Below are 55,163 nucleotides of genomic sequence, written 5' to 3'. Positions count from 1 at the left end.
TCAGCGTGTATCGGCCGTCGTCGTCGCTGATGGCGCCGGGGCTGCCGTACTTGGGATGCGCGACGAACGGCATCGTCGTGACACTCGCGTAGTAGACCAGCGGCGTGCCGTCCGGCTGGGACAGTTGGCCGGTGACGGCACCCGGTGGGTCGAAGCGGACCGTCGGCGCGGTGACGGTCCGGCCGGCCCGCACCGTGACGACCGTCGCCTTCTCCCGTTGGCCGGTGCCGCCGTGCGCGCCGACCCACTGCAGGCCGTGGTGGGTTTCGTAGGGTCGGGCGAGCAGGCGGTAGCGGCCGGGTGGCACGGTGGTGACGACCACCGCACCGCCCTCGATCCCGTTGCAGCCGGCGTGCCGCCCGATCTGTTCCTCGCCGATGGCGACGACGGTGAGCGGGTCGCGGTCGACCGGGATGAGATTCAGGCAGCCGCGGGCGTCGGCGCCGGTGGCGGCGTCCCGCATCGTGGTCCGTAGCTCGCCGGTGGTGGCGGTTCCGGTGCGCGGGCCGGCGGCGGCGGGCAGGGGCTGGAGGGCGCCGCCGACGAGGGCGAGCGCGAGGAGGGGTGCGACGAGGCGGGTGACGGAGTGTCGGTGTGACGGAGGCATCGGCGGATCCTCTCGACCCGGCGGAAGGACGTCGCACCTACGGTAATGCCCGTGCCCTTCTGGTCACTCTCTGTGTCAGGAGGCTGTCAGGGGATCGGCCACTCGTGGACCGGGCGGTTGCTGTGCATCAGTTCCACGTAGTGCCGCAGCACCTCGCGCAGCGCGTCCGGCCGGTCGAGCTGGTCGGTCGACTCCAGCCGGTGCAGCGTGGCGACCTGCCAGCTCGCGCCGTTACGGCCGGTGAGGCAGCGCTGCTCGATGACGCCGAGCAGGCGGTCCCGCTCGTCCGGGTCGACGCCCCAGTGGTCCAGGCCCTGCTGGGCCAGCGGGAGCAGGCGACGCAGCACCAGCTCGGTGACGGGCAGGTAGCCCAGGCCGGGCCAGAAGACGCGCGCGTCGATGCCGTGCCGGGCGCAGGTGTTGAAGTTCTCCTCGGCGGCGCTGAACGACATCTGCGACCACAGTGGCCGGTCCGCCTCGGCGAGTGCCCGGACGAGTCCGAAGTAGAAGGCGCCGTTGGCGACGGTGTCCAGCACGGTCGGCCCGGCCGGCAGCACCCGGTTCTCCACCCGCAGGTGCGGGCGACCCCGGTGCACGTCGTAGACGGGTCGGTTCCAGCGGTAGATCGTGCCGTTGTGCAACCGCAGCTCGGCCAGGTTCGGTACGCCACCGGCGGCCAGCGTCTCGGACGGGTCCTCGTCGTCGCAGACCGGGAGCAGGGCCGGGAAGTAGCGCACGTTCTCCTCGAACAGGTCGAAGACCGAGGTGATCCAGCGTTCCCCGAACCACACCCGGGGCCGTACGCCCTGCGACTTGATCTCCTCGGGGCGGGTGTCGGTGGCCTGCTGGAACAGCGGGATGCGGGTCTCCCGCCACAGTTCCCGGCCGAAGAACAGCGGCGAGTTCGCGCCGAGCGCCACCTGGATCCCGGCGATGGCCTGGGCGGCGTTCCAGTAGTCGGCGAACTGCGCCGGGGAGACCTGGAGGTGGAACTGGGTGCTGGTGCAGGCGGCCTCCGGGGTGATGGTGTCGGCGGTCACCGACAGCCGTTCCACGCCGTTGACCGAGATCTGTAGGTCCTCGCCCCGGGCGGCGAAGATCTGCTCGTTGAGCAACGCGTAGCGGGGATTGGGCGACAGCGTCGCGGCGGTCAGGTGCTCGGGGCGTACGGTCGGCAGGATGCCGATCATCACCAGGCGGGCGTCGACCGTCCGGGCCTGCTGGTCGGCGGCGTTCAGGCTGGCCCGTACGCTCTGCTCGAACTCGGCCAGGCCGGTGCCGGTCAGCCGCCGGGGCGCCACGTTGATCTCGACGTTGAACTGCCCGAGCTCCGTCTGGAAACTCGGGTCGGCCACCGCACGCAACACGTCGGTGTTGCGCATGGTGGGCATGGAGTCCTCGTCCACCAGGTTCAGCTCGATCTCCAGGCCGGTCATCGGCCGGTCGACGTCGAACCGGGACTCCCGCAGCATCTCGGCGAAGACGTCGAGACAGCGCCGCACCTTGTCCCGGTAGCGAGCCCGATCCTGGCGACTGAAGGTCTGCGCGCCGACTTCCTCGCCCATGGTCACCACCCTGTCACCCGTGGTACCCCCGACGTGGCACGTCCATGCCTCCGGGTGGAAGCCCCGACCACGTGCGTTTCACGGATCCGGCGGCACATACCATGGCTGACGTGCGCGAGAAGGTGACCCGGCTGTTCGTGGTGGCGGCGATCGCGGAGGCGATCTCCTGGGCCGGCCTGTTGGCCGGGATGGCGGCGAAGTACGGCCCGCCCGACAACGAGCTGGGGGTCAAGGTGTTCGGCCCGATCCACGGTGCGCTCTTCGTGGTGTACGGGCTGCTGGTGCTGGCCGTGGCCCGAGTCAACCGGTGGAGCCTGACGGCCACGGTGGTGGCGCTGGCCTGCGCGGTGCCGCCGTTCGCCACCATCGTCTTCGAGCGTTGGGCCCGCCGACGCGGCATGCTCGACACCACGTCCGCGCCGCAGCGGGAGCCCGCCCCGGTCGGCTGACCCTCAGGTGAGGGCGGTGCAGGCGGCCAGCCCGGCCAGGAGCAGCAGACCCAGCGTGGCCTGGAGCAGCAGCGGTGGGCCGAGGTGTGACCACATGGTGGCGGTACGCGGCCGTAGAAGTTGACCGGTGGTCAGGTTGACGATCCGTTCGATCTTCGGCGCCAGATCCGGGTCGCCCTGGTCGCGCAGGGTGAGCTGGACGTGGTCGGCCGGGTGCAGCGCGCTCTGCGGCAGGTGTCCGTGCAGCTCCACCTCGTACAGTTTGCCGTTCGAGTCGCGCAGACGGACCGGCGTGACGAGGTACTCCGGTCCCTTCTTCAGCTCCTTGAACGTGCGGCGGCCGGTGCCGGAACCGGCGCTGAGCGCGGCCCGCACCAGTTTGGCGAGCAGGCCGATCACCCCGGCGGCGGCCACCACCACCATCAGCACCGGCTGCCCCACGCGTACCTCCCGGGGGTAACCGTCCATCAGCCGCACGATCTGCGCGGTGAGGATCCGACCGGTCGGATGCAGGCTGCGCCGCGAGTACGACGTCGTGTCCATGTCCACCACCCAGAGTCCGCTTCTGCTCACAGATCGTATCGATCCTCGGGGTTGAACGACGTGAATGAAAATCGGTCACGCGGTGGCCGGCAGGTGACAAGCCGGGTGGCGCGGGTAAGCGGTGGGCCGAGCCGGAAAGGGGTCGAGCATGCAGCTGTCCTTCCTGCGCCCGCTCTATCAGCGCCCGGGTCCGTGGTGCTCGGTCTACCTGGACGCCTCGATGGACACCGAGGACGCCCACGCCGCCCTCGACCTGCGCTGGCGCGGGCTGCAACAGCAGCTCGCCGAGCAGGGGGCCGACGAACCGACCATCGCCGCCATCGACCGGGTGGTCCGCGGGCACGACCCGCTGCCCGGGGACTACGGGATCGCCGTCTTCGGCGCCCAGGGGCGGGTGGTGCTCTCCGAGTACCTGGCCGCGCCACCCCGGCGGGACCTGGCCGCGTACGCGCCGTTGCCGCACGTGATGCCGCTGCTCTCCCAACGGGGTGAGCAGGTCGCGTGGGTACGCGTGTTGGCCGACCGGACCGGTGCCGACGCGATGTCGGTCAGCGCCGGCGGGGTGCCCCGACGAGCTCACGTCACCGGCCGGGAGAGCTTCCCGTTGCGCCGGGTCAAGCCCGGCGGCTGGTCGCAGTCGCGTTACCAGCGCGCCGCCATGGAGGCGTGGCACCACAACGCGGGCGACGTCACCGCGGCCACCGTGGAGCTGGCCGAACGGGTCGGTGCCGAGGTGGTCGTGGTGGCCGGCGACATCCGGGCCACCGGCATGATCGCCGCCCAGATGCCGGCCCGCTGGCAGGACATGGTGGTCCGCACCGACGCCGGGTCCCGCGCCGAGGGGGCCGACCAGAGCCTGCTCGACGACCTGACCGTGCAGACCATCGCCGATCTAGCCGACCAGCGGGTGACCGCCGCGCTGGACCGCTTCGGCACCCAGGAGGACGTCGGCGCCGGACTCGACGCCGTGGTCGCCGCGCTGCAACGCAACCAGGTCGACACGATGCTGCTGGTGGACGACCCGTCCGCCGACGGGCAGCTCTGGATCGGCCCGGCGGCCACCGACATCGCCACCGATCCGAGTCAGCTCGTCACCGTGGCCGAGCCGGCCCGGGTACGCGCCGACGCGGCGCTGGTGCGGGCGCTGGTCGGCACCGACGCCGAACTGACCGTGCTGGGCCCGGACGAGGCTCCGCAGCTCGTGGAGGGCGTGGGTGCGGTGCTGCGCTACGTCGACCCGGTCACGCCGGGACGGGGCGGTGTCTGACCCGGCCGTCGCGGACGCGGTCGTCGCACGGTTGCTGGCCTGGCGGGTCGCGCGGGTGTATGGCGCGCCGGGCCCGGCGACCGCGCCGCTGGTCGAGGCGTTGCACGCGGCCGGTGGCGACCCGGAGTTCGTTCCCGTGCGGCACGCCGACAGCGCCGCGCTGATGGCCGCCGGGCACGCCCGGTTCGCGGGTGGGGTCGGCGTCTGCCTCTCCGACGGCGGGCCGGACGCGTTGGGTCTGCTCGGCGGTCTCGACGCCGCCCGGCGGGCCGGCCTGCCGGTGCTGGCGGTGCTCGGCGAGCAGCAGCCGGACGGGCACCGTGACGACGGCCCCCGCTTCGCCGGGACGTGTCGGCACGTCCGGTACGTCGCCGACCCGACCCGGGCACCGGAGTTGGTGGACGAGGCGTTGGGCAGCGCCCTGCGCGGCGGTGGACCGGTCTGCCTGGTGCTGCCCGCCGACGCGTCCGCCCGCCGCGCCCCGGGAGGCCCCGGCCGGGCGGTCGACCCGTGGCAGGCTATCGACGACCTGGTCACCCGGCTGCCCCCGGGCGGCGCGGTGACCGTGGACGGCGGCGGCACCGTCGCCGGGTACGCCCGCCACCTGCGGGTACCCGCCGGTGTCGAGGTGCTGCGCACCGACGGTGCCCCCGGCACGGCCGTGCCGTACGCGCTGGCCGCCAAGCTGGCCGACCCGGCCCGTCCGGTGCTCGCCGTCGTCGCCGACGAGGGGATGCGCGCCTCCGGGCTGGCCGAACTGGTCGCCGTCGCCCGACACCGGGCGGCGTGGCCCGATCCGCGCCTGGTGCTGCTGGTGCTGAACACCCGCTCCGGGCACCCCCGGTACGCCGGGTCGCCCCACCCGCCCACCGACGACGTCCCGTACGCGGGCTGGGCCCGCCTGCTCGGTCTGCGTGGCATCCGCGTCGACCGGCCGGAACTGGTCGGCGCGGCCGGGGCCGAGGCGTTCGGCGCGGACCGGCCGTGCCTGCTGGAGCTGGTGGTCGGCCCGGCCGGCATGGACCCCGCCGGGGTGTTGCGTACCGTCGGGGTGGACAGTCGAAGATCACCTGATTGATCCCGCTCGGTGGAGGGATGCCCTGTTTAAGGCGCATCCGGGCGGGAAGCCGGGCCGCGTGAGCGAACGGGGCACGGTGGGGCCGGCGCGAGGATCGCGACCGGGACTCACGGCAGCGGGTGCGGGGCTGACCGGCGACCGGGTGGTCGCGGTCGGCAGCACGTCCCGGATCCTCGTCGCCGCCGTCGCCCGTGCGTTGCGCGGCACCGACTGTGCCGACCTCGGTCACGTCGGCCCGGTGTCCCGGTTCGCCGGCACTCCGGACCCGATCCGCCGCGCCGCCGCCGCCCGTACCGCCGGACGGGTGGCCCTCACCGCCGGGCAGACCGCCGAGGTCGACGCCGCCCGGGTCGCCGGCTGGTTCGTCGACCAGTACCCGCGCGGCCGGTACCCCGGTGTGCTGCTGGGCTCGCCGCACGGCGCCGCCGCCCACCTGGCGACCGCGCTCGGGATGCCGTGGCTGCCCGCCGGTTTCGAGATGACCGCGCACTGGCCGCGCGGCGCGGTGGACCGCCCCCGCGCCGCCCTGGACCACGGCGCCGCCCTCGCCGGACGGCTGCTGGCCGGAAACCCCGACCTGCACGTACGCCAGGTGCACTGCCCGGCCAGCAGGGGCTCGCTGGCCGGCGTGACGGTCGCGTTGACCGCCCGGTGGCGCACGCTGCCCACGGCGTACCGGCGATTCCTGAGCGACCGGTTGGTGCCGGGCGCGCCGGTGCTGGTGCTGAGCGACGCGCGGACCTGGCCGGTGCACGACGCCGCCGACGGGCACAGCTTCCAGGTGGGCTGCCCGGCCAGCGGGCTGGAGCCGGTCGACTTCCACCCGGACAGCCCCGCGCTGCGGCAGGTGTTGCGCTCCTCCGGGGGAGACGGCGTGAACTGGGATCCGCCGGAGATCTCCGCCCCGCCGGCCGCCGCCGAGCACGGTGTGGAGCCCGGTCTGGACCGTGCCGTCGGGGAGTGGACCGCCCGCGCCGGGCATCCGGTACGTCGGCTGCTGTTCCCGGCACCGGGGGTGCTCAGCGCCGCCGTCGCCGACCTGTACCGTCGCTGGCTGCGCGCCGCCGGCAAGACCGGTGACCGGTTGGTGGTGGAGTGCGGCCGACTGCTCGACCCGTGGCAGGTGGTGCGGGCGGGGATGGTGCCGTACTGGTGCGAGAACGCCACCCGGCGCAGCGTCGAACAGGTCGAGTGGTGGCTCGCCGGCAGCGAACCGTTCGCCTCGGTGGACGTGCTCCCCGAGCCGCCCGGCGTACGCTCACCGGCGCTGGCCGGACTGCCGCAGTGGCTGGCCGTCGCCGGGTTCGGCCGACGCCGCCGGGCCCTGGACCGCGCCACCGCGCGGGGCTACCCGGTCACCTCCGTGCCCACCCGCCGGGCCACCGAGGTGCTCCGCGCCCAGCCGTACGACCTGCCCGCCCCGCCGCCGCTCGCGGTGCCCGACGCGCTGGCCGCGCTGCGCGCCAGCGGCACCCCGCACGGCCTGCTCATCTGTTGAGGCGAGGCTGACGAAACATCCTCGCGAACCCGCGCCGCCGTGATTGAGTACCTACGGAGCGGGAACACCGCCGGCTGCGACAGGCTGATCACTTGCCGTGGCGCGGCGTCGCCCGCTGGCATCCCAATCACGAACCCACTTCTCGGCCCGTGCGTGTCCACGCGCGTGCCCGGTGTCCACGTATCCGGGCGGGGGTCCTTCCTGAGGGAGGCGCGGATGTTCGGACAGACCACCACGACCACACCACCACCGACGGACCGGGGGCTGGAGGATCTCGACGCGGCGGCGCTCGCGTACGCGGCGCGGATCGCCGGGCTGCCGCCCGAGCGCCGCCACGAGGCGCGGGACGACCTGGTCCGCTTCGCGTTGCCGTTCGCGGGCCGGCTGGCCCGCCGCTACCGGGGACGCGGGGAACCGCTGGAGGATCTGGAACAGGTGGCCCGTCTGGGGCTGGTCAACGCCGTCGACCGGTACGACCCGGAACGCGGCTCGTTCACCGCGTACGCCGCGATCACCATCGTGGGTGAGATCAAGCGGCATTTCCGGGATCGCACCTGGGGTGTGCACGTGCCCCGCCGGTTGCGTGACCTGATCCTGGAGGTCGGACAGGCGACGGCGGCGCTGACCAGCGAGCTGTCCCGCGCGCCCACCGTGGCCGAACTGTCCAAGCGGCTGGAGACGCCGGAGGAGGAGATCCTCGCCGCGCTGGAGTCGGCGGCCGGCTACAGCCCGGCCTCGCTCAACGCGCCGGTCGGCGGGGAGAGCTCGGCCGAGTTCGGTGACCTGGTGGGCGAGTCGGACATCGCGCTGGAGTCCGTCGACGACCGGGTGACGGTCAGCGGGCTGCTGCACCGGCTGCCCTGGCGGGAGCGGCGCATCCTGGCGATGCGCTTCTACGGCAACCAGACCCAGGCCGAGATCGCCGCCCGCTTCGGCATCTCCCAGATGCACGTCTCGCGTCTGCTGTCGCGAGCCCTGACCTGGTTGCGGCAGGCGATGCTCGCGGACGCGCCGCCGCCCTGGCAGAACGGCCCGGCCGAGTCCGAGACCGCGCCGGCGAAGACGGCGGCCCGGCCGGTTCGGTAAGGAGGGGTCCCCTGCTAACGCCTCCGGCATAGCAGGGGACCCCTCCTAACATCCGCGGCCGTACTCCGCCGCCGGCTCAGTTCCCGGTGCCGTCACCGCGTCCGCGCGGGTGCCGCCACCTGTCGTTCTGCTCCCGGCGCTCGGCGCCCAGCGGGTCGTCCTCCGGCTCGTCGGTGTCGGCGAAGCTGGGACGGCGGACCTCCTCCGGCGTCGGCACCTGCACCGGCCGGGCGCCGGACTGCGGCGCGGGCTGGTACGCCTCGGCCTCCGGCGCACCGTGCGCGCCCCCGGCCGCCGGCGACTCGGGCGGGTGCGTCTCGCGGTGCAGTTCGTCGCGGAAGTCCTGCGGCGGCTTGACCGTCCGCTGCGGAAGGTCGCGACCCAGGTCGGAGACGAGTTCGCCGTACTTGGCGTCGAAGGCCGGCCGCTCGGAGCGGATCCGCGGCATCCGGTCGAAGTTGCGCAGCGGCGGCGGGCAGGTGGTCGCCCACTCCAGGGAGTTGCCGAAACCCCACGGGTCGTCCACCGTCACCTGGGCGCCGAACCGCCACGACTTCCAGGCGTTCCAGATGAAGAACAACGTGGACGCGCCCAGCACGAACGAGAACACGCTGGAGATCGTGTTGAGCGTGGTGAAGCCGTCGGTCGGCAGGTAGTCCGCGTACCGCCGGGGCATGCCCTCGTTGCCCAGCCAGTGGTGCACCAGGAAGGTGCCGTGGAAGCCGACGAACATGGTCCAGAAATGGATCTTGCCGAGCCGTTCGTCGAGCAGTCGCCCGGTCATCTTGGGCCACCAGAAGTAGAAGCCGGCGAAGAGCGCGAAGACCACGGTGCCGAAGACCACGTAGTGGAAGTGCGCCACCACGAAGTAGGTGTCGTGGGTGTGGAAGTCCGCCGGCGGGCTGGCCAGCAGGACGCCGGTGAGGCCGCCGAGCAGGAACGTCACCAGGAAGCCGATGGAGAACAGCATCGGCGTCTCGAAGGTGAGCTGCCCCTTCCACATGGTGCCGATCCAGTTGAAGAACTTCACCCCGGTCGGCACCGCGATCAGATAACTGAGGATGCTGAAGAACGGCAGCAGCACCTGGCCGGTGGCGAACATGTGGTGCGCCCACACCGTCATCGACAGCACGGTGATCGCGATGGTGGCCAGCACCAGGCCGGTGTAACCGAAGATCGGCTTACGGGAGAAGACCGGGATGACCTCGGTGATGATCCCGAAGAACGGCAACGCGATGATGTAGACCTCGGGGTGCCCGAAGAACCAGAACAGGTGCTGCCACAGCATCGGCCCGCCGGTGTCCGGGTTGAACACCTGCGCGTCGAGCAGCCGGTCGGCGGTCAGCGCCAGCAGCGCGGCGGCCAACAACGGGAAGACCAGGATCACCAGTACGCTGGTGAACAGCATGTTCCAGGTGAAGATCGGCAGCCGGAACATGGTCATGCCGGGCGCGCGCAGCGTCAGGATCGTGGTGATCAGGTTGACCGCGCCGAGGATGGTGCCCAGACCGGACACGACCAGGCCGACCACCCACATGTTCGCGCCGACGCCGGGGGAGTGCTCCACGGTGCTCAACGGCGTGTACGCGGTCCACCCGAAGTCGGCCGAGCCCTGCGGGGTGAGGAACCCGCCGATCACCATCAGTCCACCGAACAGGTACAACCAGTACGCCAGCGCGTTGAGCCGGGGGAACGACACGTCGGGCGCGCCGATCTGGATCGGCACGATGTAGTTGCCGAAGCCGAACGCGGCGGGCGTGGCGAACAGCAGCAGCATCACCGCGCCGTGCGAGGTGAACAACTGGTTGTACTGCTCCGGGGAGAGGAACTGCAGACCCGGACGGGCCAGTTCGGCGCGGATCAGCATCGCCTCGATGCCGGCCAGTACGAAGAAGCCGAACGAGGTGAGCAGATAGAGCAGCCCGATCTGCTTGTGGTCGGTGGTGGCCAGGAACCTGACCAGCTTCCCGCCGGGCAACGGCTTGCGCAGCGGGCCCGGATAGCCGCCGAACCGGGCCGGGGCCAGGATGGCCGGCCCTCGGTCCTGTCCGGGTTCGGTGGTTACCCGCTTGGGCATGCGCTCTCACCCCGCTGACGACGCAAAAGGACGGGCGTGGCTACCCGCCCCGTCGACCATGTAACCAGGCGAGAGGGGGAATTTCGGTCAATTGGCCGCTAGCGTGGCCCAGACGGCCTTTCCGTCACCGGCCGGCGCGCTGCCCCAGCGGTCGGCCAGCTCGCGTACCAGCAGCAGGCCCCGGCCGCCCTCGTCGCGGTGCCCGGACCGGCCCTCCTCGGCCGGCGTGCTGCTGCCGTCGACCACCGCCAGGTGCAACCACGGCCGCCGCAGCGTCACGGTCACCTGCATCGGCGTGCCGGCGTGCCGCACCACGTTGCCGACCAACTCGCTGAGCACCACCGAGGCCGGGCCGACCGCCTCCGGCAGGTTCCACCGCGCGCAGGCGTCGACGACCAGTTCCCGGGCCCGTCGGCAGGCCGCCGCCACCGGCTCAAGCCGGACCCGCAGCCGGGGCACGGCCGACGCGCCGGCCACCCGGGTCGCCTCGTCGCAGGAGCCCCGCATCGGCACCACCCGGCAGGCCGTCGACTCGGTCAGCGGGGCCGCCGCCGGCCCGGGCGCGCAGAGCACCATCGGCACCACCGGCCAGCCGGCGGCGCGGCGTGCGGCGGCGACGAAGACCGACACCGCCAACGGGTGATCCACCCGCAGCCCGGACAGGTCCACCACCAGCGCGTCGGGCTGGTCGGCCAGACACCGGTCCAGCACGCGGTACGCCGTCCGGGTGGTGGTCAGGTCGAGGGTGCCGGCGAGCCGGACGACGGTGACCGCTGCTGCGTCGTCTACCTCACAGATGATCCGGCTCGCCATCTCCGCCCTCGACTCGTCCTCGCCCGCCTGCGCTCTCGCCCGCCCTGCGGCCTCCTGGATCCCACCCGCCGCACGGCCTGCCAACTACCCGACGGGCGGCCCGGCGAAACCGTGCCGGGCTGCGGTGACCCGCCGTCACGTACGCCGCCGACGTGGGAGCGCTACCGCCCCGAGCGTCGCTACGACGTGGCCGCCACCCGCCGTCGCGGCACCCGGTGCCGTAGCTCCGCCAGCGGCGGGCGCTCCTCCACCGACACGTCGCTCACCACGATCTCCCGGTCCAGGTTCGGCAGGGCGTCGGAGCCGCCCCGGCGGAACTGGGTGAGCAGCGCGGTGGGCAGCACGTCCGGGTTGGCCCAGCCCCGGCGCTGCAGCCGCGACCAGGCGGTGAGCATGATCTGCGCGGACATCCGGCCCAGCGCGGCGGTGTCCTGGTGCCGGTGCTTGCGTTCGCCGAGGTCGACCTGGGCCAGCGCGTCCAGCCCGACGAGTTCCAGCAGGTCGATCAGCATCGCGGTCTCCACGCCGTAACCGGAGACGAACGGCACCTGGGCCAGCACCTCGCGGCGGCCGGCGTACTCACCGGCCAGCGGCTGCACGAAACCGGCCAGCTCCGGCCAGAACAGGTTGAGCATCGGCCGGGCCATCAGCTCGGTCACCCGGCCGCCGCCGTCGGCCTCCACCCCGCTGGTGTTGATCAGGGGCCGGTGGTAGAAGCCTTTGACGAAGTCGACCGACGGGTCGGTGAGCAGCGGGCCGATCAGCCCGGTGACGAAGTGCGGCCGGAACTCCCGCAGGTCGGCGTCGACGAACGCCACCACGTCGCCCTCCGCCGCGGCCAGCCCGGCCCAGAGCGCGTCGCCCTTGCCGGTCAACCGGGGCAGCCCCTGGGTCATCGCGTCCTGGCCGACCACCTCGGCGCCGGCCGCCCGCGCCACCTCGGCGGTCCGGTCGGTGGACCGCGAGTCGACCACGATCAACTCGTCGACCAGCGGCACCCGGTCCATCAGGTGCTCGCGGATGGTCGACACGATCGCCCCGACGGTGGCCTCTTCGTTGCGCGCCGGCAACACCACGCTGACCCGGCTGTCACCCTTGGCCCGCAGCAGCCGCCGCGTCGGCCAGTCGGCCGCCGAGGTCGTCCGATACGTGGCCCAGGCCTCCACCACGGGCGAGACCAGAGATTCAGTGTTCCGCACAGGCACCCCCTGATCGTCGCGGGAAGACCGGGAGTCGGATTTCCCAGCACCCCGCACGCTAATCGGATCCATCCCCCAGCTTGATCACCACCGTGCGCCCGGCACGTTCCCGTCGGATGAACGTTTGATTGCGTCCGGTCCGGGCAGGTATCCGACGAGGGGCGCCGCCGGGACCTCGCAGTGCGCAAGGCGTCGCTGACCTGCGGACTAGCCGCCGCCGACCGGTCGGAGGAGCGGGCGGCCGGGTCGGCTCGCGCGACGGCGCGCCGGTCGGGCCGTCACAACCGGCCTCCGGTCGCGTACCGTTGCGGCTCATGGGTGTGTCGCAACGGTTGAAGACCAGGTTCCGCCGGTTCCTCCAGCGCCCGGGGACCACGGTCGATCTGGCCCCGCTGGAGAAGCTGCTGCCGGCCATCGAGGCCCGCGAGGAGAAGGTCTCGGCGTTCGACGACGCCGAACTCACCGAGGCCGCCGACGCCGCGTCGAGCTACGAGGAGATCTGCGCGCTCGGCCGCGAGGCCGCCCGCCGCGGGCTCGACCAACGGCCGTACGACGTGCAGTTGCTCGGCGCGATGTCGCTGCTCTCCGGCAAGGTCGCGGAGATGGCCACCGGTGAGGGCAAGACGCTGACCGCCGCGATCGCCGCGTACGGGCACGTCCGGCTCGGCAACGGTCCGGTGCACGTGCTCACCGTCAACGACTACCTGGCCCGCCGGGACGCCCAGTGGATGGAGCCGGTCTACACGCTCCTCGGGCTCACCGTCGGCTGGGTCAACGAGGCGTCCACCCCGATCGAGCGGCGGGCCGCGTACGCCTGCGACGTGACCTACGTCTCGGTCAGCGAGGCGGGCTTCGACTTCCTGCGCGACCAACTCGTCACCGACATCGCCGACCGGGTCCAGCCGCCGCTGCGCACCGCCATCGTCGACGAGGCGGACTCGATCCTGATCGACGAGGCCCGGGTGCCGATGGTGCTCGCCGGCTCGGTGCCGGGCGAGCAGGACCCCGTACACACCGCCGCCGGGCTGGTGCGCGGCCTGCGCAAGGGCAAGCACTACACCGTCGCCGAGGACGGCCGCAGCGCCGCCTTCACCTCCGCCGGCCTGGCCGCCGTCGAGGCCAAGCTCGGCATCGACCTGTACGACGAGGAGAACGTCGAGCAGCTCTCCGCGGTGAACGTGGCGCTGCACGCGCACGCCCTGCTGCACCGGGACGTGGACTACATCGTCCGGGACGGCACGGTCGAGCTGATCGACGAGATGCGTGGCCGGGTCGCCCAGCGGCGACGCTGGCCCGATGGGCTCCAGGCCGCGGTCGAGGCCAAGGAGGGGCTGGACGCCACCGCCGAGGGCGAGGTGCTGGGCACCATCGCCGTGCAGGCGTACATCGGTCTCTACCCGAAGGTGTGCGGCATGACCGCGACCGCCGTGCTGGTCGGCGACCAGCTCCGGGAGTTCTTCGGTCTGGAGGTCGCGGTGATCCCGCCGAACACCCCGTGCGTGCGGGTGGACGAGCCGGACCGCATCTACGCCACCCGGGCCGAGAAGGAGGAGGCGCTGATCGACGAGATCCAGCGCTGCCACGCCGACGGGCGTCCGGTGCTGGTCGGCACGCTCGACGTCAAGGAGTCCGAGCAACTCGCCGCCGGTCTGCACGCGGCCGGCGTGCCCTGCGTGGTGCTCAACGCCAAGAACGACGACGAGGAGGCGGCGATCATCGCCGAGGCCGGTGCCCACGGCACGGTGACCGTCTCCACCCAGATGGCCGGCCGGGGTGTGGACATCCGCCTCGGCGGCAGCGACCAGGCCGACCGGGACCAGGTCGCCGAGCTGGGCGGCCTCTACGTGATCGGCAGTGGCCGGCACGACAGCCGCCGGGTCGACGACCAGCTCCGGGGCCGGGCCGGGCGGCAGGGTGACCCGGGCGGGTCGGTCTTCTTCGTCAGCCTGGAGGACGACCTGGTGGTCCGGCACGCCGGCGACGCCGTGCCGCCCTCACCGCGCATGAACGCCGACGGCCTGGTCACCGACGCGCAGGTGGACTACGCCGTGGAGCACGCGCAGCGGGTCGCGGAAGGGGTCAACCACGAGATCCACCGCAACACCTGGCGCTACAGCGTGGTCATCGAGCAGCAGCGCAAGGCACTCGCCGAGCGCCGGGAGCGGTTGCTGACCAGCGACGTCGCGGCGCTGATGCTGCTGGACAAGATGCCCGACAAGGCCGGCGAGATGGACGAGGACCTGCTCGCCCGGGCCGCCCGGTCGATCGCGCTCTACCACCTCGACCGGCTCTGGGCCGCGCACCTGGCCGAGCTCTCCGAGGTACGCGAGGGTGTGCACCTGCGTGCCCTGGGCCGCCTCGACCCGCTGGACGAGTTCCACCGCGCCGCCGTGCCCGCCTTCACCAACCTGGTGCCCGAGATCGAGGCCCGTACGCTGGCCACCTTCGAGGAGACCGAGTTCGACGAGGACTGGGAGCCGGACGAGTCCGAGCTGAGCCGGCCCAGCGCCACCTGGACCTACCTCGTGCACGACAACCCGTTCGGCTCCGAGTTGGACCGACTGATCGCCTCGGTCGGCCGTCGCCTGTCCGGAGCCGGATCCCGCTGACCCGACCACACCCCTCCCGGCGGTCGTCGTACCCTGGGAGGGGCTTCGGTTTGCGCCGTTTCGACCCATGTTCTGGTGGGTAGTAGGGCAGGTCCGTGCGACCGGAGCCGCCGTCAGGTCGAGGCGCAGACCGAGGAGGATTCAGGTGACGACGCTGGCCGCGGGGACCGGGGCGGGCTGCCGGTGAACCTGGAGACCAGCCCTCCGCCGGCCGATACTTTCGGCGTCCTGGAGACAGCGGCCCTGCTGCGGGAACTCACCGCCGGACTCATCGCGGTGGACGACTTCGACGCGGCGCTCACCGCGATGGTGCGCATCACCCGTGACGCCCTGCCCGGGGTGAGCTGGTGCGGTTTCACCGCGCTGCGGGCTGGCGAGCCCGCCGGAGTGGCCGCCTCCGACGCCCCGCTCGCCGGGTTGGACGACGTGAGCTTCGGCCCGGACACCCCGGCGATGGAGGCGATCCGCCGCCGGGAGATGGTCGGTGCCGAGAACCTCGACGCCGAGCCCCGCTGGCCGGACTGGACGCCCCGCGCCCGGGAGTTCGGTGTGCACGGCGTGATCTCCGCACCGGTCGACATCGACGAGCAGGTGATCGGTGCGGTCAACCTCTATGCGGGTGAGTCCGATGTGCTCTCCACCGGTCACCAGTTGACCGCGATGCTGCTCGCCGAGCACGCCGGTCTGTTGCTGGCCGCCGTACGCGAGCGGGAGCGGCGGGCCGCGGTGGTCGGTGCCGAGGACGCCGCGCTGCTGGCCGACGGGGTGATCGGCCACGCCGTCGGGGTGGTCATGGCGCAGCGCGGCTGCCCGTCCGAGGACGCCCTCGAGGTGCTGCGCAGCGCGGCCTCGTCACTGTCGATCCCGTTGCGGGAGGTGGCCGAGCGGCTGGTCAGCACGGTCTCCCGACCTCGGGAAACCTGAGCGTCGTTTCACCCGGCCGGCGTCCGGGTAGCACCCTGGACTGACGGCTGATCCGACCCAGGGGGGAATCGATGCAGAGCCGGCTGCGGGTGCAGGGGCATCCCATCCAACCGATGCTGGTGACGTTCCCGTACGGGCTCTTCGTCTGCGCGACCATCTTCGACCTCGCCGACGTGGTCGGCGGTCCGGTCTTCCTCGGTGAGGTCGGCTACTGGACGGCGGTGGCCGCGCTGGCGGCGGCGGCGTTGACCGCGATCGCCGGCATGGTCGACCTGTGGGACGTGCCGCCGGACCGGGTCCGTCGCACCGCGATCACCTTCAACCTGGTCAACGCCGGCATGGCCGGACTGTTCCTGATCTCCTGCCTGGTCCGGGCCGACGCGGCGAACCGGGGCGCGGCCCCCGCGCTGCTGGTGGTCCAGGTGGTCGCGTTGGCGATCGGCGGCGTCGGCGTGCACCTCGGCTCGCGGCTGATGCGGCACTTCGAGTCCGCCGGCGCCGCGGCGCCCGGCTTCGACGGCCTGCGCGGCGTGGACGGCCCCACCGTGGAGGTCGTCCGGCCCCGCCCGTAGGGACGGATGTGTAAGGAGGGGTCCCCTGCTAACGCCTGGTGCATAGCAGGGGACCCCTCCTTACACCTAATCCGGTTGCCGGGCCAAGGGCATCCCGAGGACGCTGGCCCCCATGGTGTCCACGGCAGCGAGCTTCGAGGAACTACTCGCCGACGGCGAGTCCGCCCCGGTCGAGGGGTGGGGGTTCGACTGGCTGGCCGGGCGGGCCACCGAGGAGCGTCCACCCTGGGGGTACGCCCGCCTGGTGGCGGAGCGGATGGCGACCGTCGACGCGGCACTGGACGTCGACACCGGCGGGGGAGAGGTGCTCGCCGAGGTGCCGCGTCCGCCCCGACGGCTGGTGGCGACCGAGGCGTGGCCGCCGAACGTGCCGGTGGCCCGGGAGAATCTGCGTCCCCTCGGCGCGACCGTGGTGGCGGTGTCCCCGGAGGCGCCGCTGCCCTTCGCCGACGGCAGCTTCGACCTGGTGGTCAGCCGGCATCCGGTGCGGACGGACTGGCCGGAGGTGGCGCGGGTGCTGCGGCCGGGCGGCACGTTCCTGTCGCAGCAGATCGGGCCGGGGACGGTACGCGAACTCAGCGAGGCCGTGCTCGGGCCGTTGCCGCCACCGGCGTACCGGCATCCGGAGCAGGAGGTCGCGCAGGCCCGCGCGGCCGGTCTGACCGTGGTGGACCTGCGCGAGGCGACACTGCGGACGGTCTTCCACGACATCGGCGCGGTGGTCTGGTTCCTGCGCAAGGTGGTCTGGACGGTGCCCGGCTTCACCGTGGCGGCGCACCGGCCGGCGCTGGCCCGCCTGCACGCCCGCATCGAGGCTGAGGGGCCCTTCGTCGCGTACGCCCGGCGCTTTCTCGTCGAGGCGACCCGCCCGGCGGCCTGACCCGTCGGCTCAGGCCGTGGGGCGCAGCAGCGTGAGCATCTCCGGCAGGTCGAAGAACTGCGCCGTCTCCACGGCGGACGGATTGCCGCCGTCCGGGTCCGCGCCGGCGCCGAGCAGCGCGCGGACCGCCGTGGCATTCTTGCGGAACACCGCCGCGGCGAGGGCGGTCTGACCCCGGTCGTTGGTACGCGCGTGGTCGGCGCCGCGCTCCAGCAGGGCGGCGACGGTCTCCGGGTGGGCGTGGTACGCCGCCAGGATCAGCAGGGTGTCGCCCCGCTCGTTGGTCAGGTTGACCGGCAGCCCCGCGTCGACGTAACCGGCGAGTTCGGTGGTCGCGCCGTCGCGCGCCAGGTCGAACATCCGGTGCGCGAACTCCAGGGTCTCGGCGTCGAGTTCCTCGCTCACCGGTACAGGTTAGTGGTGGCGTCCCGGCGCCGTGCGGCGCGGTCCGCGCCTGCTTCCCAGAATGTAGGATTACCTACTAAACCTATAGGGTATGCATTCTAGACTGGTCCGGTATCCGCACCGCTGACCGTTCGTGAGGTCCCATGTCTGCTCTGCCCGTCACCGAGCCGGACCTGCTCGCCGTCGCCCGGCGCTGGGCCGCCGACACCGCGAGCTGGCCCGTACCGCTGCGCTTCGACCCGACCACCCGGTGGTACGCCCGACTCGATGCCGACGAGCACCACGAGGTGTGGGCGCTGAGCTGGCTGCCCGGGCAGGGCACCGACCTGCACGACCACGGCGGCTCCTCCGGCGCCTTCCTGGTCGCGGCGGGTGTCCTCACCGAGGAGACGGTCAGCGGCGGGCGGCTGCGCCCGCACCTGCTCGCCGCCGGTTCCGGCCGACGCTTCGGGCCCCGGCACCTGCACGTGGTGACCAACCGGCACGCCGACCCCGCGGTCAGCGTCCACGTCTACCGCCCGGCCCTGAGCCGGATGACCCGCTATCGCCTCGCACACGGCCGGCTGCTCGTCGCCGAGGTGGCCGAGGCCGGCGTGGCATGGTGATCACCCACGCCGCGTCGCCACCCGATCGTGCGCCCGGCCGCGTACCCCTTGGAAGGAACCGATGATGTCGCAGAACCGTTCCGTCGCCGCCCGCTGTCCGGCGTCGGTGCCGCCTCCGGGCTCCCGGGGCATCGACGAGATCCTGGCCGCCGCCCGCACCCGACTCGACCGGCTCGACCCGGAACAGGCCCACGTGGCGCACCGGACCGGCGCCCTGCTGGTCGACATCCGTCCGGCCGCCCAGCGCGCCGCGCACGGCACCGTGCCGGGTTCGCTGATCGTCGAACGCAACGTGCTGGAGTGGCGTTTCGACCCCCGCTGCGCGGCCCGGCTGCCGCAGGCCGTCGGGTACGACGTGCCGGTGGTCGTCATCTGCCAGGAGGGCTACACCTCGTCGCTGGCCGCCGCCGCGCTGCAGGACATCGGCCTGCACCGGGCGACCGACGTGACCGGCGGGTTCGCCGCCTGGCGGATCGCCGGACTGCCCGTGCTCGGACCCACTCCACCCACCAGACCTTCCACCCTCGCGTCCCCGGCGACCGCCGGCCGGGCGTCCCGCTGAACATCCACGCCCACCCGGCGTGGCGGTAGTCCCAGGAGGCCACCATGTCCGTCGTCGCGATCAGCCCGCGCCAGCATCCGCCCGGCCGCACGAACCGCGCCCGACTGGTGCGGCAGCGCACCGGGCCGACCCTGACCATCACCGTCGACCTCGCCTCGGCGGCCGCGAGCCCCCGCCTGAACCGCCTGCTGGAACTGCTTGGCGAACTCGCCGAGTCGGGCGAGGGGCGGGTGTCGGGCGGCGACGGCGGCGAGCGGCCCACCGTGGCGGAGGACCCCCGGACCGTGCAGATCCTCACCGGGCCGCGCCGGGTGCGTCAGGGCGACCGGGACGTCCCGCTGACCCGCATCGAGTACGACCTGTTGCTCTTCCTCGCCGAACGCCCGCGCCGGGTGTTCACCCGGCTCCAGTTGCTCAACTCGGTGTGGGGCTACGACCACGCGGTGGCCCGTACCGTCGACGTGCACGTCCGCCGGTTGCGCGCCAAGCTCGGCGTCGACACGCCGCTGCTGACCACCGTCCACGGTGTGGGGTACCGCCTCGCCGACGACGCCCGGGTGGCCGTCCAGCGGTGAACCCGACGGACCGGTACGGCGTGTCCTGCGACGGGACGCGCCGCACCGGTCTGTCCCGTGCGCGTGACGGTGGTCGGTGCGCGTCGCCGGGCGCGCCAGACCGCGTCACACCATCGGGGGAACGCGAAACCCGACAGCCACCCCCGTATCAGGTCAACTTTACGACTCTGCTGTAATCAACTGGCCTCGTACGCAGAGCGAGCGGTCGGCTCCGATGTGTCGGTCAATTGTCACATTCATGCAACGCGGCCGCCTCTTGACCCTCGCACGGGCGCCGGGAAGCATCGATAAGGCGGCGTCCCGGGGCCGTGGGGAAAGCCCGGACCAGCCAAGGAGGACCATGTCGGTCAGCCCCGCATCGTCGCGCGCCGGATGGCATACGTCCCAGCCCGCGGTGCCCGGTCGCCCGCCCGGCGGTCAGCGACGTCCGGCCAACTCCACCACACCCGTGCTCACCGTCACCCTCTCCATTCCGCTGGTCTGCGAGGAGTCGTTGACGCCGGCCGCCCGGCGGCTGCTGGACGCGGCCCGGGAACTGCTGGAACGCGGCGAGGGGACGATCGTGGCCAGCCCGCCGGTGGTGCCGGAGCGGCGTACCGAGAGCGTTCCCGCCGGACGCGCGCCATCGCGGCAGATCGCCCCGACCATCCCGACCCTGCACATCCTCGCCTCGTCCCGTTCGGTGCTGCGCGACGGTGAGCCGCTGCCGTTGACCCGGCTGGAATTCGACCTGCTGCTGCACCTGGTCGCACACCCCCGCCGGGTGTTCACCCGGCTCCAACTGCTCAACGCCGTCTGGGGCTACGAGCACGCCGGGGTCCGCACCGTGGACGTGCACGTACGCCGGCTGCGCGGCAAGGTCGGCGTCGACGTACCCCTGGTCACCACCGTCTACGGTGTCGGCTACCGGCTCGCCGACGACGCCCGCGTCACCCTCGACCGCACCGCCTGACCCGCCCGGACCTCGACGGCACCGCCGTATCCACCCCGGCCTCGACGGCACCGCCGTATCCACCCGGACCCTCGACCGCACCGCCGTATCCACCCGGACCCTCGACCGCACCGCCGTATCCACCCGGACCCTCGACCGCACGGGAGCCCGCCGGGCGGGTGGCCCGTCACGCCCGACGGTGACCGGGCACGATTGTCGGATGCGTGTGCGTCCGGTCTCACCCGAGTTGCTCGTCGCCGAACTGGCCGAGCGGTTCGCCTCCGCCGAACCGACAGGACGGCTGCGGGTGGCCGTGGACGGCGCTCCCGCCGCCCGCCCCGACGACCTGGCCACCGCCCTGGTCGACCCGCTGCGCGCCCTCGGCCGCCCGGTGCTGCACGTCCGGGCCGAGGACTTCCTCCGCCCCGCCTCGGTACGCCTGGAGCGCGGACGGACCAACCCGGACTCCTACTACGAGGGCTGGGTCGACGAGGCCGGCCTGCGCCGCGAGGTGCTCGACCCGGCCGGGCCGGACGGCACCGGCCGCCTGCTGCCCTCGCTCTGGGACGCCGGGGCCGACCGGGCCAGCCGCGCCGACTACGTCGCCCTGCCGCCCGGCGGGGTGGTGCTGGTCAGCGGCACGTTCCTGCTCGGCGGCGGGCTGCCCTTCGACGTCGTCGTCCACCTCGAACTGTCGCCCGGCGCGCTGAGTCGCCGCACCGCCCCCGACCTGGCCTGGACGCTGCCCGCCTTCGCCCGGTACGCCGACGAGGTCGCCCCCGCCACCTTCGCCGACCTGGTGGTCCGGGCCGACGACGCGCGCCGTCCCGCGATCGTGGAATCCGACGACGACTCGGTTTGACCTGCTGACGGGCTGGGTAATCGCGGGGCTCACGGCGCCCGGGAGTCCTCGACTGGGCGGTATGACCGGGTGGAGACACTTCCGCCCGCGATGATGACGAGGCCCAGGAAAGGCAGGCAGCGATGCTCGTCCACGACACGGTCGGCACGGGCCGATCCCAGGCGGAGATCGACCAGATCCGACTCTCCCTGCAGGCCCGCCACGACGAGCTGTCCGCGGAGTACGAGCAGGCGGTGCAGCAGAGCCACGTGCTGCGGCTGGTCGAGGTGGGCGACACCGCCGGCGACGACCAGGCCGACAGCGGCACCAAGACCGCCGAGCGGGACACCGCGCAGTCACTGCTGCGGACCATCCTCGACCGGCGCGCCCAGTTCGAGCACGCGTTGACGCGTCTCGCCGAGGGCACGTACGGCTTCTGCGAGGGCTGCACCTCGCCGATCCCGGTGGAGCGCCTGGAGATCTTCCCGTCGGCGACCACCTGCGTGACCTGCAAGCAGACCCGCGAGCGCCGGGCCGCCTGAGCCCGCCCACTGCACACCCCACCCACCCCACCCGCACCGGCCCGCGCCTCGCCAGCCCGCGCCGATCATGGAGTTGTGGCTGTCGTTTCGTGGTGACCAACCCCGATTCGTGACTGCCGCGACTCCATGATCGCGTGGAGCGGGTCGCGCTCGTCGCCGGAACTCGGGGTCGAGATCCGGCTCGGCGGCGGGAGGGTGGGTCATCCGGTGGGGGTGAGGGTGGGTCACCCGGCAGGTCGGCAGGCTGGGGTGGACACGGAGAACGGCGACACCGCGGGGGGTGGTGGGCGATGACGGCTCAGGTGGTGCGGCAGCGACGACAGGGCGCGGTGCTGCGGGTCGTCGGCGCGTCCGGCCAGGTCCGGAGCGTGCCACGAGCCGGGAGCAGCCCGGTTCGGTCCCGGAGCGGCCCGACGGGGCCGCCGCGACGGCACGACGACCGACGGTGGGAGACCGACCTACGGGGGTGGACGGATGTCTGAGCGGTTCGAGTCGGCGGTCGAGTCCTCGATGGACAAGACCATCCTGATCCTCAAGGACATCGAGCAGGCGTACGGGTGGCCGAAGGAGCAGCGCAACCAGTCGTACGCGGCGCTGCGCACGGTGCTGCACCTGCTGCGCGACCGGATGCCGGTGCAGGAGAGCGTGGAGTTCTCCGCCCAACTGCCGATGGTGGTGCGCGGCATCTACTTCGAGGGCTGGCAGCCGTCCGACGTGCCGATCAAGCTGAACCGGGACGACTTCCTGTACGAGGTCCGCCAGGGCTTCCCGTACGACGTGCAGGGCGGCCCGGAGCGGGTGGTCCAGGTCGTGCTGGACACCCTGCGCCGGCACATCACCCAGGGCGAGTGGGACGAGGTGAAGGACACCATGCCCGACGACCTGGCCCGGATCATGCCCTGACCCGGGCACTGGCGACACCGGCCCGCCCCACCACGCGTGGAGCGGGCCGGTCGGCTACCACAGGTCGAAGTGGAACACCTCGAACGAGGTGCCGTAGCGCACGCCCAACCGGCTCCCCACCGGCCGCGCGCCGCCCTCCAGGAACTCCTCGGCGTCGAAGCTGCCGTCACCCAACCCGGTCAGGTACGCCTCGTGTGCCTCCAGCGATGCCACCCCCTGCGCGAACGTCTCGGTGGTGTCCACGCCGTGCTCGGCGCGCGGCGACGAGGCCGCCCACACCTGGCGTACCCCGCTCCACGGCTCGACCTCGTCGGTCAGTTGCTCCGGGAAGATCCACCGGTTGCCGGCGTCCCGGACCGCGTCCAGCGTGGCCCGGCCCACCGCGATGTGGTCGGCCTGGTTGAGGGTGACCGCGCCGTCCCAGGTCTCCCGGAAGTTGTTCGTGATGACGATCTCCGGGCGGTGCCGGCGCACCACGGCCGCCAGCTCCCGGCGCAGCGGTACGCCGTACTCCAGGATTCCGTCGGACAGGCCGAGGAAGTCGACGACGTCCACGCCGACCAGCTCCGCCGAGGCGCGCTGCTCCTGCTCGCGTACCGTGCGGGCCTGCTCCGGCGCCATCCCGTCGATGCCCGCCTCGCCGCTGGTCACCAGGCAGTACACCACCTGCTTGCCCTGGGCGGTCCAGCGGGCGATCGCGGCGGCGGCACCGAACTCCAGGTCGTCGGGGTGCGCCACGATCGCCAGCGCCCGCTGCCAGTCCTCGGTCACCGGGGTGAGCGGCGTGTCCATCGGCACCTCCATCCGGTCGGGTCCGTCCATCCTGCCACCGCCACCGCCGTGAACGGCGCGTGTGGGCCGGTTCCGGCGTCTACGGTGGGGTGCAGTGTGGTTAGAGAAGATCGGGCGCGGGGTAACTCCCGCCGCACGACGCACCCGACCAACGGCGGGGGCGGGTTGATCCGAGGGAGCACGATGCCACTCAACGACGATGACATGCAGACCACCAGCGGCGGCGGGCTCGAGGGTCCGGCCGACGGCGGCGCGACCCCGGGCCAGCACGACGGTGGCGCGGACGGCAGTGCCGAGGGTCCGGCCGACGGCGGTGCCACGCCGGGCCAGCACGACGGTGGCGCGGACGGCAGTGCCGAGGGTCCGGCCGACGGCGGCGCGACCCCGGGCCAGCACGACGGTGGCGCCGACGGCGCCGCGCGCTAGGCGATGACGCGACTCGACCCGCCGGGCGGCCACGGCCGCCCGGCGGTCCCGTCCGTACCTGCGGGAGCGGCATCCCGCGAGCCGGCAGCCCCGCACGGTGCCGTCGAGGCGGCGGCCCCCGGCGGGTCGGCGTCGACCGCCGAGGCGGCGTTGGCCCGGTGCGTCAGCGTGGAGGCGGCCAAGTTCGCCGCCGCACACTGGGGGCAGACCCCGCTGCTGTCCCGCGCCGCCGAGCTGCCCAACCCGGCCGGCTTCACCGACCTGCTCAGCCCCGCCGACGCCGACGAGCTGCTCAGTCGGCGCGGTCTGCGTACCCCCTTCCTGCGGGTGGCCAAGGACGGCCAGGTGCTGCCGGCGGCGCGCTACACCGGCGGCGGCGGTGCCGGCGCCGAGATCGGCGACCAGGTCCTGGACGAGAAGGTCATGCGGTTGTACGCGGACGGGGCCACCCTCGTCCTGCAGGGCCTGCACCGCACCTGGCCGGCGCTGATCGACTTCACCCGTGACCTCAGCCTGGCCGTCGGGCAGCCGATGCAGGTCAACGCCTACCTGACACCGGCAGGCAACCAGGGCTTCGCCACCCACTACGACACCCACGACGTGTTCGTGCTCCAGGTCGACGGCCGCAAGCAGTGGCGCATCCACCCGCCGGTGCTGCCCGACCCGCTGGAACGCCAGCAGTGGGGTGGCCGGGCCGACGAGGTCACCGCGACCGCCCAGGGCACACCCGCCCTCGACGTGGTGCTCGAACCGGGAGACGCGCTCTATCTGCCCCGGGGCTGGCTGCACAGCGCCCAGGCCCAGGAGACCAGCTCCCTGCACCTGACCGTCGGCATCCGCGCGTTCACCCGATATGCCTTGGTCGAGGAGTTGCTCGCGCTGGCCGCCGAGGACCGTCGGCTGCGGGCCACGCTGCCGTTCGGCACCGACCTGGCCGACCCGGACGCCATCGAACCAGAGCTGACCGAGACCGTGGAGGCGCTGCGCGACTGGCTGCTGCGGGCCGACCCGGCCGAGGTCGCGGCCCGGCTGCGGCAGCGTGCCTGGCCGGCGTCGCGCCCGGCGCCGCTGCGACCGCTCGCGCAGGCCGCCGCGATCGCCGCGCTGGACGCCGACAGTCGGGTCACCGTCCGCCCCGGGCTGCACCGACAGCTCGACGAGCGGGGCGAGCAGGTGGTGCTGCGGCTGTTCGACCGCACCGTCACGCTGCCCGCGCAGTGCGCCGCCGCGCTGCGGGCCCTGCTCGCCGGGCCGGTCGTCCGGGTCGGTGACCTGCCCGGCCTCGACGACGACGCCGACCGCCTCACGCTCACCCGGCGACTGCTGCGTGAGGCCGTACTCGTCCCCGCCTGACCTCCGGACTCGTACCCACCCGACGGCATCGGCCCGGCACCGCGCGGTGCCGGGCCGGTCCGTGCGGTCCCGGGTCCGGTCCGTGCTCTGCCCTGTCGGGTCCGTGCCGGGCCCGGGTGCGGCGATGAGGGCAGCGGGCCAGGTCACGGCGCGGCGGACGGACGTCGGCCGACTCAGGTCACGATCAGCAGGAGCAGCGTGGTGACCAGGCCGGCGGCCACCACCACGATCACCGGGCGTGGGCTCAGCACCGCGTGCCGCCGGTCGGCGATCACGCGGGCCGGCACCAGCCCGATCACCGGGCCGAGCAGCGTCACCACCAGCGCCAGCACCGGCAGACCCACGGACAGCTCACCGTCGGCCCGCCCGCCCAGCGCGCGGGCACCCGCCCCCAGCGCGTACGCGAGCACCCCGCCGACCACCCCGCAGAGCGCCAGCAGCGGGTTCACGCTGTTCGGCAGCTCGCCCGGCTGGCGGGTGCGGCGCAGCAGGTCCCGCGCGGCGTCCAGCAGCGGCATCGGATCGCCGGTGGCGTCCTGCGTCGGCGCCGGGGGTGTGCCCGCCCGCCGCCCGCCGCCACCCAGCCGGCTGTTCAGCTCCTGCCACAGCATCGCCGTCTCGGAGTCCACCAGATCCTGGGACTCGCGGGCCGCGGCCAGTTCCCGCTCGGCCCGGTTGACCTCGTCGGCGGACTCGGCCACCGCCCGGTCGGCCGCCGCGCACTGCTGGGCGTACCAGGCGTTCGCCTCGGCGCGTTGTTCCTGCACCCGCGCGGTCAGCTCGGCGAGCCGCCGCAGCTGGGCGGCGTAGGTCTCGCTGGTCACCGGTTCGTTCATCGGGCCGGTCCGTAGGGAATGATGGTCTGCCCGGTGCGGTGCACCGCCCGGTCGAAGAAGAGTCCCCGCCACGGCCGGGGATACCAGTCCGGTCCGCCGCTGCCGGGGTACAACGGCCCGCTCAGGTCCCCGCCGTGGGTGTCCAGGGCAACCCAGGCACCGATCTGGTCGGTGCGGGCGCCGGTGCCACCCAGGTCGACCTTCATCCGCGCCACCCCCCGCCACCAGGCGAGCACGTGGGTACGCCGCTCCGGGCCGTCGTGCAGGATCCGGCGCAGGTGTTCCAGCCCGGTGGATCTGCCGGCCCGCGCGGCGAGCGCGCCCGAGGCCGCGTCGACGGCGAAGAGCAGCAGGTAGTGCGGCCCGCCCCCGCTGCCCGGCCCACCGAGCCCCTCGGCGGTCTCGGCCATCAGCTCGGCCACCGTCTCCTCGTCGTACCAGGCGGCGTCGTCGGCGAGGTCCTCGTAGAGCGCCCTGGCCGCCGGGTCGGCGTCCGGATCCAGGCAGGCGATGGAGAACCGGGCGGTGCCGGGCCGGTGCTGCCGGGCCAGCGAGCGGGCCGCCGCGTCCAGCACCGCACACGCCTCGTCGATCCGGGTACCCAGCACCGCCAGGTTGCGGCCCGGTGCACGGGGCAGCCGCAGCGCCGCCGACCGGGCCTGCACGTCGATGATCTCGCCGAGCAGCGCGACCGGGCCGCGCGGCGTACCCGCCTCCGGCGGGGTCAGCGCCCGGAAGTCCGGTGCCTCGGCCAGTCGGGGGATCGCGTCACCGTCGAAGAGACGGGCCGGTGCCGCCTCGGCCGGGCGCATCCGCCACAGCCGGTGCTGCAACTCGCTCCAGGTCTCCCACTCGCTGGCCGACGGGATCCGGGCCACCTCGTTGCCCTCCGGCAGCCCCGACTCGGCGTTGACCACCGCGTGGAACTTCGGCAGTGACTGCGCGGCGTCGTTGCGTTCGGCGAGGATGCGCAGCGCCTTGGGCAGCGCGATGCGCAGGGTGAACTGGGCGACCAGCGCCGGACGGCCCCACAGTGCCTCGATGCCGCGTACGTCCTGCGACGCCAGCACCAGGTGGATGCCCTGCGAGCGGCCCCGCCGGGCCAGGTCCTCCAGCAGGTCGGCCGCCTCCCGGGCCACCGCGTCCCGGCCCGCCAGCAGCATCTGGAACTCGTCGACCACCGCGACGATCCGGGGCCAGTGCCCGGTCGGGTCCACCGCGCGGAGTTCGGCCAGCTTGGTGACCTCGTGCTTCTTCGCCGCGTCGGCGCGTCGGCGCAGCTCCTCGGCGAGGAAGCGCAGCAACGCCAGGCCGAACTCACGGTCGGTGTTGACGTTGATGCCGACCAGACGCATGTGCGGCAGCCAGCTCGGGTCCCGCCGTCCCTTGGCGAACCGGGCGAAGGACACCCCCTCCTTGAAGTCCAGGAGATAGAACTCCAGTTCGGCGGGGGAGTAGCGGGCGGCGAGCGCGCCGATCCAGGCGAAGATCAGATTGGTCTTGCCGGTGCCGGACGGGCCACCGATCAACGCGTGCGGCGGGTAGTCGCCGAGGGTCAGCAGCACCGGTCTGCCCTGCGGTCCCTCGCCGATCGGGGCGGTCAACCCGGTCGCCGAGTCCTCCCGCCACATCTGCTCCGGCGGCGGCAACAGATCGGTGAAGGGGGTGGGTGCCGGGCCGGCGCTGACCACCGAGGCGATCTGCCGGCAGGTCTCGGTGACCAGGGTGGCCGGCGGCGGCGGGTCGAGGCGTACCGGCAGGGTGCCGACCCGGGCGCCGTCGGCGGTGACCACGATCCGGGTCAGCGCCGCGTCGTCGGGCAGCGGCACCCCGCGCACGATCAGGTGGACGCCGCAGGCCACCCCGGCGCGTACCACCCGGTCGAGCTGGCCGCGCTCGTGCCGGGACAGTTCGTCGCCGCCGAGCAACACCGCCACCCGCCACGGCTCCGGCCGCCGTCCGGTCGCGGCGGCCAGTTCGCGCAGCGAGGCGTGCTCACCGGCGAGCACCGTCTCGTTGATCCGGCGGATCTGCTCCACCAGGTCGTCGAGCAACCGGCCCAGGCCACCCGGGCCGACGAAGGTGAGCAGCCCGGCGGTGCCCAGCGGGGCGAACCCGGCGAGCCCGCCGCCGAGCTGGTCCGGGTCGTAGCCGACCACCCGGACGGTGCCGGGCGCGGCCCGGCCAAGGCTGCGCAGCAGCAGTGCCGACACCACCGCGGCGCAGCCGTCCGGATCGCCGTCGAGCGCGACGTGCCCGCCGTCGAGCAGCGACACCAGCGCCGGCACCGGCTCGGTGTCGGGCAGCCGGACGGTGCCCACGCGGGTGGCGCCCGGCGGCTCGCCCCGGGTGGCGGGGGTGGGTCGCCACCCCGGCCAGTCCGCCGACCCGGCACCCGGTGCCTCCCGGGTCGCCGCCTCGGCGGCCCGCCGGGCCAGGGCGGCCAGCCGCGAGGCGTGCCGGGCGTCGATCTCGGCGAGCCGCTTGTCCCGTTCGGCACCCACCCGTTCCGGTACGCCGACCGCCGCGCGCCGGACGCGTACCGCCCGGTCGCGGGCGGCGGCCAGCGTCGTCTGGGCCGTGGCGGACCGGGTGCGGGACGCGCCGAGTGCCTCGGCGAGCAGTTCCCGGACCCGGGCGACCAGCTGGCTGCGCCGGTCAGCCATCGACACCGTGTCCCGGTCGGCGCGGACCCGCCCCGCCGAACGGCCGCGCGCCGGGTGTGCCCGCGCCCGAACCGCCCTTCGCGGTGGTGCGGGGTGCGTCGCCGGCGTGAGGAGGGGACCCCTTTACTACCTGAGGCGTTAACAGGGGGCCCTTCCTTTCATCGCCGTCGGCGGGCAGGTCGCGGCCGAGTCGGTCGAGCAGGACGCCGGTGAGCACCCCGGCGGTGACCGCCGGGTCGGCGGCGTGCGGCTGCTCGTCCTCGCCCCGACGCGGCGGAGGCATCCGGCAGACCCGGGTCAGCAGCGTGTCCAGCACCGGGGCGGGCAGGCCGGGCAGCAGGTCCCGGACCCGGCCGTCCAGCTCGCGCCGCAGCCGGGACAGGTCGTCGCCGCGCGGCGGATGGCCGAGCAGCTCGGCGGCGAGGTCGCGCAGCATCGGCGGGGCCACCGCGGCCAGCCCCAGGCCGACGTCGGCGTGCGCGCCGCGCAGGTCACGGTGCAGCCGGTCGCGGTCGCCGGAGCGGACCCCGCGAACCACCCGGCGCAGCAGTTCCTGGGAGTCGGCGATGCGCTCGTCGGGTTCCTCGGCCGGGCCCTCGCGGCCGCCGGTCAGCTCCGCCACACGCACCGACCACCAGCGGCGCAGCCGCACCTCACCGGCGGCCTCCGGGGCGTCGGCCACCGGCTCGGCGGCCCGGGGGGCGTCGTGGGCCGGGCGACGCTCCTGGTCACCGACCGGCGGCGGCGCGGCACCGTCGGGGGCCAGCCCGATCGCGGCCAGGTACGCGGTGAGCTGCTCCTGGGCGACGCGCAGCGCGTACCCGGCGGTCTCGGCGTGCTCGGTCGCGGCGGAGAGCTCCGGCACGCCCAACGGGTTGGCCGACTCCTGCCGCACCCAGCGCAGCCGTTCGGTGGCCAGCCCGAACTTCTCCAGCGCCTGCCCGAGCAGTCCCATGGGCAGGTCCTCGGCAGCGGCCCGGACCTGTGCGCCGACGTCCTCGACGATGGACACGCCCGCCCCTACAGCGTCGCGACGTACTGCTGGGCCTGCTCGACCGCGACGAGCGTCGCGGCGAGGCACTCCTCCAACTCCTGGCTGGCCTGCGTCAACGACGCCTGAGCCGCCTCGACGGTGGTGTGGCCGCTGCCCTCCAGGGCGCCCGCCAGCGTCTGTTGCGCCTCGGCCAGTTTCTCGCCGGCGGCCTGCACGGCGCTCTGGCCGTCACCGATCTGCTGAAGCGCGACATCGATGGCTGCCTTGAGCTCGGCGACGCTCGCCACGCGGAACCTCCTGGGGGCGGGGAGGACTCCATTAGAGCCTATGCCGGTCGGGGGACGAACATACCCTGTCAGTGTTGCTGCCCTACTGACCGGTTGTCGACCGCAGGCGCGGCGAGTCCGATTCGTGGGACCCGAGGTCGGAGGGTCACGCAGGGCGACCGGCGCCCGCCCGGTCAGCCGCGCAGCCAGCGGGGGCCGTACACCTCCGCGCCGAGCGCGGTCACCCGGTCCCGCAGCGCCCGATCGGCGGTGACCACCACCCGGCGCCGTTGACCGGCCTCGGCGACCAGCTCGACCACGGCGTCGTCGCCGGAGCCGTCGGCCGCGACCACCCGGACCCCGTCGACGCCGGGTACGTCCCGCGCGGCGCCCTCCACCACCAGCACCACCTCGACCGGTGGGGACACCTCCGGCGGTACGCCGCGTCCGCCCACCGGGGCCAGCGTGTCCCGTAGTCGGGCGGTGGCGCCGGCCCGGTCCCGCCACCAGCCGTCCGGGCGGGACCCGACGACGTTGGCGGCGTCCACGATCAGCAGCGGGGTCGACTCCATCCGCCCACCCTGCCATCCACCCGACCGCCCTGCGGTGCGGCACGCCCGACCGGGTGCCGTCCCGGCCGGTGCCCGTCGGTGGCGTTTGTCCGGCCTGGGGCCGGGTAGCCCGTGCCGACCGTCTCGCGCCGACCGCGGAGGACAGAGATGATGGGACCCGGCGACTTCGGCTCCGACCCGTGGGACGAGTTCCTGGCGCGGTACTTCGGTCGGGGCGAGGGCGGGCGACGCCCCGCGCACCGGGTCGACATCACCCGGCTGATGACCGCCGACGCCCGGGAGATGCTCGCCGACGCGGCACGCCGGGCCGCCCAGAAGCAGAGCAGCGACCTGGACACCGACCACCTGCTGTGGGCGGCGTTGCAACGCGAGCCGCTGCGGGACCTGGTCCGCCGGGCCGGCGCGGACCCGGACACCCTGCTCAACGCGCTGGGTGGACGTGCCGACGGCGCCCCGCAGGGCGACGTGCCACCCAACCTGTCGCTCACCCCGGCGGCGAAACGGGCGCTGCTCGACGCCCACCAGCTCTCCCGGGCGATGGGGGCGAACTACATCGGCCCCGAGCACATCCTGATGGCGTTGCCGCTCAACCCGGAGTCGCCGGCCGGCCGGATGCTCGCCGCCGGGCGGATCCAGCCGGAGTCGTTGCAGGCCGCCAACGCCGAACGCGGACCGATGACCAACCCGCGCCCGGACCGGGGCACGCCCACCCTCGACCAGTACGGCCAGGACCTCACCGACCTGGCCCGCAACGACCAGATCGACCCGGTGATCGGGCGTGCCGACGAGATCGAGCAGGCGGTGGAGATCCTGTCCCGGCGGACCAAGAACAACCCGGTCCTGATCGGCGAGGCGGGCGTCGGCAAGACCGCGATCGTGGAGGGCCTGGCCGAACGGATCTGCGACGGCGACGTGCCGCAGACCCTGCTCGGCAAGCGGGTCGTCCAGCTCGACCTGGCCGGGCTGGTCGCCGGCACCCGTTATCGGGGCGACTTCGAGGAACGCCTGAAGAAGGTGATCGACGAGATCCGGGCGCACCGCGACGAGCTGATCATCTTCCTGGACGAGATCCACACCCTGGTCGGCGCGGGCGGCGCCGGCAGCGAGGGCGGGATGGACGCGTCCAACATGCTCAAGCCCGCCCTGGCGCGGGGCGAGTTGCGGGTGATCGGCGCGACCACGCTGGACGAGTACCGCCGCAGCATCGAGAAGGACGCCGCGCTGGCCCGACGGTTCCAGCCGGTCTTCGTGCCGGAGCCCACCGTCGAGGACACCGTCTCCATCCTGCGCGGGCTGCGGGACCGCTACGAGGCCCACCACCAGGTGCGGTTCACCGACGAGGCGCTGGTCACCGCCACCGAGCTGTCCGACCGGTACGTCACCGACCGCTTCCTGCCGGACAAGGCGATCGACCTGATCGACCAGGCCGGCGCGCGCGTCCGGTTGCGGACCCGCACCCCCGCCGCCGACGTCCGCGACCTGGAGCAGCAGCTCGAGGAGGTACGCCGGGACAAGGAGCAGGCCGTCGCCGACGAACAGTACGAGCGCGCCTCCACGCTGCGCGACCGGGTCTCCGACCTGGAACGGCAGGTGCAGCGCGCCCGGGGTGAGGACGGCTCCGACAACCAGGTGCCCGAGGTGGGGCCGGACGAGATCGCCGAGGTGGTCTCCCGGGCCACCGGCATCCCGGCCAGCCAGCTCACCGAGGAGGAACGGGACCGGCTGCTGCGCCTGGAGGGCCAACTGCACGAGAAGGTCGTCGGGCAGGACGACGCCGTCGGGGCGGTCGCCGAGGCGGTGCGCCGCTCCCGGACCGGGCTGGCCGACCCGAACCGGCCGATGGGCAGTTTCCTGTTCCTCGGTCCCACCGGCGTGGGCAAGACCGAACTGGGGCGGGCCCTGGCCGAGGCGCTGTTCGGTGAGGCCGACCGGATGGTCCGGGTGGACATGAGCGAGTTCCAGGAACGGCACACGGTCAGCCGGTTGGTCGGTGCCCCGCCCGGCTACGTCGGGTACGAGGAGGCCGGTCAGCTCACCGAGGCGGTGCGCCGCCGCCCGTACGCGGTGGTGCTGCTGGACGAGATCGAGAAGGCCCACCCCGACGTGTTCAACATCCTGTTGCAGGTGCTGGACGACGGACGGCTCACCGACAGCCAGGGGCGCACGGTCAACTTCAAGAACACCGTCCTGATCATGACGAGCAACCTGGGCTCGGAGCTGATCACCGGCAGCCAACGGTCGGTCGGCTTCGGGTCGGGCGCGCCCGGCAGCGAACAGGAGAGCGACGAGCTGCGGGAGCGGCTGATGCGTCGGCTCCAGGAGAACTTCCGGCCGGAGTTCCTCAACCGCATCGACGAGGTGATCATCTTCCGCCGGTTGGAGGCCGAGCAGTTGCGGCAGATCACCGGACTGCTGCTGGAGGAGACCCGGCGGCGGCTACACGCCCAGGACATCGAGGTGGACTTCACCACCGCCGGAGTGGACTGGCTGGCCGAGCACGGCTACCAGCCGGAGTTCGGCGCCCGCCCGCTGCGCCGGGTGATCCAGCGGGAGGTGGACAACCACCTGTCCCGGATGCTGCTGGAGCAGCAGCTCTCGCCCGGGCAGCGGGTCACCGTGGACGCCCGGGACGGCCGGCTCGTCTTCGACGTGGCCGCCGGCGCACGCGGGCACGCCACCGCCTCCACCACCCACCCCCGCTGACGCAGACGACCGGAGAGGGGCAGGCGATGACGGAACCGGACGAGGCCCGGGACGACGAACGCAGCGACCCGATCCTGGCGCCGCCGACCGCCAACCCGAGCCGGGTGCAGGTGCCGGCGGAGGGGCTGGGCGGGCAGACCGACGAGGGGCATCCGGACGACGCCGGGTCGCGGCCCGGAGAGGAGGCGTGATGGTACGCGAGCAGCGGCTCGACCCCGAGGTGGAGGTGCTCTGGGAGGACTTCCACGCCGAGGTCAACGTGCCCTCCGAACAGCTTCGGCAGTGGCTGCTGACCCGGGGCTCCGGCGAGGAGGCGTTCGGCCCGGACCCGGACCTGAACCTGCCCGAGCCGGGCCGGCAGATCCTCGCCGTGCTGCGCAAACGCAAGGTGGACCTGACACCCGAGGACGTCGGGGTGATGCGGGAGGCGGTCGAACGGATCCGGTCGCTGACCGCAGAGAAGCCGCGCCGGGGCAACGCCGACGACGAGTGGCGGCACTCCCTGCTCGACCTCGGGCACGACGTGCTCGTCGAACGCTGAACCGCGCCCGCTCGCACCGGCGCCTGCGGTGCAAGGAGGGGTCCCCTGCTAACGCCTCGTGTATAGCAGGGGACCCCTCCTTGCACGCGGCACCGCCGGCCGGGCCGTACGGTCACGCCCGGCCCGGCCGACGGCTACTCGCTCTCCAGACTGCCGATGGTCAGGCCGACGGCCTCACCGGCGGCCTGCCGCTCGGCGCGGGTCTGCTCCTCACGGGTGATCAGGTTGGCGTACTCGGCCAGGTCCGCCGGGTCGGGCACCTCCGGCACCCGGCGCAGGAACGCTTCCACCTCCCGAACGGCGGCGGTGTGCGCGGCGGCGGCCCGGCGCAGCACCTCACGGTCGTCGGCGGCGGGATAGAGGTCGGTCATGCCCGCCGCTTACCCGCCGTCGGCCGGTTCGCACCCGCCCTCAGGCGCTTCGCAGTCCCCGGTCCGCCGTCGCCGCCGTCCGGCGTACCCCGAAGGCCGGATTGCCGAGCAGCCAGGCCAGGTACGCCGGATGCGGCGCCAGCGCGTCCGTGTACGCCACCAGCGCCGTCTCCAGCACCAGTTCGGCCATCCGGGCGGCGGGGGACTCCGGGTGCCAGCCCAGCATCAGTCGCCAGCGCAGCGGAGTGCCGACCAGCCGCCGGGTCACCAGGCCCGCCACCGGCCGGAACGTGGCCTGGCACAACGCCACCGCCTCCCCGGCGTCCACCAGGTCGATGCAGCCGCGGACGTCGGCCTCGTACAGCTTGCGCGGGGTGAAGCCGGCCCGGGCGCAGGCGGCGGCGAAACAGTCGCCGAAGCACCCGTCGCCCGGTGCGGCCACCCACTGCTCGTGCCGCAGCTCGGCCAGCGCCACCTCGCTGCGGCCGGCCAGCGGATGGGTCTCCGGCAGCAGCACCATCACCGGGTCGACGGCCACCTCCCGCCAGCTCAGTCCGTAGTCCGCCGACGGGGTGGAGTCGCCGCAGACCCCGGTCAACGCGTAGTCCAACCGTCCGCCCGCGACCAGTTGCGCCAGCTCGTCGACCGACCAGGACGCGTACGTGGTGATCTGGGCCTGTGGTTGCTCGGCGGCGAGCCGGTGCACCAGCCGGCCCAGGATCGGGCTGTTCACCCCGCCGAAGCGGTAGCGGCGCGGGGCGTCGACCGCCCCGGCGAGCCGCGCCGCCTCGTCCTGGAGCCCCTTCATCGCCGGCAGCAGCACCCGCGCCCGGGCGAGCACCAGCTCACCGAGTGCGGTGGGTCGGGCGCCGCGCCGGTCCCGTTCGAACAGCGGCCCGCCGAGGGTCCGTTCGATGCGCTGGAGCTGGGCGGTCAACGCCGGCTGCGCCAGCCCGAGCGTGGAGGCCGCCTTCGTCACGCTGCCCGTCTCGGCGATCGCACAGACCACCCGCAGGTGCCGCAACTCCAGATTCATAGCGTGACGGTAGGGCCACGGAGCATCCGGCGGAAGGGCCCGGACGGATCAACGACCATGAACATGTCGCTGGTGACTCAGCGTGGCGGCGGCTCCGCGACCTCGCTCAGTTGGGTGTGACGGCCGGTGACCGCGTCCCGGAACTTGTCGACCAGCGCCACCGCCGGCTCGACGATGCGGTTCCACGGGGGAGTGTGCGGGATCCCCGGGTGCGGGCGGGTCGGCGCGGCCTCCTCGGCGATCTCCAACCGGTTGCCGAGCCGGATCAGCTCCTCCTCGGTGGCCGCCGCGCAGAGCCGCTGCACCAGGGCGTCGACCGCCGTCACGTGCGCGTCGAGCAGATCGGCCACCATCGGCAGGCGGTCGTCGTCCAGCCCGCGCAACGCCATCAGCAGCGCGGCGTCACCGGCCAGGACGTCGGCGACCGGCTGGTTGACGTCGCCCAACGCCTGCCGGATGGCGGGCAGCAGGCACTGCTCCTCAGCCGCCAGGTGCCGGGAGAGCGCCGCGACCAGGATCTCCCGGCCGTGCGCGGGATCCGGGCCGGGCTCGACCAGTCGCCGGGTCAGGCTCAGCAGCTGCTGGTGTTCGTCGGCGATGGTGGCGGCGATGCTCTGCCCGGCGGGCTGGTAACCGTCGCCGGTCGACGGTGGCAGCGGCGGCAGGTGGACGGACACGGTCCCTCCTCGGGCTGGGCAGGCGGAGCGCCGATGATATGGCACTCGGACGCGCGCGCAGTACCCGCACTCACCCGGGCGGAAACCGCAGGCTGGTATGAAGGGGCGATGACGAGCGACGCGCACCCCGCCTTCCCCGCGCCGACCGACGAGGTCGTCGACCTCTGCCGGGACCTGTTGCGCATCGACACCACCAACACCGGCGAGAACGCGACCAGCGTCGGAGAGCGCCTCGCCGCCGAGTACGTCGCCGAGAAGCTGGCCGAGGTCGGCATCACCCCCGAGATCCACGAGTCCGCCCCCGGGCGGGCCAACGTGATCGCCCGGATCCCCGGCGCCGACCCGAGCCGGGGCGCGCTGCTGGTGCACGGCCACCTGGACGTGGTGCCGGCCGACGCCGACGAGTGGTCGGTGCACCCCTTCTCCGGCGAGCTGCGCGACGGCTACCTGTGGGGCCGGGGCGCCATCGACATGAAGGACTTCGACGCGATGGTGCTCGCCGTGGTCCGCCACTGGCAGCGCACCGGCGTCCGCCCGCCGCGCGACATCGTGCTCGCGTACACCGCCGACGAGGAGGCCGGCAGCGAGTACGGCGCGCACTACCTCGTCACCCGGCACCGGGAGCTGTTCGACGGGTGCACCGAGGGTATCGGCGAGGTCGGCGGCTTCTCGTACACGGTGGACGAGTCGCAGCGGCTCTATCTGATCGAGACCGCGCAGAAGGGCATCGACTGGCTGCGGCTGCACGCCAAGGGGCGGCCCGGGCACGGCTCGATGGTGCACGACGACAACGCGGTGACCGCGCTGGCCGAGGCGGTGGCCCGGATCGGTCGGCACCGCTTCCCGGTGGTGGTCACCGACACCGTGCGGGCCTTCCTGGAGGAGGTCTCCGAGGTGCTCGGCATCGAGCTGGACCCGGACGACCCGGAGACCGCCATCGCCAAGCTCGGCCCGATCGCGAACATCATCGGCGCCACCATCCGCAACACCGCCAACCCGACGCGGCTCGCCGCCGGCTACAAGGACAACGTCATCCCCGGCCGGGCCAGCGCCACCATCGACTGCCGCAGCCTGCCCGGCCAGTCCGAGCTGCTGGAACGGCAGCTGCGCGAGCTGGTCGGCCCGGACATCGCCATCGAGTACGTGCAACGCCAGCCCGCCCTGGAGACCACCTTCGACGGCGACCTGGTCGAGGCGATGTCCGCCGCGCTGCGCGCCGAGGACCCGGGAGCCCGGCCGGTGCCGTACATGCTCTCCGGCGGTACGGACGCGAAGGCGTTCGCGCAGATCGGCGTCCGGTGTTTCGGGTTCGCGCCGCTGCGACTGCCGGCCGACCTGAACTTCTCCGCGCTGTTCCATGGCATCGACGAGCGGGTACCGGTGGACGGACTACAGTTCGGCGTGCGGGTTCTCGACCGGTTCCTGCGCACCAGTTAGTAACGTGAGAGGGACGCCTCATGACCGACCAGCACGGTGAGCTGGAAGCCGCACTCGAGCGCGTGATCGAAGCGGCCCGCCACCACCTGGCCGCCGTCCGCGCCGCCGAGGGCCGGATCGACGACGACGACGTCTGGCAGGCGTACGTCGGGTTGAACAACGCGTCGTACGCCTACGACGAGCAACTCATGGACGCCTTCGGCGAGGTGACCCCGTGGGACGTCGAGTCGATCGACCCGAACGAGGCCGACCAGCGTTTCGGTGGCGCCGAAGGTGTGGAGCCGACCGACCCGCACCCGCAGGTGATCTCGGTACGCCAGCGCCGCGACTACCGTGTGCCCAGCGTCTCCGCGCTGATCCGGGTGGCCGAGGCGGCCCGCCGCGAGGGCGCCCCCGGCGAGGACCAGGTGCCGCCGGTGGAGGGTGTCGGCGAGGCGGTGCTGGAGCTGCTGCAGAGCGGTGACGGGTCGCTCGGCGCCCTCGACGTGCCGGAGCTGGAGCCGCTCGACGGCGTGGTCATGGTCAGCGAGGTCGGCACCCCGGTCGACCTGGAGTCGTTCGACGACGACGACCCGGTGGGCCCGTTCCAGCCGGCGGCCGACGACCGGCTGGTCGGCCGGCTCGACGAGCACCCGTTCATGGAGCTCGGCGACGAGCACGACCACGTGCACTGACGTCGACCCGGGCGGTGGTGGGTACGTCTGTTGTCGCCGCAGCGGCAACAGATCTACCCACCGCCGGGTGGGGACGGGTCAGTAGGAGAGGCCGGGCTGCGGGGAGCCGTTGGCCACGCGGCGGCGCAGCACCACCTGGCGGGTGCCGTCGCGGTACAACTGCACCCGGGCCAGCTCCCACCCGCTGAACTCGGCCTGGATCGCCAGTTGCGCGGCGGCGGCCAACCGGTCGACGTTCGGCGGTAGGCGCAGCGGCGCGTACTCGTAGTCCATGGGCCCTATGCTGCCCATTCGGAGCCGCCGTGCGCCACCCTCCGGGCAGTTCGGCGGGTCACCCGTCGCGTTCGGGGTAGCCGACCTCCAGGGCCGAGACGTCGTCCAGCGCCGTGGTGATCTCCTCGGGCAGGGTCATCCGCTCCACCTGGAGGGCGCCGAGCAGTTGCCCGGACGTCCGGGCGCCGAGGATCGGCGCGGTCACGCCGGGCCGGTCCCGGATCCAGGCCAGCGCCACCTCCAACGGGGAGACCCCGAGGCCACCGGCGGCGGTGGCGACCGCCTCCACGATGCTGGAGCAGCGCGGCTCCAGGTAGGTGGAGACGAAACGCTCGAAATGGGGCGACACCGCCCGCGAGTCCGCCGGCCGGCCGTGCCGGTACTTGCCGGTGAGCACCCCACGACCCAGGGGTGACCACGGCAGCACGCCCAGACCGAGCGCCTCGCAGGCAGGCAGCACCTCGCGCTCGACCCCGCGTTCCAGCAGGGAGTACTCCACCTGCGCGGCGACCACCGGGGCACGTCCGGGCCAGGCCGTCTGCCAGGCCGCCGCCCGGGCGGTCTGCCAGCCGGAGAAGTTCGACACGCCGACGTAGCGGACCCGGCCGCTGGCCACCGCGTGGTCGAGCGCGGCCAGGGTCTCCTCCAGCGGGGTGGCCGGGTCGTAGCCGTGCACCTGGAAAAGGTCGACGTGGTCGGTGCCCAGCCGTCGCAACGAGGCGTCGAGCGTGCGCAGCAGGTGCCCCCGGGAGCCGTCGCGACGGCGGGGGCCACCCGGACGCAACCCCGCCTTGGTGGCGATGAGCAGCTCGTCGCGGGGCACCAGACCACCCAGCAGCGAGCCGATCACCGACTCGGCGTCGCCGTCGCCGTACACGTCGGCGGTGTCGATCAGGTTGCCACCCGCGTCGAGGTAACTCTTCAGTTGCGCAGCGGCGTCGTCGGCGTCGGTGTCCCGGCCCCAGGTCATGGTGCCGAGCGCGAGCCGGGAAACCGCCAGCCCGCTTCGGCCGAGCGGTCGCTGTTGCATGGGTGAACCTTATTTCGAACGAGGGCCGAACCGATATCCTCGCTCCCGTCGAGTCTGCCCAGACGCATGGCGATTCGGGTGAGCCGGTGATCGTCGCTTCCGGCGGCATTGCGTAACCTGATGCGACTGCGGATGGGGGAGGACTCTGTGCGACTCGGGCTAAACCTCGGATACCAGACAGCCTGGAGCACGCCGGCGGATCATCTGGCCATGGCTCAGGAGGCGGACCGACTCGGCTACTCGGTGGTGTGGGCGGCGGAGGCGTACGGCTCCGACTCGCCGAGCATGCTCTCCTGGATGGCCGGACAGACCGAGCGGATAGACATCGGCAGCGCGGTGATGCAGATCCCGGCCCGTACGCCCGCGATGACCGCGATGACCGCGGCGACCCTCGACGCGCTCTCCGGCGGCCGCTTCCGGCTCGGCCTGGGCGTCTCCGGCCCGCAGGTCTCCGAGGGCTGGCACGGCGTACGGTTCGGCAAGCCGCTGGCCCGGACCCGGGAGTACGTGGACATCGTGAAGCTGGCGGTGGCCCGCAAGGAGGTCGCCTACGACGGCGAGTTCTACCAGCTTCCGCTGCCCGACGGTCCCGGCAAGGCGCTGCGGCTGGGTTTCCATCCGCCGCGTGAGCACATCCCGATCTACCTCGCCGCCGTCGGTCCGAAGAACCTGGAGCTGGCCGGCGAGATCGCCGACGGCTGGCTGGCCGTCTTCTACGCCCCCGAGTTCGCCGAGGAGCAACTCGCGGCGGTACGCGCCGGCCGGGCCAAGGTCGGCAAGGAGCTGGCCGGCTTCGACGTGGTGCCCTCCGTGCCGGTCGTGGTCGGCGACGACGTCGACTCCTGCGCTCAGCTGGTGCGCTGGTATGCCGCCCTCTACGTGGGCGGGATGGGCAGCCGCCAGCAGAACTTCTACAACCAGTTGGCGACCCGGATGGGGTACGGCGACGCCGCCCGGGAGGTGCAGGACCTCTACCTGGCCAAGCGGCAGCGCGACGCGGCGGCCGCGGTGCCGCTGGAGTTCATCGACCGGACCTCGCTGCTCGGCCCCAAGGAGCGGATCGCCGAGCGGATGCGCCAGTACGCCGAGTCCGGCGTCACCACCCTGTCGATCACCCTGTTCGCCGGCGACCGGGACAGCGGGGTGCAGACCCTGCGTACCGTCGCCGAGGCGCTGGAACTCTCGGGAGTCGGGGAGTGACCTGGATCGAAGCCATCGTCCTGGGCATCGTCCAGGGCCTGACCGAGTTCCTTCCGGTCAGCTCGTCGGGGCACCTGCGGATCACCTCGGCGATCTTCTTCGACCGTGACGCAGGGGCGTCGTTCACCGCGGTCACCCAGCTCGGCACCGAAGCGGCCGTGCTGCTCTACTTCGCCAAGGACATCTGGCGCATCGGCCGTACCTGGACGGTCGGGATCTGGGACAAGTCCGTACGCTCCAGCCTCGACTACCGGATGGGCTGGTACGTCATCGTCGGCTCGATCCCGATCGGGGCGCTCGGTTTCCTGTTCAAGGACCAGATCCGGGAGACCGCCCGGAACCTGTGGGTGGTGGCCACCACCCTGATCGTGTTCGCGTTCGTGCTCGCCTTCGCCGAGTACTGGGGTCGGCAGACCCGGACGTTGAAGGACTTCCGGATGCGCGACGGTGTGGTGATGGGCTTCGCCCAGGCGATGGCGCTGATCCCCGGCGTGTCCCGGTCCGGTGCGACGTTGACCTTCGGCCTGTTCCTCAACCTGACCCGGGAGACGGCGGCCCGCTACTCGTTCCTGCTGGCCATCCCGGCCGTGGTGATGTCCGGGATCTTCAGCCTCGGGGACGTCTTCGAACCGGCGGCCCCGGGCACCTCGGCGCCCACCGTCGCGCAGATGGTGGTCGCCACGCTCATCGCCTTCGTCGTCGGGTACGCGGCCATCGCCTGGCTGCTGCGGTTCGTCGCCCACCACACCCTGTACGTCTTCGTGCTCTACCGGGTGGCGGTCGGCACGCTGGTGTTCGCCCTGCTGCTCACCGGCACCATCAGCGCCACCTGAGACCCTGGGTTGGATGTAAGGAAGGGCCCCCTGCTATCGCCTGGTGCATAGCAGGGGGCCCTTCCTAACATGCGTCGCGGCCGGGCGTGCGGTGCTTCCGGCTGGGCGTTGGTGGTGCGTCGACGGCCGGCACCCTGTTGGGGGTGCCGGCCGTGGTGGTGTGGGTCAGCTGTTCCAGTGTGCGGCGACGAGGTCGGCGGCCTGTTGTTCCCACTGGGCGTAGTGGTCGGGGAATGCGGAGACCTGGACGGTCTGGGCGGCGACGGTCAGCGGCATGTCCTGCCAGCCGTCGACCTGCTTGAGGCTCTTGAGGAAGGCGAGGGTGGAGTATTCGGGGTCGGTGATCTGTTCGACGGTGCCCCATCCGGAGGAGGGGCGCTGCTGGAACAGTCCCTGGGAGTCGTGGTCGTTGTGGGCGCCGAGGTGGCCGAGGTTCTGCAGCTTCGACTCCTGGAATGCGGTGCCGATGGCGATGACGGCGGCGCGTTCGTTCATGTCGGCCTTCTTCGTCGCGGCGATGATGGCCTTGGCGTTGGCGATCTGCTCGTTGTCGAGGTCGATGTGGGACTGGGTGCCCTGCACACCGTGTGGGATGAGGGTGGTGGTGTCGGGCTTGTCGGCTTGGATGGCGGCGGTGATGGGGTTGGTCGGTGTGGTGTCGGTGGTGCTGTGGTTGAGGGGTCCGGCGGCGAGGCCGCCGGCGACGGTGAGTCCGGCGATGGCGAGGACGCTGTTGCGCAGCATGGTGTTCATGGGGGTAGCTCCGTTCGGGGGTGGGACACCGCAGGGGGGTGGCGGTGCCGACGCCGTCAGGCGCTGGTGGCTTTGTTGGGGGTGGCCCTGGCTGGCGGGGTGTGGTGGCCGCTCGTGGTGCCGGGTCCGGGTGTAACGACTGGCGGAGGCGGGCCATTCCCGTGGGGATCCGGCGTAGCCGTCTCGGGCGCTGGCCTGGCCGGTCCCTCATTACAACGACACGCGGCCGACGAGAATTCCATCGCCAACTAGGGCGTAGCAGACATATCACCCAGATGCGTCGCGCGGCTCTCCTCGTACCCGGATGTTAGGAGGGGTCCCCTGCTATGCACCAGGCGTTAGCAGGGGACCCCTCCTTGCGCACCCACCCCCGGGCGTGTGAGGTATGTCCGGGTTCGTGCTGGCGGCGGGACGGGCCGGGACGGGCGGCGGCGAGGGCCTAGGGTGGTGCGGGTGGCGACTCTTCTCCTCCTGCGGCACGGACGCACCACCGCCAACGCCGACGGCGGCCTCGCCGGTCGGCAACCGGTCGAGCTGGACGACACCGGCCGCGCCCAGGCCAGCGCCGTCGGCGAGCGGCTGGGCGGCCTGCCGCTGGCCGCCGTGGTGACCAGTCCGCTGATCCGCTGCCGGCAGACCCTGGAACTCGCCCTTCCGCAGGCCGTGCCGGTCGTCGAGGACGGGCTCATCGAGTGCGGGTACGGCACCTGGGAGGGCCAGCCGTTGAAGAAGCTGGCCAAGGAGCCCCTCTGGGCGGTGGTGCAGCAACATCCGAGCGCGGCGGTCTTCCCCGAGGGGGAGTCGATGGCGCAGATGGCGGCCCGCGCGGTCGCGGCGGTACGCGCCTGGGACGCCCGGATCACCGCCGAACACGGCCCGGAGGCGGTCTGGCTGGCCTGTGGCCACGGTGACGTGATCAAGGCGATCGTCGCCGACGCGCTCGGCGTACACCTGGATCTCTTCCAGCGCATCGTGGTCGACCCGGCGTCGGTGACCGCGATCCGCTACACGCCGCTGCGTCCCTTCCTGGTACGCCTCAACGACGTCGGCGGCGACCTGACCGGGTTGGTGCCGCCGGTCCGCAAGCGGCGTCGCCGGGCGACCCGGCCGGCGGACTCGGACGCCGCCGTCGGCGGTGGCGCGGGTGGCGCCCGGTGACGCGGCTTGGTGGGGTGCGCGGCGTGTCGGGCCGCCGGATAGGGTCGTGGGTATGACGCACCAGGTGCACGCCTTCGAGCCGCCTGAGCGGTTCGTCGCCGGGACCGTCGGGCCGCCGGGGGAGCGTACGTTCTTCCTCCAGGCCCGTGGCGGCGGCCGGGTGGTCAGCGTCGCGCTGGAGAAGGTCCAGGTCTCGTTGCTCGCCGAGAAGCTGGAGGAACTGCTCACCGAGGCGCAGCGCCGCTTCGGCGTCGACCTGCCCGAGGCTCCCGCCGCACTGGGCGACAACGAGCCGTTGGAGACGCCGGTCGACGAGGAGTTCCGGGTCGGCACCCTGGGGTTGGCCTTCGACGCGGACACCGCGACCGTGGTCATCGAGGCGATCGCCGTCGGCGAGGCGGAGAGCGAGTTGGAGCTGGGGGAGTCGGAGGAGGACGAGGCCGACGACGTCGAGCCGGACGAGGACCTCGACCGGCTCCGGGTCCGGCTGACGCCGGAGGCGACCCGCGAGTTCATCGAGCGGGCGCGGCGGGTGGTCAACGCCGGCCGTCCCCCGTGTCCGCTGTGCGGCCAGCCGCTCGACCCGGCCGGCCACCTCTGCCCCCGGAACAACGGCTACCACCGGTGACCTCGTCCGGCCTGGCACCTCGGCAGGACGGTGGCGCGGCGTTGCGGCTGCTGCGCGACGGTGACCTGAGCATCGAGGGCCGGCTGGTCGACGCCTCCAACACCACCCTGCGGGGTGTCCTCACCCTGGACGGCGCGACCGCCCGCTGCGTCTACAAGCCGGTACGCGGTGAGCGCCCGCTGTGGGACTTCCCGGACGGCACGCTGGCGGGCCGGGAGGTGGCTGCCTTCCTGGTCTCCGCCGCCAGCGGCTGGGACCTGGTGCCGCCCACCGTGCTGCGGGACGGCCCGTTCGGCCCGGGCTCCTGCCAACTGTGGATCGACGAGCCGGACGACGCCGAGCCGCTCGTCGGGTTCGTGCCGGCCGACGCCGTACCGCCCCGCTGGTTCCCGGTGGCGGCGGCCCGCGACGACGACGGCACGGCGTACGCGCTGGCCCACGCCGACGACCCGCGACTGGCCCGACTCGCGGTGCTCGACGCGGTGATCAACAATGCCGACCGCAAGGGCGGCCATGTGCTGGTCGGTCCGGACGACCGGCTGTACGGCGTCGACCACGGCGTCAGCTTCCATGTGGAGGAGAAGCTGCGGACGGTGCTGTGGGGTTGGGCTGGCCGACAGTTGCCGCCCGACGCCGTCGAGACGTTGGACCGGCTCGCCGTCCAGGTCGCCGGTCCGCTCGGCGACGACCTCGCCGACCACCTCACCATCGGTGAGATCACCGAACTGGCCGCTCGGATCGGTCGGCTCCGCGAGGAGTGCCGTTTCCCGCAGCCGTCCCACGACTGGCCGGCCGTGCCGTGGCCGCCGGTGTGACCATGTCGGCTTGATCACTGGAGAGCCCGGCGTGACGCCTACGGTCGGCTGGCTAGGCTGGCGGTCATGGAGTCTTGGGTGGGGCACGAGGTGCCGCGGCTGCCGGGCAGGGGTGGGCCGCTGAGGTTGTACGACTCGGCGCGGCAGGGTGTGCACCCGACCGAGGGACCGACCTCCATGTACGTCTGCGGTATCACCCCGTACGACGCCACCCACCTGGGACACGCCGCCACCATGATCACCTTTGATCTGGTGCAGCGGATGTGGCGCGACGCGGGACACGAGGTGCGGTACGTGCAGAACGTCACCGACATCGACGACCCCCTGCTGGAGCGCGCCGAACGCGACGGCGAGGACTGGAAGGTCCTGGCGATGCGGGAGACAGCGCTGTTCCGGGAGGACATGGAGGCGCTGCGGATCATCCCGCCGGCACACTACGTCGGCGCCGTGGAGTCGATCCCGGACATCGCCGAGAAGGTGTTGCTGCTGCTCAAGGACGGCGCCGCGTACCGCATCGAGGACGGCACCGGCGACGTCTACTTCGACGTCTCCACCGCACCGCGCTTCGGCTACGAGTCGAACCTGTCCCGGGACGAGATGCTGGAGATCTTCCCCGAGCGCGGCGGCGACCCGGACCGGGCCGGCAAGCGCGACCCGCTGGACCCGTTGCTGTGGCGCGGCGCCCGCGAGGGCGAACCCTCCTGGCCGGGCGGCGACCTCGGCCCCGGCCGCCCCGGCTGGCACATCGAGTGCACCGTCATCGCGCTGAACCTGCTCGGCGCCACCATCGGTGTCCAGGGCGGCGGCAACGACCTGGTCTTCCCGCACCACGAGTGCTCCGCCGCGCACGCCGAACGGCTGACCGGCACGCTGCCCTTCGCCGAGCACTACGTGCACGCCGGCATGATCGGCCTGGACGGCGAGAAGATGTCCAAGTCCCGCGGCAACCTCGTCTTCGTCTCTCGGCTGCGCGCCGACCGGGTCGACCCGATGGCCGTCCGGTTGGCCCTGCTCACCGGCCACTACCGCGCCGACCGCTCCTGGACCGGCGACCTGCTGACCACCGCAGAGGAGCGCCTGGCCCGCTGGCGCCGGGCCGCCGTCGCGCCCGCCGGGCCGTCCGGCGAGACCTTCCTCTCCGGCGTACGCGACCGCCTCACCGACGACCTCGACTCCCCGGGTGCCGTACGCCTGGCCGACGAGTGGGCCGACCGCACGCTGGCCGGTGACGTCGAGGATCCGTCCGCTCCGGCCCTCTTCGCCACCACCCTGGACGCCCTCCTCGGCATCCGCCTCTGACCCCCACGCCGCGCTGTGCCTGCGCCTGCGTCGATCATGGAGTGGTGGCAGTCGTTTCGCTGGTTTATGAGTCGATATGACCCTGCCGTAAGTCCATGATCGGCGACACGTGGGCCCCGCCAGTGACGCGTGGCCCGGAGCGCGGACCGGGGAGCGGGGTCAGCCGAGGACCAGGCCGGGGTCGGGGTCGGGGGTGCTGGTGGGGGCGGGGATCGGGTACTCCTCGGTCAGCGTGGTGACCGGGCCGGGCCAGGTGGCCTGGGCGACCTCGATCGGTTTGCGCCGCTCGTCGTACGCCACGTGCAGCAGGTGCAGCACCGGGGTGTCCGGCCGGATCTGGAGGGTCTCCGCCTCCTCGCGGCTGGGCTGGCGTGCGGTGATCGTGTCGGTGGCGGTCGCGTACCGGCGTCCGGTGGCCTCCTCGGCCTCCTGGTAGAGCGGGCGGCCGAAGGCCTCGGCGCGTTCCAGTGTGGTGCCGGCGGTGTCGGTGGGCAGGAACCAGGAGGCGCCCACCTCGACCGGTGAGTCCTCGGTGCGGACCAGGTGGCGGCGGCAGAGCAGTTCGGTGCCGTCGGGTACGCCGAACGCGTCGGCGACCTCGGGCGGTGCGGGGGAGCGGCCGACGGCGACGAGTTGCTGCCGGTACCGGGCGGCCAGGTCGGTGTGGTAGCCCCGGAAGCCGCCGTAGCGGCCTCGGGAGAGCCGGTTGAGTCGCCGCCGGGTACCGCGTACGTACGTGCCGGAGCCGGGCTTGGTGATCAGGATGCCTTCGACGCGGAGCTGGTCGACGGCGCGTTGCACGGTCTGCTTGGCCACGCCGAACATCTCGGCGATCGCCGGGATCGACGGCAGACGCTCACCCGGACCCCAGTCGCCCCGGCGGATCTGCGTCTTGAGCTGCGCGGCGATCTGCCGGTGCGGGAACTCCGCGGCACCCGGGTTGATCTGCATCCCCGACCTCCTCAGCTAGGTTCCTAGGATGCCCTACGCGGTGCGTGCCGCGCCACCCTGAAACGAGCACCCGACGGACACGCCCAGCGAGACAGGAACGCCCCGGACACGTGGACCGTGTCCGGGGCGTCGCGAAGAAACGGGGAAGGGCTACCAGGATCCGGCGGTCGGGCCGGCGGACCCGCCCCGGCGGCGCAGGTACTTCTCGAACTCCTGCGCGATCTCGTCCCCGGTCAACGGGGTGATGCCCGCGTCGCCGACGCGTTCCTCCAGCTCACGGACGTACTCGCCGAGTTCGGCGTCCTGCTCGGCGGCGCTGCGCACGCGCTGCTCCCACTCGGCGGCCTCCTCGGCCAGGTCGGCCATCGGCACCGGCAGGTCGAGGACCTCCTCGACCCGGTGCAGCAGGGCGAGCGTGGCCTTGGGGCAGGGCGGGTTGTTGGCGTAGTGCGGCACGTGCACCCAGAACGAGACCGCGTCCACCTCCGCGCGGGTGCAGGCGTCGTGCAGCACGCCGACGATGCCGGTCGGTCCGTCGTACCGGGTGGGGGTGAGCTGGTAGCGGCGGGCGGCGTCGGCGTCGGAGGCGCTGCCGCTGATCGGCAGTGGCCGGGTGTAGGGCACGTCGGCCAGCAGCGCGCCGAGCAGGACCACCCGTTCGACCTCCAGGCTGTGGCAGATCTCCAGCACCTGCTCGCAGAAGGTGCGCCAGCGCATGCTCGGCTCGATGCCCCGGATCAGCACCACGTCGCGTTCGGTGCCGGACGGGCTGGCCACCGTGAACCGCGTGGTCGGCCACTCCACCCGTCGGGTGGCGCCCTCGGCCATCGTGATGGTGGGCCGGCTGACCTGGAAGTCGTAGAAGTCCTCCGGGTCCAGCTCCGTGATCGGCCGCGCCTCCCACACCTGTTCCAGATGTTCCACGGCCGCGGTCGAGGCGTCGGCGGCGTCGTTCCACCCCTCGAAGGCGGCGATGGCCACCGGGGATCGCAGCACCGGCAACCCGTCGAACTCGGTCACGCCGTCACCTCACCCTGCTCGTCGCCGACGGCCCCGGTCGGCCGCCCGCCGTGCGTGGTGGTGTCGCTGATGTCCCTCACATCAGTCAGCCTACGTGCCGCGCCCGTACCCGGCCCGTCGGCCGCGCCGGATCCGGCGCTGGCCACCACCGTCGGTGGCGACCGGATCGGCCACCGGTAGCTCGCATAGTGGTCGAATTCGGGCAGGTGATCCCGGCGACACATTGTGGGAACGAGCCGTACGTGGGGATGCGCGGCACCCGGGTCGCACTAACCTGAGAGCGTGCGGACTTCGTTGCTCGATGCGCTGACAGACCGGATCCTCGTCACCGACGGGGCGATGGGCACGATGCTGCAGGCCGCGGACCTGAGCCTCGACGACTTCGACGGTCTGGAGGGGTGCAACGAAATCCTCAACGTCACCCGTCCGGACGTGGTGCGCGGGGTGCACGAGGCGTACCTGGCCGCGGGCGCGGACTGTGTGGAGACGAACACCTTCGGTGCCAACCTGCCGAACCTCGCGGAGTACGACATCCCCGAGCGGATCTGGGAGCTGTCCGAGGTGGGGGCGCGGCTGGCCCGGGAGGCCGCCGACGCGTACTCGACGCCGGAACGGCCGCGCTGGGTGCTCGGCTCGATCGGCCCCGGGACCAAGCTGCCCACGCTCGGGCATGCCGCGTACGCCACGCTGCGCGACGCGTACCAGCAGAACGCCGGTGGTCTGATCGCCGGTGGCGCGGACGCGCTGATCATCGAGACCTGCCAGGATCTGCTCCAGGTCAAGGCAGCGGTGACCGGGTCGAAGCGGGCCATGGCCGAGGCGGGCGTCCAGGTGCCGATCATCTGCCACGTCGCGGTCGAGACCACCGGCACCATGCTGCTGGGCAGCGAGATCGGCGCGGCGCTGACCGCGATCGAGCCGCTCGGCGTGGACCTGATCGGGCTGAACTGCTCGACCGGCCCGGCCGAGATGGGCGAGCACCTGCGCTACCTGGCCCAGCACTCCCGCATCCCGGTGTCGGTGATGCCCAACGCCGGCCTGCCGGTGCTCACCGCCGACGGCGCGTACTTCCCGCTCGGTCCGGAGGACATGGCCGACGCCCTGGAGCGGTTCGTCGTCGAGTACGGCGTCGCGCTGGTCGGTGGCTGTTGCGGCACCACGCCGGAGCACATCCGGGTCCTCTCCGAGCGGATGCGCGAGCTGCGGCCGGTGGCCCGCGAGCCGCGGGCCGACGCCGGTGTCTCCTCGATCTACCACCATGTGCCGTTCGCGCAGGACGCCAGCGTGCTGATGGTGGGGGAGCGGACCAACGCCAACGGTTCCAAGGCGTTCCGGGACGCGATGCTCGCCGCCGACTGGCAGTCCTGCGTGGAGATCGCCCGTGCTCAGGCCCGGGACGGCTCGCACCTGCTGGACCTCTGCATCGACTACGTCGGCCGCGACGGCACCACCGACATGCGGGAGCTGGCCGGACGCTTCGCCACCGCCTCCACGCTGCCGATCATGCTGGACTCCACCGAGCCGGCGGTGATCGAGGCCGGGCTGGAGACGCTCGGCGGCCGGTGCGTGGTCAACTCGGTCAACTTCGAGGACGGCGACGGCCCGGACTCCCGCTACGCGCGGATCATGCCGGTGGTCGCCGAGCACGGCGCCGCCGTGGTCGCGCTGCTCATCGACGAGGAGGGCCAGGCCCGCACGGCGGAGTGGAAGGTACGCGTCGCCGAGCGGTTGATCGAGGACCTGACCGGCCGGTGGGGACTGCGCCGGGCCGACATCCTGATCGACGCGCTGACCTTCCCGATCGCCACCGGTCAGGAGGAGACCCGCCGCGACGGCATCGAGACCATCGAGGCGATTCGGGAGATCGCCCGCCGCTGGCCGGGCGTGAACTTCACGCTGGGCATCTCGAACGTCTCGTTCGGGCTCAACCCGGCGGCCCGGCAGGTGCTCAACTCGGTCTTCCTGCACGAGTGCGTGCAGGCCGGTCTCACCTCGGCGATCGTGCACGCCAGCAAGATCCTGCCGATGTCCAAGATTCCCGACGAGCAGCGGGAGATCGCCCTCGACCTGGTCTACGACCGCCGTCGCGAGGGCTACGACCCGGTGCAGCGGTTCATCGAGGTCTTCGAGGGCGTGGACGCCGCGTCGGCGCGCGCCACCCGGGCCGAGGAGTTGGCCGCGCTGCCGCTCAACGAGCGGCTCAAGCGGCGGATCATCGACGGCGAGCGCAACGGCCTGGAGGCCGACCTGGACGCGGCGATGGCCGCTGGCACCGCGCCGCTGCTCATCATCAACGACATCCTGCTGGACGGCATGAAGGTCGTCGGTGAGCTGTTCGGCTCCGGCCAGATGCAGCTGCCGTTCGTGCTCCAGTCCGCCGAGGTGATGAAGACCGCGGTGGCGTACCTCGAACCGCACATGGAGAAGAACGACGACGGTGGCAAGGGCCGCATCGTGCTCGCCACCGTCAAGGGCGACGTGCACGACATCGGCAAGAACCTGGTCGACATCATCCTCTCCAACAACGGCTACGAGGTGGTGAACATCGGCATCAAGCAGCCGATCTCCGCCATCCTCGACGCGGCCGAGCAGCACCGCGCCGACGCCATCGGCATGTCGGGCCTGCTGGTCAAGAGCACGGTCATCATGAAGGAGAACCTGGTCGAGATGGCCACGCGCGGCGTCGCGGAGCGCTGGCCGGTCCTGCTCGGCGGTGCGGCACTGACCCGGGCGTACGTCGAGGACGACCTGCGGTCGATGTTCCCCGGACAGGTGCACTACGCCCGCGACGCCTTCGAGGGACTCTCTCTGATGGACCGGGTGATGACCGCCAAGCGCGGCGGCGCTCCCGTGGTCGACGCCGAGCGGGAGGCGGCCCTCGCGGCCCGCCGGGCCCGTCGGGAACGGCAGCGCGCCGTCGTCTCCGAGTCGCTGCCGGAGCTGAGCGACACCTCGGTCCGCTCCGACGTGGCCGCCGACGTGCCGGTGCCGAGCGCACCGTTCTTCGGCACGCGGGTCGTCAAGGGCGTGCCGCTGGCCGACTACGCGGCGCTGCTGGACGAGCGGGCCACCTTCATGGGCCAGTGGGGCCTGCGCGGCGCACGCGGCGGCAAGGGTCCGTCCTACGAGGAACTGGTGGAGACCGAGGGCCGGCCCCGGCTGCGCTACTGGCTGGACCGCCTGATCGCCGACAAGGTGCTGGAGGCGGCCGTGGTGTACGGCTACTTCCCGGCGTACTCCGAGGGCAACGACCTGGTGGTGCTGGACGAGAACGGTCACGCCGAGCGGGCCAGGTTCACCTTCCCCCGGCAGCGCCAGGAACGGCGGCTCTGTCTGGCCGACTTCTTCCGTCCGCGCGGCGACGACCTGGACGTGGTCGCCCTGCAACTGGTCACCGTCGGGCATCCGGTCAGCGAGTACGCGGCCAAGCTCTTCGCCCGCAACGAGTATCGCGACTACCTGGAGGTGCACGGGCTGTCCGTGCAGCTCACCGAGGCGCTGGCCGAGTACTGGCACCAGCGGGTCCGGGCCGAGCTGACCCTGCCCGACGGCCGTACCCTCGCCGCCGACGACCCCACGGACCTCGCCGGTCTGCTCCGCACCGACTACCGGGGCTGCCGGTACGCGTTCGGCTATCCGGCCTGCCCCGACCTTGAGGACCGGGCGAAGATCGTGGAGCTGCTCGGCGCGGAGCGGATCGGCGTGGAGTTGTCCGAGGAGTTCCAGCTCATGCCGGAGCAGGCCACCGACGCCATCGTGGTGCACCACCCGGAGGCCAGCTACTTCAACGCCAAGTGACGCTGCCGCCGGTCACGCGGCTTCCTTCTGCAGTGCGGGGCCGAGGAGTAGTCCCCCGTCTATGACGTACTCGGCGCCGGTGATGAAGGTCGCGTGCGGCGAGGTGAGGAACAACAGCAGCGCGGTGATGTCGGCGGGCTGCCCGAGTCGCGGGACGGCGAACGGCTCGGGCGAGTAGAAGTCGGCGATCGGGGCGTCGGCGCCGGCCGCCGGCTCGGTGATGAACGGGGTGGCGATCACCCCGGGGTGGATGGTGTTGACGCGGATGTTGTCGCGGCCCAACTCGATGGCGGCGGTCTGAGTGAGCCCTCGAATCGCCCACTTGCTGGCGGCGTAGGGCGCATAGAAGGCAGTGCCGGTGAGGCCCATGGTGGAGGCGATGTTGATGATCGATCCTCCCCCCGCGCGCCGTAGCGCCGGGGCGGCTGCCTTGATGCCGAGGAAGGTGCCGGTGAGGTTGACGTCGAGGATGCGAGCCCAGGTAGCCACGTCGGTGGACTCGATGAGGGCCGGCGGGTTCTGTACCCCGGCGTTGTTGACCAGGATCGTGAGTGCGCCGAAGGCGTTCTCGCTTTCCGCGACGGCAGCGGCCCACGACTCCTCCTGGGACACGTCGAGGCGGACGGAACGCGCCCTGTCGCCCAACTCTGCGGCGAGGTCAGCCCCACGCTCGGCGTTCCTGGCACCGATGACGACGTTGGCGCCTTCGGCGTGCAGGGCCCGCACGTGGCTGGCCCCCTGCCCGCCGGTGCCGCCGGTCACGAGAACGGTCTGATCAGCGAAGAGGGACATCGGATCCTCCGAGTACGGACGAGAGACGACTACCCGAGACCGGGTGGTGAGTCGAGCGACTCACTACCCCGAAGTTACGCCCTGTCGGGTGGTGAGTCAACCCACTCACCTCGCTATGATGGTCGCATGACTCCAGCGCCGTCGGCCTATCACCAGCGCGTGGCGGAGGAGAAGCGCGCGCTCATCGTGCAGGCCGCCACCGAGCTCTTCCTTGAGTTGGGCTACGACCGGGCGTCCCTGGCACGTGTCGCCGACAGCGCCGGCGTGTCGAAAGCGACGCTGTTCAAGCAGTTTCCGACGAAGGCGGCATTGTTCGATGCCATCGTCATCGACTCGTGGGCCGAGAGCGACGTCGCCGACGTGCCACCCGCCGGTGACCTGACGACCGGGCTGACGGCTCTCGGACGGCGCTACGCGACGCTGGTGAGCCAGCCGGAGATGACCGATCTGTTCCGCATCGTCATCGCCGAACTGCCACGCTTTCCCGAGTTGGCCAAGGCGCACTTCTCGCAGGGCAAACTGCCGTACTTCGAGTCCGTCCGGATCTACCTCCTGGCGGAGTGCGACGCGGGGACCGCGGACATCGCCGACCCGGAGATGGCCGCCACGCAGTTCCTCGGGATGATCTCCAACTACCTGTTCTGGCCGCGTCTTCTGCTTCCAGACTGGACGGTGACCCCGGCCCGCACGACGGCGGTGGTGGAAGAAGCCGTCCGCACCATCGTCGCCCGGTATGGCACCGGTCACCGGGACCGCGAGACTGCGGTGCCGTAGCAGCCGGGCCGGAAGCCGGAGATCGCCCTGCACGCCGGGGTCAGGTGGTCGGCGGTCGTCAGGCGCACGCCGCCCGCGAGAGCACTCGCGGGGCGACCGGGACCGAGGGCCGCCCCCTCGGTGGCCGGAGAGCGGTCGAGGGGGCGGCCGGAGATCACCAGGGGATGGGGCCGTCGTCGTTGGAGAAGGTGCCGGTGGGGCCGTCGTCGGGCAGGGTGGCGAGCCGGATCGGGGTGGCGGCGGCCTCGTCGGCCGGGCGTCCGAGGCCGCCGGTGAAGTCGGTGGCGACCAGGCCGGGGCAGGCGGCGTTGACCAGGATGCCGGTGCCGGCGAGTTGTCGGGCGTAGTGCACGGTCACCGCGTTGAGGTACGACTTCGTCGGTGAGTAGGCGGCCATGATCGGGCCGACCTCGACGGTGGGATCGGTCTGCCAGGTGAGGGATCCGACGCTGCTGGAGACGTTGACGACGCGGGGGGCGGGGGAGCGGCGCAGCAGCGGCAGCATCGCATTGGTCACCCGGATGACGCCGTGGACGTTGGTATCAACGACGGCGCGGACGACGTCCAGATCGAGGGTGGTCGGGTCCTGCGCCCACCCCGGCCCGGTCGGTCCGGAGATGCCGGCGTTGTTGACCAGGACGTCCAGGCGTCCGCCCTGGCGATCGATACGGTGGGCGGCCTCGGTGACGCTGCGGTCGCTGGTGACGTCCAGGGGCACGGTGAACGCGTCCACCCCGGCGGCGTGCAGCGTCTTCACGGCCGCCTCGCCCCGGGCCTCGTCGCGGGCACCGACCGCGATCCGGTAGCCGCGTACGCCCAGGCCGGCCGCGATCTGGTAGCCGAGTCCCTTGTTCGCGCCGGTGATCAGCGCGGTCTTCGTGTCGTTCATGACGCCGATGGTGGCGCGGCGGGCAGCGGTGTCCTTACACCGTTTCGGTCCGTGCTGATACCTCACCGGTATCGGCGCAGTACCGTCGGGAGGTGGACACGCTGGAGACCCGCGAGTTGCGGTACTTCGTGGCCGTGGCGGAGGAGCTGCACTTCACCCGCGCGGCGGAGCGCCTCGGCATGGCCCAGCCGCCGCTGTCGCGGGCGATCCGGCAGCTCGAACGGCGTCTCGGGGTGACGCTGTTCGACCGTGACCGGCGCGGCGTCACGCTCACCGGCGCGGGTCGGGTGCTGCTGGACGAGGCCCGCACGATCCTCGACGCCACGTCGGCGGCCGCCCGCCGGACCCGTCGGGCGGCGACCGCCCCGGACCGACTGACGCTGGCCACCAAGGCCGGCACCAACCACGAGCTGCTGCGCACACTTCTCACGGCGTACGCGGCGGAGCCCGGCGCGGCCGAGATCGAGGTGCTGTTGTGCGGGATGGGGGACCAGGCGCGGATGCTGCGGGACGGTCGCGCCGACGTGGCGTTGATGCAGCGGCCCTTCGACGACCTGGCCGGCTTCGACACCGAGGACCTGCTGACCGAGCAGCAGGTGGCGATCCTGCCGGCCCGGCATCCGCTCGCCGCGCGTACCTCGCTGAGCATGGCGGAGATCAGTGACCTGCCGGATCTGCCGGTGGCCCGGTGGCCGCGTCCGGACGGCAGCTACGAACCGGGCCCGGGGCCGGAGATCCACGACCAGTCGCAGGTGGCCCAGTTGATCGCCCTCGGGCACACCATGGCGGTCCTCTGTGCCTCGTCGCGGTCCTGGCTGTGGAGCGCGCACACCGCCGTACCGCTGACCGACGCCGCGTACGTATCGACCGTGCTCGCCTGGCCCGCGCACAGCCGCTCGCGGTCGGTGGCCAGGCTGGTCCGCACCGCGGCCGCGCTCTAGACCGGCGTGGGGGGGGGGGGGGGCCGCCCCCCCCCCCCCCCGGCGGGGGCCCGGGGGGGGGGGGGGGAGCCCGCCGCGGGTGGGGGGGGTGGGGGGGGTAGGGGGAGGGGTGTAACACGAAGGGGTGTGGGGCC

At 72.7% G+C, this 55,163-nt stretch carries 55 protein-coding genes (1 of these 55 running past the window's edge); 32 read left to right on the top strand and 23 right to left on the bottom strand.

The features are described 5' to 3' along the window. Together ACFYTT_RS25270 and ACFYTT_RS25265 are read right to left on the bottom strand one after the other, a co-directional pair. On the bottom strand, positions 1–607 hold the 5' portion of the coding sequence (locus ACFYTT_RS25270) for a carboxypeptidase-like regulatory domain-containing protein (RefSeq protein WP_387262797.1). It extends 434 nt beyond the left edge of the window; the window shows 607 of its 1,041 coding nt (coding positions 1–607); its start codon is at positions 605–607; its stop codon lies off the left edge, out of view. Positions 608–693: 86 nt separating this feature from the next. Further along, on the bottom strand, positions 694–2,172 hold the full coding sequence (locus ACFYTT_RS25265; RefSeq protein WP_131054292.1) for a glutamate--cysteine ligase: 1,479 nt from the start codon (positions 2,170–2,172) through the stop codon (positions 694–696). Positions 2,173–2,273: 101 nt separating this feature from the next. Here ACFYTT_RS25265 and ACFYTT_RS25260 point away from each other — a divergent pair, with 101 nt between their 5' ends. Next, entirely contained in the window at positions 2,274–2,621 is a 348-nt protein-coding gene (locus ACFYTT_RS25260; protein ID WP_131054293.1) for a DUF3817 domain-containing protein, read from the top strand. 3 nt (positions 2,622–2,624) lie between these two features. Here ACFYTT_RS25260 and ACFYTT_RS25255 read toward each other — a convergent pair whose 3' ends face one another. Continuing rightward, on the bottom strand, positions 2,625–3,164 hold the full coding sequence (locus tag ACFYTT_RS25255; protein WP_387262950.1) for a hypothetical protein: 540 nt from the start codon (positions 3,162–3,164) through the stop codon (positions 2,625–2,627). 148 nt (positions 3,165–3,312) lie between these two features. On the opposite strand from ACFYTT_RS25255, the gene ACFYTT_RS25250 reads away from it, so the two are divergent. The 4 genes from ACFYTT_RS25250 to ACFYTT_RS25235 all read left to right on the top strand — a co-directional run bounded on the left by ACFYTT_RS25250 (position 3,313) and on the right by ACFYTT_RS25235 (position 8,093). After that, positions 3,313–4,431: a Vms1/Ankzf1 family peptidyl-tRNA hydrolase gene (locus ACFYTT_RS25250; RefSeq protein WP_387262793.1), complete on the top strand. Its 1,119-nt coding sequence runs from the start codon at positions 3,313–3,315 to the stop codon at positions 4,429–4,431. Next, on the top strand, positions 4,424–5,509 hold the full coding sequence (locus ACFYTT_RS25245; protein ID WP_387262791.1) for a thiamine pyrophosphate-binding protein: 1,086 nt from the start codon (positions 4,424–4,426) through the stop codon (positions 5,507–5,509). The genes ACFYTT_RS25250 and ACFYTT_RS25245 overlap by 8 nt, the downstream gene beginning before the upstream one ends. Before the next feature lie 76 nt (positions 5,510–5,585). Next, positions 5,586–7,007: a hypothetical protein gene (locus ACFYTT_RS25240; RefSeq protein ID WP_387262948.1), complete on the top strand. Its 1,422-nt coding sequence runs from the start codon at positions 5,586–5,588 to the stop codon at positions 7,005–7,007. Positions 7,008–7,046: 39 nt separating this feature from the next. Continuing rightward, on the top strand, positions 7,047–8,093 hold the full coding sequence (locus ACFYTT_RS25235) for a SigB/SigF/SigG family RNA polymerase sigma factor (protein WP_236145757.1): 1,047 nt from the start codon (positions 7,047–7,049) through the stop codon (positions 8,091–8,093). A 76-nt stretch (positions 8,094–8,169) separates the two neighbouring features. Here the strand turns inward: ACFYTT_RS25235 and ctaD are convergent, their stop codons facing one another. The 3 genes from ctaD to ACFYTT_RS25220 form a co-directional block, all read right to left on the bottom strand. Further along, positions 8,170–10,170, bottom strand: a complete 2,001-nt coding sequence (ctaD, locus tag ACFYTT_RS25230) for a cytochrome c oxidase subunit I (RefSeq protein ID WP_176094340.1) — start codon at positions 10,168–10,170, stop codon at positions 8,170–8,172. 87 nt (positions 10,171–10,257) lie between these two features. Continuing rightward, entirely contained in the window at positions 10,258–10,983 is a 726-nt protein-coding gene (locus tag ACFYTT_RS25225) for an ATP-binding protein (protein WP_131053487.1), read from the bottom strand. A 179-nt stretch (positions 10,984–11,162) separates the two neighbouring features. Then, complete coding sequence (locus ACFYTT_RS25220; RefSeq protein WP_236145758.1) at positions 11,163–12,149, bottom strand: glucosyl-3-phosphoglycerate synthase; 987 nt, start codon at positions 12,147–12,149, stop codon at positions 11,163–11,165. Positions 12,150–12,496: 347 nt separating this feature from the next. Here ACFYTT_RS25220 and secA2 point away from each other — a divergent pair, with 347 nt between their 5' ends. From secA2 to ACFYTT_RS25200, 4 genes are all read left to right on the top strand, one after another. After that, entirely contained in the window at positions 12,497–14,791 is a 2,295-nt protein-coding gene (secA2, locus tag ACFYTT_RS25215) for an accessory Sec system translocase SecA2 (RefSeq protein ID WP_131053488.1), read from the top strand. A 183-nt stretch (positions 14,792–14,974) separates the two neighbouring features. Further along, positions 14,975–15,715: a GAF and ANTAR domain-containing protein gene (locus ACFYTT_RS25210; protein ID WP_131053489.1), complete on the top strand. Its 741-nt coding sequence runs from the start codon at positions 14,975–14,977 to the stop codon at positions 15,713–15,715. A gap of 71 nt (positions 15,716–15,786) precedes the next feature. Continuing rightward, entirely contained in the window at positions 15,787–16,287 is a 501-nt protein-coding gene (locus ACFYTT_RS25205; RefSeq protein WP_387262786.1) for a DUF2231 domain-containing protein, read from the top strand. A gap of 112 nt (positions 16,288–16,399) precedes the next feature. Further along, positions 16,400–17,167 (top strand): class I SAM-dependent methyltransferase, encoded by a 768-nt coding sequence (locus ACFYTT_RS25200; protein WP_131053491.1) that lies wholly within the window; start codon positions 16,400–16,402, stop codon positions 17,165–17,167. Positions 17,168–17,176: 9 nt separating this feature from the next. On the opposite strand, the gene ACFYTT_RS25195 is transcribed toward ACFYTT_RS25200, so the two are convergent. After that, on the bottom strand, positions 17,177–17,527 hold the full coding sequence (locus tag ACFYTT_RS25195; RefSeq protein ID WP_387262945.1) for an ankyrin repeat domain-containing protein: 351 nt from the start codon (positions 17,525–17,527) through the stop codon (positions 17,177–17,179). 188 nt (positions 17,528–17,715) lie between these two features. On the opposite strand from ACFYTT_RS25195, the gene ACFYTT_RS25190 reads away from it, so the two are divergent. The 7 genes from ACFYTT_RS25190 (at position 17,716) to ACFYTT_RS25160 (ending at position 22,531) form a co-directional block, all read left to right on the top strand. Further along, positions 17,716–18,177: a cysteine dioxygenase gene (locus ACFYTT_RS25190; protein WP_387262783.1), complete on the top strand. Its 462-nt coding sequence runs from the start codon at positions 17,716–17,718 to the stop codon at positions 18,175–18,177. Positions 18,178–18,241: 64 nt separating this feature from the next. Further along, positions 18,242–18,739, top strand: a complete 498-nt coding sequence (locus tag ACFYTT_RS25185) for a rhodanese-like domain-containing protein (RefSeq protein ID WP_131053494.1) — start codon at positions 18,242–18,244, stop codon at positions 18,737–18,739. Positions 18,740–18,870: 131 nt separating this feature from the next. Next, positions 18,871–19,314 (top strand): winged helix-turn-helix domain-containing protein, encoded by a 444-nt coding sequence (locus tag ACFYTT_RS25180; RefSeq protein WP_176095874.1) that lies wholly within the window; start codon positions 18,871–18,873, stop codon positions 19,312–19,314. A gap of 340 nt (positions 19,315–19,654) precedes the next feature. Next, positions 19,655–20,266: a winged helix-turn-helix domain-containing protein gene (locus ACFYTT_RS25175; RefSeq protein ID WP_131053496.1), complete on the top strand. Its 612-nt coding sequence runs from the start codon at positions 19,655–19,657 to the stop codon at positions 20,264–20,266. 199 nt (positions 20,267–20,465) lie between these two features. After that, positions 20,466–21,107 (top strand): uridine kinase, encoded by a 642-nt coding sequence (locus tag ACFYTT_RS25170; protein WP_176094335.1) that lies wholly within the window; start codon positions 20,466–20,468, stop codon positions 21,105–21,107. Positions 21,108–21,229: 122 nt separating this feature from the next. After that, complete coding sequence (locus tag ACFYTT_RS25165; RefSeq protein ID WP_131057494.1) at positions 21,230–21,628, top strand: TraR/DksA C4-type zinc finger protein; 399 nt, start codon at positions 21,230–21,232, stop codon at positions 21,626–21,628. Positions 21,629–22,102: 474 nt separating this feature from the next. Beyond that, positions 22,103–22,531, top strand: a complete 429-nt coding sequence (locus ACFYTT_RS25160) for a DUF2267 domain-containing protein (protein ID WP_131057497.1) — start codon at positions 22,103–22,105, stop codon at positions 22,529–22,531. Between the two features lie 54 nt (positions 22,532–22,585). Here ACFYTT_RS25160 and ACFYTT_RS25155 read toward each other — a convergent pair whose 3' ends face one another. Next, the gene (locus ACFYTT_RS25155; RefSeq protein WP_387262780.1) at positions 22,586–23,353 is read right to left on the bottom strand and encodes a PIG-L deacetylase family protein; all 768 of its coding nucleotides are present in this window, start codon (positions 23,351–23,353) and stop codon (positions 22,586–22,588) included. A gap of 153 nt (positions 23,354–23,506) precedes the next feature. Between ACFYTT_RS25155 and ACFYTT_RS25150 the strand changes: the two genes are divergently transcribed. Beyond that, on the top strand, positions 23,507–23,749 hold the full coding sequence (locus ACFYTT_RS25150) for a hypothetical protein (RefSeq protein ID WP_117229809.1): 243 nt from the start codon (positions 23,507–23,509) through the stop codon (positions 23,747–23,749). A 3-nt stretch (positions 23,750–23,752) separates the two neighbouring features. Beyond that, the gene (locus tag ACFYTT_RS25145) at positions 23,753–25,102 is read left to right on the top strand and encodes a cupin domain-containing protein (protein ID WP_387262776.1); all 1,350 of its coding nucleotides are present in this window, start codon (positions 23,753–23,755) and stop codon (positions 25,100–25,102) included. Positions 25,103–25,275: 173 nt separating this feature from the next. On the opposite strand, the gene ACFYTT_RS25140 is transcribed toward ACFYTT_RS25145, so the two are convergent. From ACFYTT_RS25140 to ACFYTT_RS25120, 5 genes are all read right to left on the bottom strand, one after another. Further along, positions 25,276–25,938, bottom strand: coding sequence for a hypothetical protein (locus ACFYTT_RS25140; protein WP_131057139.1), 663 nt, complete (start codon positions 25,936–25,938; stop codon positions 25,276–25,278). After that, positions 25,935–28,604, bottom strand: a complete 2,670-nt coding sequence (locus tag ACFYTT_RS25135) for an FtsK/SpoIIIE domain-containing protein (RefSeq protein ID WP_387262774.1) — start codon at positions 28,602–28,604, stop codon at positions 25,935–25,937. The genes ACFYTT_RS25140 and ACFYTT_RS25135 overlap by 4 nt, the downstream gene beginning before the upstream one ends. After that, the gene (locus ACFYTT_RS25130; protein WP_387262772.1) at positions 28,597–29,616 is read right to left on the bottom strand and encodes a hypothetical protein; all 1,020 of its coding nucleotides are present in this window, start codon (positions 29,614–29,616) and stop codon (positions 28,597–28,599) included. Before ACFYTT_RS25130 ends, ACFYTT_RS25135 begins: the two co-directional genes overlap by 8 nt. An 8-nt stretch (positions 29,617–29,624) precedes the next feature. Then, positions 29,625–29,885, bottom strand: a complete 261-nt coding sequence (locus ACFYTT_RS25125; RefSeq protein ID WP_131053345.1) for a hypothetical protein — start codon at positions 29,883–29,885, stop codon at positions 29,625–29,627. Between the two features lie 173 nt (positions 29,886–30,058). Beyond that, a complete protein-coding gene (locus ACFYTT_RS25120) occupies positions 30,059–30,436 on the bottom strand; it encodes a hypothetical protein (protein ID WP_357217229.1) in 378 nt (125 codons plus the stop codon). A gap of 147 nt (positions 30,437–30,583) precedes the next feature. Between ACFYTT_RS25120 and ACFYTT_RS25115 the strand changes: the two genes are divergently transcribed. From ACFYTT_RS25115 to ACFYTT_RS25105, 3 genes are read left to right on the top strand one after another with little or no spacing between them, the layout of a single operon-like run. Next, positions 30,584–33,139 carry an ATP-dependent Clp protease ATP-binding subunit gene (locus tag ACFYTT_RS25115; RefSeq protein WP_131053343.1) on the top strand — a complete coding sequence of 852 codons (2,556 nt, stop codon included), beginning with the start codon at positions 30,584–30,586 and terminating at the stop codon, positions 33,137–33,139. A gap of 26 nt (positions 33,140–33,165) precedes the next feature. Further along, entirely contained in the window at positions 33,166–33,330 is a 165-nt protein-coding gene (locus tag ACFYTT_RS25110) for a hypothetical protein (RefSeq protein ID WP_162854358.1), read from the top strand. Continuing rightward, a complete protein-coding gene (locus tag ACFYTT_RS25105) occupies positions 33,330–33,680 on the top strand; it encodes a DUF3140 domain-containing protein (RefSeq protein ID WP_176094330.1) in 351 nt (116 codons plus the stop codon). The genes ACFYTT_RS25110 and ACFYTT_RS25105 overlap by 1 nt, the downstream gene beginning before the upstream one ends. A gap of 134 nt (positions 33,681–33,814) precedes the next feature. Here ACFYTT_RS25105 and ACFYTT_RS25100 read toward each other — a convergent pair whose 3' ends face one another. From ACFYTT_RS25100 to ACFYTT_RS25090, 3 genes are all read right to left on the bottom strand, one after another. Continuing rightward, positions 33,815–34,051, bottom strand: a complete 237-nt coding sequence (locus ACFYTT_RS25100) for a hypothetical protein (protein ID WP_131053341.1) — start codon at positions 34,049–34,051, stop codon at positions 33,815–33,817. Between the two features lie 40 nt (positions 34,052–34,091). Then, positions 34,092–35,087 (bottom strand): LysR family transcriptional regulator, encoded by a 996-nt coding sequence (locus ACFYTT_RS25095; RefSeq protein WP_131053340.1) that lies wholly within the window; start codon positions 35,085–35,087, stop codon positions 34,092–34,094. A gap of 77 nt (positions 35,088–35,164) precedes the next feature. After that, the gene (locus ACFYTT_RS25090; RefSeq protein WP_131053339.1) at positions 35,165–35,764 is read right to left on the bottom strand and encodes a hemerythrin domain-containing protein; all 600 of its coding nucleotides are present in this window, start codon (positions 35,762–35,764) and stop codon (positions 35,165–35,167) included. A gap of 108 nt (positions 35,765–35,872) precedes the next feature. On the opposite strand from ACFYTT_RS25090, the gene ACFYTT_RS25085 reads away from it, so the two are divergent. Both ACFYTT_RS25085 and ACFYTT_RS25080 read left to right on the top strand, forming a co-directional pair. Then, a complete protein-coding gene (locus tag ACFYTT_RS25085; protein ID WP_176094329.1) occupies positions 35,873–37,201 on the top strand; it encodes a M20/M25/M40 family metallo-hydrolase in 1,329 nt (442 codons plus the stop codon). A 20-nt stretch (positions 37,202–37,221) separates the two neighbouring features. Next, on the top strand, positions 37,222–37,875 hold the full coding sequence (locus ACFYTT_RS25080) for a hypothetical protein (RefSeq protein ID WP_131053337.1): 654 nt from the start codon (positions 37,222–37,224) through the stop codon (positions 37,873–37,875). 78 nt (positions 37,876–37,953) lie between these two features. Here the strand turns inward: ACFYTT_RS25080 and ACFYTT_RS25075 are convergent, their stop codons facing one another. Together ACFYTT_RS25075 and ACFYTT_RS25070 are read right to left on the bottom strand one after the other, a co-directional pair. Further along, entirely contained in the window at positions 37,954–38,148 is a 195-nt protein-coding gene (locus tag ACFYTT_RS25075) for a DUF5703 family protein (protein WP_131053336.1), read from the bottom strand. Between the two features lie 58 nt (positions 38,149–38,206). After that, a complete protein-coding gene (locus ACFYTT_RS25070; protein ID WP_131053335.1) occupies positions 38,207–39,178 on the bottom strand; it encodes an aldo/keto reductase in 972 nt (323 codons plus the stop codon). 147 nt (positions 39,179–39,325) lie between these two features. On the opposite strand from ACFYTT_RS25070, the gene ACFYTT_RS25065 reads away from it, so the two are divergent. Together ACFYTT_RS25065 and ACFYTT_RS25060 are read left to right on the top strand one after the other, a co-directional pair. Further along, entirely contained in the window at positions 39,326–40,378 is a 1,053-nt protein-coding gene (locus ACFYTT_RS25065; protein WP_131053334.1) for an LLM class F420-dependent oxidoreductase, read from the top strand. Further along, complete coding sequence (locus ACFYTT_RS25060) at positions 40,375–41,211, top strand: undecaprenyl-diphosphate phosphatase (RefSeq protein WP_131053333.1); 837 nt, start codon at positions 40,375–40,377, stop codon at positions 41,209–41,211. The genes ACFYTT_RS25065 and ACFYTT_RS25060 overlap by 4 nt, the downstream gene beginning before the upstream one ends. 165 nt (positions 41,212–41,376) lie before the next feature. Here ACFYTT_RS25060 and ACFYTT_RS25055 read toward each other — a convergent pair whose 3' ends face one another. Further along, positions 41,377–41,964, bottom strand: a complete 588-nt coding sequence (locus ACFYTT_RS25055) for a hypothetical protein (RefSeq protein WP_387262762.1) — start codon at positions 41,962–41,964, stop codon at positions 41,377–41,379. 444 nt (positions 41,965–42,408) lie between these two features. Here ACFYTT_RS25055 and ACFYTT_RS25050 point away from each other — a divergent pair, with 444 nt between their 5' ends. The 4 genes from ACFYTT_RS25050 (at position 42,409) to mshC (ending at position 45,864) form a co-directional block, all read left to right on the top strand. After that, positions 42,409–43,122, top strand: coding sequence for an MSMEG_4193 family putative phosphomutase (locus ACFYTT_RS25050; RefSeq protein WP_176094327.1), 714 nt, complete (start codon positions 42,409–42,411; stop codon positions 43,120–43,122). Positions 43,123–43,174: 52 nt separating this feature from the next. After that, positions 43,175–43,750 (top strand): DUF3090 domain-containing protein, encoded by a 576-nt coding sequence (locus ACFYTT_RS25045; protein ID WP_131053436.1) that lies wholly within the window; start codon positions 43,175–43,177, stop codon positions 43,748–43,750. Beyond that, a complete protein-coding gene (locus ACFYTT_RS25040) occupies positions 43,747–44,565 on the top strand; it encodes an SCO1664 family protein (RefSeq protein ID WP_387262759.1) in 819 nt (272 codons plus the stop codon). The genes ACFYTT_RS25045 and ACFYTT_RS25040 overlap by 4 nt, the downstream gene beginning before the upstream one ends. Before the next feature lie 66 nt (positions 44,566–44,631). Next, the gene (gene mshC / locus ACFYTT_RS25035; protein ID WP_387262756.1) at positions 44,632–45,864 is read left to right on the top strand and encodes a cysteine--1-D-myo-inosityl 2-amino-2-deoxy-alpha-D-glucopyranoside ligase; all 1,233 of its coding nucleotides are present in this window, start codon (positions 44,632–44,634) and stop codon (positions 45,862–45,864) included. 159 nt (positions 45,865–46,023) lie between these two features. Here the strand turns inward: mshC and ACFYTT_RS25030 are convergent, their stop codons facing one another. Both ACFYTT_RS25030 and ACFYTT_RS25025 read right to left on the bottom strand, forming a co-directional pair. After that, a complete protein-coding gene (locus ACFYTT_RS25030) occupies positions 46,024–46,815 on the bottom strand; it encodes a GntR family transcriptional regulator (protein WP_131053433.1) in 792 nt (263 codons plus the stop codon). 150 nt (positions 46,816–46,965) lie between these two features. Beyond that, positions 46,966–47,835, bottom strand: coding sequence for a PAC2 family protein (locus ACFYTT_RS25025; protein ID WP_117229830.1), 870 nt, complete (start codon positions 47,833–47,835; stop codon positions 46,966–46,968). A 282-nt stretch (positions 47,836–48,117) separates the two neighbouring features. Between ACFYTT_RS25025 and metH the strand changes: the two genes are divergently transcribed. Continuing rightward, positions 48,118–51,633: a methionine synthase gene (gene metH / locus ACFYTT_RS25020; RefSeq protein ID WP_176094324.1), complete on the top strand. Its 3,516-nt coding sequence runs from the start codon at positions 48,118–48,120 to the stop codon at positions 51,631–51,633. Between the two features lie 12 nt (positions 51,634–51,645). Here metH and ACFYTT_RS25015 read toward each other — a convergent pair whose 3' ends face one another. Beyond that, the gene (locus ACFYTT_RS25015) at positions 51,646–52,425 is read right to left on the bottom strand and encodes an SDR family NAD(P)-dependent oxidoreductase (protein ID WP_176094323.1); all 780 of its coding nucleotides are present in this window, start codon (positions 52,423–52,425) and stop codon (positions 51,646–51,648) included. A 126-nt stretch (positions 52,426–52,551) separates the two neighbouring features. Here ACFYTT_RS25015 and ACFYTT_RS25010 point away from each other — a divergent pair, with 126 nt between their 5' ends. Further along, positions 52,552–53,199 carry a TetR/AcrR family transcriptional regulator gene (locus tag ACFYTT_RS25010; protein ID WP_176094322.1) on the top strand — a complete coding sequence of 216 codons (648 nt, stop codon included), beginning with the start codon at positions 52,552–52,554 and terminating at the stop codon, positions 53,197–53,199. 154 nt (positions 53,200–53,353) lie between these two features. Here the strand turns inward: ACFYTT_RS25010 and ACFYTT_RS25005 are convergent, their stop codons facing one another. After that, positions 53,354–54,088: an SDR family NAD(P)-dependent oxidoreductase gene (locus ACFYTT_RS25005; protein ID WP_176094321.1), complete on the bottom strand. Its 735-nt coding sequence runs from the start codon at positions 54,086–54,088 to the stop codon at positions 53,354–53,356. 101 nt (positions 54,089–54,189) lie between these two features. Here ACFYTT_RS25005 and ACFYTT_RS25000 point away from each other — a divergent pair, with 101 nt between their 5' ends. Beyond that, positions 54,190–55,029, top strand: a complete 840-nt coding sequence (locus tag ACFYTT_RS25000) for a LysR family transcriptional regulator (protein WP_387262942.1) — start codon at positions 54,190–54,192, stop codon at positions 55,027–55,029. Positions 55,030–55,163 lie beyond the last annotated feature (134 nt).

This window comes from Micromonospora sp. NPDC003816 (assembly GCF_042874705.1).
Taxonomy (GTDB): domain Bacteria; phylum Actinomycetota; class Actinomycetes; order Mycobacteriales; family Micromonosporaceae; genus Micromonospora.
This window is presented reverse-complemented; position numbering and strand designations above follow the sequence as displayed.

Excerpts from the sequence above, each read along its gene's own strand:
- ACFYTT_RS25120 (WP_357217229.1), bottom strand. The coding sequence starts at position 30,436 with ATGGAGTCGACCCCGCTGCTGATCGTGGACGCCGCCAACGTCGTCGGG.
- ACFYTT_RS25185 (WP_131053494.1), top strand. The coding sequence starts at position 18,242 with ATGTCGCAGAACCGTTCCGTCGCCGCCCGCTGTCCGGCGTCGGTGCCG.
- ACFYTT_RS25190 (WP_387262783.1), top strand. The coding sequence starts at position 17,716 with ATGTCTGCTCTGCCCGTCACCGAGCCGGACCTGCTCGCCGTCGCCCGG.
- ACFYTT_RS25030 (WP_131053433.1), bottom strand. The coding sequence starts at position 46,815 with ATGCAGATCAACCCGGGTGCCGCGGAGTTCCCGCACCGGCAGATCGCC.
- ACFYTT_RS25110 (WP_162854358.1), top strand. The coding sequence starts at position 33,166 with ATGACGGAACCGGACGAGGCCCGGGACGACGAACGCAGCGACCCGATC.
- ACFYTT_RS25055 (WP_387262762.1), bottom strand. The coding sequence starts at position 41,964 with ATGAACACCATGCTGCGCAACAGCGTCCTCGCCATCGCCGGACTCACC.
- ACFYTT_RS25010 (WP_176094322.1), top strand. The coding sequence starts at position 52,552 with ATGACTCCAGCGCCGTCGGCCTATCACCAGCGCGTGGCGGAGGAGAAG.
- ACFYTT_RS25085 (WP_176094329.1), top strand. The coding sequence starts at position 35,873 with ATGACGAGCGACGCGCACCCCGCCTTCCCCGCGCCGACCGACGAGGTC.
- ACFYTT_RS25095 (WP_131053340.1), bottom strand. The coding sequence starts at position 35,087 with ATGAATCTGGAGTTGCGGCACCTGCGGGTGGTCTGTGCGATCGCCGAG.
- ACFYTT_RS25145 (WP_387262776.1), top strand. The coding sequence starts at position 23,753 with ATGACGCGACTCGACCCGCCGGGCGGCCACGGCCGCCCGGCGGTCCCG.
- ACFYTT_RS25165 (WP_131057494.1), top strand. The coding sequence starts at position 21,230 with ATGCTCGTCCACGACACGGTCGGCACGGGCCGATCCCAGGCGGAGATC.
- ACFYTT_RS25005 (WP_176094321.1), bottom strand. The coding sequence starts at position 54,088 with ATGAACGACACGAAGACCGCGCTGATCACCGGCGCGAACAAGGGACTC.
- ACFYTT_RS25140 (WP_131057139.1), bottom strand. The coding sequence starts at position 25,938 with ATGAACGAACCGGTGACCAGCGAGACCTACGCCGCCCAGCTGCGGCGG.
- ACFYTT_RS25170 (WP_176094335.1), top strand. The coding sequence starts at position 20,466 with ATGCGTGTGCGTCCGGTCTCACCCGAGTTGCTCGTCGCCGAACTGGCC.
- ACFYTT_RS25205 (WP_387262786.1), top strand. The coding sequence starts at position 15,787 with ATGCAGAGCCGGCTGCGGGTGCAGGGGCATCCCATCCAACCGATGCTG.
- ACFYTT_RS25265 (WP_131054292.1), bottom strand. The coding sequence starts at position 2,172 with ATGGGCGAGGAAGTCGGCGCGCAGACCTTCAGTCGCCAGGATCGGGCT.
- ACFYTT_RS25115 (WP_131053343.1), top strand. The coding sequence starts at position 30,584 with ATGATGGGACCCGGCGACTTCGGCTCCGACCCGTGGGACGAGTTCCTG.
- ACFYTT_RS25225 (WP_131053487.1), bottom strand. The coding sequence starts at position 10,983 with ATGGCGAGCCGGATCATCTGTGAGGTAGACGACGCAGCAGCGGTCACC.
- ACFYTT_RS25080 (WP_131053337.1), top strand. The coding sequence starts at position 37,222 with ATGACCGACCAGCACGGTGAGCTGGAAGCCGCACTCGAGCGCGTGATC.
- ACFYTT_RS25255 (WP_387262950.1), bottom strand. The coding sequence starts at position 3,164 with ATGGACACGACGTCGTACTCGCGGCGCAGCCTGCATCCGACCGGTCGG.
- ACFYTT_RS25135 (WP_387262774.1), bottom strand. The coding sequence starts at position 28,604 with ATGGCTGACCGGCGCAGCCAGCTGGTCGCCCGGGTCCGGGAACTGCTC.
- ACFYTT_RS25100 (WP_131053341.1), bottom strand. The coding sequence starts at position 34,051 with ATGACCGACCTCTATCCCGCCGCCGACGACCGTGAGGTGCTGCGCCGG.
- ACFYTT_RS25195 (WP_387262945.1), bottom strand. The coding sequence starts at position 17,527 with ATGTTCGACCTGGCGCGCGACGGCGCGACCACCGAACTCGCCGGTTAC.
- mshC (WP_387262756.1), top strand. The coding sequence starts at position 44,632 with ATGGAGTCTTGGGTGGGGCACGAGGTGCCGCGGCTGCCGGGCAGGGGT.
- ACFYTT_RS25075 (WP_131053336.1), bottom strand. The coding sequence starts at position 38,148 with ATGGACTACGAGTACGCGCCGCTGCGCCTACCGCCGAACGTCGACCGG.
- ACFYTT_RS25150 (WP_117229809.1), top strand. The coding sequence starts at position 23,507 with ATGCCACTCAACGACGATGACATGCAGACCACCAGCGGCGGCGGGCTC.
- ACFYTT_RS25175 (WP_131053496.1), top strand. The coding sequence starts at position 19,655 with ATGTCGGTCAGCCCCGCATCGTCGCGCGCCGGATGGCATACGTCCCAG.
- ACFYTT_RS25200 (WP_131053491.1), top strand. The coding sequence starts at position 16,400 with ATGGTGTCCACGGCAGCGAGCTTCGAGGAACTACTCGCCGACGGCGAG.
- ctaD (WP_176094340.1), bottom strand. The coding sequence starts at position 10,170 with ATGCCCAAGCGGGTAACCACCGAACCCGGACAGGACCGAGGGCCGGCC.
- ACFYTT_RS25015 (WP_176094323.1), bottom strand. The coding sequence starts at position 52,425 with ATGTCCCTCTTCGCTGATCAGACCGTTCTCGTGACCGGCGGCACCGGC.
- ACFYTT_RS25260 (WP_131054293.1), top strand. The coding sequence starts at position 2,274 with ATGGCTGACGTGCGCGAGAAGGTGACCCGGCTGTTCGTGGTGGCGGCG.
- secA2 (WP_131053488.1), top strand. The coding sequence starts at position 12,497 with ATGGGTGTGTCGCAACGGTTGAAGACCAGGTTCCGCCGGTTCCTCCAG.
- ACFYTT_RS25160 (WP_131057497.1), top strand. The coding sequence starts at position 22,103 with ATGTCTGAGCGGTTCGAGTCGGCGGTCGAGTCCTCGATGGACAAGACC.
- ACFYTT_RS25250 (WP_387262793.1), top strand. The coding sequence starts at position 3,313 with ATGCAGCTGTCCTTCCTGCGCCCGCTCTATCAGCGCCCGGGTCCGTGG.
- ACFYTT_RS25045 (WP_131053436.1), top strand. The coding sequence starts at position 43,175 with ATGACGCACCAGGTGCACGCCTTCGAGCCGCCTGAGCGGTTCGTCGCC.
- ACFYTT_RS25105 (WP_176094330.1), top strand. The coding sequence starts at position 33,330 with ATGGTACGCGAGCAGCGGCTCGACCCCGAGGTGGAGGTGCTCTGGGAG.
- ACFYTT_RS25070 (WP_131053335.1), bottom strand. The coding sequence starts at position 39,178 with ATGCAACAGCGACCGCTCGGCCGAAGCGGGCTGGCGGTTTCCCGGCTC.
- ACFYTT_RS25155 (WP_387262780.1), bottom strand. The coding sequence starts at position 23,353 with ATGGACGGACCCGACCGGATGGAGGTGCCGATGGACACGCCGCTCACC.